The following is a 57,260-nucleotide window of genomic DNA, read 5'->3' as shown; positions in this document are numbered from 1 at the left end:
GCCCAACGACTCACCCGATCAAGACGAACAGGCACGATTGGGCCAGTGCCGCGAGAACGGCTCGGTCGGCCCAGTCCGGCTTGGGGCGTCCGATCTGGCGTCGTAGTACCGCCACTTCGTGACGCAGCACCATGATTTCCGCGTTTTTCGACGCATGACTGCGGCCCAATGACATCAGCCAGCCGAAGAGTCGCAGCGTGATGAGGTAGAGCAGGCGGACAAGTACAAGACGCGACCTGTGTCTCACATCTCGGCTGGCACGGACAGCTGTTGAAATTCCTCCCGTGAGACTGGGCCGCCGGCGAAATCTGACACTGCCGTACGACCGAGGATGACCGGAAGATCTGCCGGCGGTTGACGGTTGCGCGCAGAGATCACCGCTCCGACGACTCGTCAGGCAAGGCGCTCCGCAGGTGCCTGGCCATCGTCTCGCTGACCGGGACAGTGGTGGGCAGTTGGGGCTCGTCGAAGTAGCGGGACTTGTACCGGCGCAGCAGTGACTCCCCGTGCTCGGGCCAGGAGAAGCCCTTCTTCTTGAGAAGCTTGCCGAAGACCACGCCGGCATTGTCCGGGGCGGGGTCGGTCAGGAGCCGGATGGCCGCGGGGGAGATGTCGTCGCCCCGCAGGTAAGAGGTCAGGGTTTCGCGGTAGCGGCGCCGGTTGATCAGGAGCGGGTCGGCGAAGAGCTCCTGGAGGAGACCGAACTCGAGGTAGAAGCTGATTCCTGTTTCCGGGTCGAAGTGGATGGCCACCGTTTCGGCGTCCAGCACCTCCTCGGGATAGGTGAAGCCGGGCAGGGGGAAGGTGTTGCCGGGCTGATCCCGGTCCATGCAAGCCCGCATGAAGGCATCGTGTCGCGGGGCCACGTCGTCTCCCGAAACCACGATGTATTCGGTGCCGTACAGGTCGAGGAAGACCTCTCGCTGTGCGGCGAGCATCCGGCGGGCGGTGGCGAGCTTGTCCGGGTTGCGGAAGACCAGCTTGGGGTTGCGCAGGCCGATGTCCGCGGCCTGGGTGAGGAGCTGGTCACGGGCGTCGGCGGGAAAGAGGCTGATGTGCGCGCTGACCAGCCAGTCCTCGCCGAGCGGCACCAGGCGGCCGATGAGGAACATGCCCCTCTTGATCGGGCGGAACGCGGACTTGCCCATGTTGGACCGGGCGCGATAGGTGAGCTCGTCCACGAGGTTGAACAGGACCAAGGCGTCCTGTTCTTGTCCCTGGACCTCGAAGATTCCTTCGACCACGTCCCTCCAGCCGAGGAGCATCGCCCGCTCCTGCGGGCTCAGGCCGGGGTGGGCGCGCAGGAAGCGGTCGATGACCGTGTCGCCGGAGGCCAGTCGGTGCTGCAGGGCGAAATGATCGACGATCATGCTGGCGGTCACCTCGCTGTCGGCGAGGTCGTCGGGACGGCTCCGCTCGAAGGCTTCGTCGAGTTCGCGGGTGAACTGGGGTGAGAGGGCGAAGTTGACCAGCCGCTCCTTGAGGGCCGCGGCGTGCTTGATGGCGTCCATGACAGCGCTGTTTCTTTCTCGAGCCCGTGCTTTCGCCGGGCTTGTTCGGTTACTGTCCGACACCTGCCCCGTTCCGTAGACCGGGGGGTCACGTGCCGGGCGGCTGAGACTGCCTGACCACCGGGTCGATGATCACAAGAAAGTCCGGGTCTCAGTGCCTGCCACCTTCCTTCGGGATCAGGTCGGCGATCAACTCGGCGAGTACGAGCTCCTCCTCGACCCGTACGCCCCGTCGCTCCATCGCGATGCCCAGTTCCGGATCCCAGGGAGTCGGGCGCACCTGCCCTGACAGTGGCGCCGACGAGGGCACGGCTTGATAGGAGGCGGTATCGAAGCGCCACGGCAGGAACCCGACCCTCTCGTGGACCGCGGCGGCGATGGCGATCCCGCCCCAGTCGAAGTCCCCGTGGTAGGCGAACGCCGCGCCACTGACCGTGAGAAGGTCCAGCAGCCGCCAGACGGCCGCCGACGGTCGGCCGCCGCCGCATACCAGGGGTGGGCAGGAGGGTCCGAGTTCGTCGGCCGCCGCGGCGACCACGACCGGGTTCTCGCAGATCCTGACCAGGTCCGCGCGCAGCGGTGCTTCGTGGCGGCGGAGTTGACGCAGGGTCAGCACGCACGGCTCGCCCGCAGCCCTGGCGGCGCTGAGCATGCGTCCGGTAGGGGAGTGATCGTCACCTGGCAGCCCCAGGCAGAGGACGAGGGAGGACAGGTCATCGAGATGCACGCCGACCGCGGCCCAGGCCGAGCGGCGGGCGTCCGCGCCGCCTTCGCCCGCGTGCGGCAGACCGGACAGGGCACGGGCCGCGGACAGGGCGAGGGTGGCCAGCGGGCGTCCCTCGTCCAGAGCGTGTGCGTCTGCGCAGGTCTCGGCGGCGAGCCGGCCGAGGGGCGTGCCCGGTGACGGCAGTCGCTCCAGCACGGCGCTCAACCGGTCGAGCAGGATACGTGCTTCTTGGGCTGTGGCGGCGAGCCTTCTGACCAGTCCGGTGGACTCCAGCCATGATCGCCACCCGGACAGCTCGGGCCGGTCGGCGATGAGAGCGTCGAGCCTGGCGAAGGCCCGTTCCCAGGCCGCCGCCTGTGCGGCCTTCTCGCCGGCCTGGTCCCGGATCGGGCCACGCAGGCGTACGACGGCCTCGCGCAGCCCGCCTGCGGTGACGCCGCCCGCTCGTAGGATGCGGTCCACCTCGTCCAAGGAGACCGACAGGGAAGAACCGGCTCCCGCACGGCGGCCGAGCAGCACCTCGGCCGCGCGGCGCTGCGTGGAAGTCGCGGCCGTGAGCGTCACCGTCCCGGTCAGCGGCTTGCCCTGTTCCAGGCGGCGGCGTGCCCGATCGACCAGCCAGGCGATCTCGTCACCGCCGAGCAGCCGCCCCAACCGCTCATCCTGGACACTCATGCGAACAGGCCGTCCTGTGCCACGGCCACGTCAGGGGCCGGCATCGCGGTGACCGGGCGCTCCGCTCGCCGCCGCTCGCGCCCGTCCCAACGCCACGGGGTGACCAACACCGCGTCCACGCCGTCGCGACGGGACAGCTGGCAGATCGCAAGCCCCGGGACCTGCGGGTAGCAACCCCATTCGCGCTCGCTCGTCATCACCACGTCCATGTCGAACGTGGCCAGCAGGCCCAGGCATTTGGCGCGCGAGTCGTCGTCGACGCCCGCGAACGCCTCGTCCAGGGCGACCAGCCGCGGAGCGTACGGGTTGCCCGCCGATTTGTAGTGGGCCGATGCGGCGGCGAACAGCGGCACGGACGCCGCGAGCACTCTCTCACCGCCGGAGGCCGGCCCGGTGGCGGCCCGCCATTGCCCGTCCTGCAGCCGCTGGATCGCGAACTCGTGCCAGACGCGGTAGTCCAGGGCCCGGGTCAGCGCTTCCGTCCATCCGGCGGCAGGGTTGTCGGCATGCTCGCGGGCGATCCTGTCCTGGAGGAATGCGCCCACCGCCGACCGGTCGGCGACGGACCAGGCGTCCACCGTCTGCCGGAGCTTGTCGCGGACCCGCTCCAGCCCTTCAGGAGCGTTCCTGGCGATCTTCCAGACCAGGCGCAGGCGCATGCCGGTAGAGGTGGGGCGGGACTCCAGCTCGGCGTTCATCTCCCGGACCTCGGACTCGGAGGCGGCGATCAGCTCGTGCAACGTTCCGGCGACCTCGTTGAGCAGGTGGTTCTCCAGGATTTCGCGTTCCTTGGCCGACAGGAGCCGGGCTCTGTGCCCGGTCTCTTCCGCCAGCGCTTCGGCGAGGCCGGGAACGTCCCTGCTGCGGCCCTGGAACAGCACGTCCACGATCATGACCCCGTCCCGCAGGGTCAGTCCGACGGAGTGCCCGTGTCTGGCCATGGCGTCCGACAGCAGCTTGTGCTCCTCGGCCACCTTCTTCTGCACCCGGTCCCAGGGGCCGTGGCCGTCGTCCACGGTGTCGAGCTCGGCGTTGACCGTCCTGGCCAGAAGCACCGTGGGGGTGGCCGCCCACTGGCCGTCCGGGGCGGGCACGTCCAGAGCGGGGAGCGCGACGTGCAGCAGTCCCGTGGCGGAGAACGCCTGGAACTCCTGTACGGCGGTGTCGCGTGCCGTGGTCGCCTCGTCGATCTGGCCGCGCAGGGCGTCGCGCACGCCCTCGGCCTTGCCTCGTTCCTGCAGGGCCGCCTGTTCTTTGCGGCGGGTCTCGCCCTCGGCTGAGGTGCGTTCGCGCAGTTCCCGCTCCACCTCGTCGAGCCGGCGGAACAGCTCCTCGACCGCGGCGCCGGCGGTTTCCACCAGTGCGCGGTAGGTCTCCGCCGCGGCGTCCGCCTCGCCGCGTGCCGCCGCCGCCAGCTCGGCCGCGTCGTCGAGCCGGCTCCGGGTTCGTGAGAGGTCGTCGGCGGCTTCGTGGGCGGCCTCGTGAGCGGCTCGCCGCGCCTGTTCGGCGGGCCAGAACCGGGCCAGTGCCAGCCGGTAGCCGGCGACTCCGCTCTTGACCTCGGCCAAGGCCGGAGGCTCGGCAGGCAGGCCGACGTCGCCGGCGAACTCGGCGGCCCGGTTGCCGGCGGTCTCCAGCTCGCTCTGCCGTTGGAGCGCCACCCCTGTCGCGGCGGTGTGCTGGGCGTCGAGTTCGCGCCGGCGTTCGTACTCGGCGGCGAGTTTGACGTGGGCCTCGCGCAGCGGCGCGTCCGGGGGCAGCGCCCGGTGCTCGGCCGCGAGCCTCTCGCGCCGGGCGGCGAGCGCGTCGAGGTCGGCGCCGAGGTGATGGATCCGCTGGGCGACCTGGTCCAGCTCCTCTCGGAGAGCCGCCAGCCGGGCACGCCGCGCCGCTTCTCGCGCGCCCTCGCCGATGTAGTGGGCGTCATTCTTGCGCCATGAGCCCGCCAGCACGCCGTTGGCCCACTGTCCGTCGACGGTCACCCACGTCCCACCACCCTGGCCGAGCGCGATGCTCTTGAGCACCGTCTCGACGGCGGCGTCGGACAGGGCCGCGGCCTGCGGGTCGGCGCGGTCGAGGGCAGGACGCAGGACGGCGGAGCACGACGCCCCGGCCGGCGGCTCGCCGGTCACGACGAAGGTGTCGTCCTCGGCAAGCAGCCGCCCGTCGGGCGTGACCCACGCGTCCAGGATGCCCGCGGCCTCCAGGGCGGCCTCCAGCCCGGCCCGATGCGCGGCCGGCACTGCCTCAGCGAAGTCCACCACCTTCCACAGCGGGCCGCCAGGACGGCCGAGCCGGGCGTCTGAGCCGCGCGTGTGCGGGGTGGGCGGAGCGTCGTGTCCGCCCGCCTCCAACCGGGCCATTTCTTCCGTCAAGGATGCGGCGGCCCGCCTCGCCTCGCGCAGCTCCGCCTCCAGTCCGGCGCCCAAGCGGCCGAGCGCGTCGGTGGCGTTCCTGGCCGCGTCGTCGGCCGCCGTCGCGGCCGGGTTGGGGCCATCGACGGAGACGGCCCAGCCCTCCAGCGTCGCGAGCATCTCGTCAGGGTCGTCCAGCCGCAGCTCGGTCAGGCCGGCCAGGTACAGGGCGTACTCGTGGACCAGCCCGGCCGTGGCCGCGCCGGTGGCCTGCTCGGCGGCTTCGATGCGCTCGGCGGCGGACTGCAGCTCGCCGGTCAGCCGGTCCACCTCCGTACGGGCCGTGGCGAGCCGGGACCGAGCCTGCCGCACGGTGTCGATGAGCCGCTCCAGCTCGTTGATCGCCTGCTCCTGGCGGTCGGCCAGCGTCTCGGCCTCCCGCCGGGCCCTGGCCTGCTCCGACGGCTCGCCGAGCGCGTGCCAGTCGATGACGGCGAGGTGCCCGGCCTCGAACGCCGCCGCGCGGGCGGCCGTGAGCGCGGACTCCCTGGCCTGGTCCAGCTCCCGGTCCGCCTCCTCGGCCTTGCCGAGGGCGGTGCTCGCCCGCTGCTCCCGGCGCTGGGTCTCGCCGGTGAGGCGGTCGCGCTCCTGCTCGTACCGGCGCGCGTGGGAGTCCAGCCGGCCGGCTTCCTCTCCCATGTGTTTGAGCCGCTCGGCGTCACGCATCTCGGGGCTCTGCCGCAGCGCCTCCTTGCGGGCCTCCAGCAGGTTCCGCTGGGCTGCCAGCTCCTCCAGCACCTGCTGGGCCGCGGACAGCTCCGCCTCCGCGGCCGCGTGGCGGGCTTCGGCTTCGCCGAGGTCGCGGCCCAGGTGCTCGTACCGGCTCTGCGCCAGGCGGGGGACGGCGGCCTTGCGCTTGGCCGCGATCGCGGCGTACCGGCGGTAGTGGACGAGGAAGTCGGCCGCCGCCCCGCGCGCCTCCTCCAGCCCGCGCAGCGCGTCTCGCTCCTCGTCAAGGCCGCGGAACGCCTCGGCGACCGTGGCGATCAGAGTGGGGCTGAGCGGTGGCAGCGCCTCGGTGAGGGCCCGCGACAGGAGCTTCTCGTCGGGCTTCTTGGACAACTGCGGCTGCCGCAGCTGAATGAGAAGGTTCACCAGCGCCTCGTAGCGGTGCTCGCCGAGCCCGAACAGCGCTTCGTCCACCGCCCTGCGGTAATCGGCGGCCCGGTCGTAGGCCATGCCGTGGCCCTCGATCGCCTCCCGCAGCTTCTCCCGGGTGAGCACCACTCCAGTGGAGCTCAGCAGGTGGAGATCACGGCCGATGCGCTGGGGGGTGACGAAGAACCAGTGCCGGACGATGCCGCGGTCCTTGACCGCCTTGAGCCCGCAGCCGATCGTACGGAACTCCTCGCTCCCGTCGGCGGCGCGGCGGCCGAACTCCATCCATGCGTACCCCAGCCGCTCGGGGTGCGGGTGCCTGCCGCCCAGCAGCAGGTTCCACTCCATGCGCTTCTGCCGGTCGCCGTCAGGCTCGACCCGGTGCGGGGCGAGCTCGCCGTCGAGCAAGAACGGCAGAGTCAGGGCCAGCACCTTGGACTTGCCCGTGCCGTTGTTGCCGCGCAGCAGCAAACGGCCGTCGTGGAAGTGGAACTCCTCCACGTCGTAGTAGAACATGTCGACGAGTCCGGCGCGCAGCGGCTTCCAGCGCTCGGAGGTCGGTGAAGGGAGCATCACTGTCCCTTGATGACGGGTTCGTCCAGCGCGTAACGGGCAATGGCGGGCAGCCCCACGGCCGCGTCCTCCGTGACGTGGACCAGCCGCAGCGCCGTGAGCTTGCCCAGGGCCGTGGCCAGCAGCCCGTCCTCGGCGCCCGGCTCGGTCACGCCCTTGCGCCAGAACGACACATGGTCACGGGCGGCCTGCCGGACGAATGCCCTCAGATCATCCATGCTTGATGCCCCGCGGGTGGCGAGGTGCTCGGCCACCAGCAGCGTCACGTGGCCGTCGGTGCGCTGTTCTGGCATGCGCACGTCGGTCAGTTCGTCGTCGGGATCCACCATCGCGATGCCCTCCGCGCGTACTTCCGCCACCAACCCGGTGGCTTCCACGATCCGGCGGGTGATCGCGTGCCGTTGGGAGGTCAGGTAGGTACGCTCTGCCTCGTCCAAGTCGGCGAAGTAGATCACCGGGTCCTCCAGCAGCCTGCGGGTCAGCCTGCGGCGAAGTGCCTGGTTGCGCAGGTCGTCGGTGTCGGGGACAGGCTCGGCGGTGAGCTCGGCCAGCCGCTCCTCGAACGACCCCGTGGTGATCGTCGATGGGCCTCGCGTTCCGGTGAGCAATGCGGCCAGGACCGGCCTGCGCACGTCGTACAGCACGTCACCGGTCGAGGTCAGATATGCCTCCTCATCGCCCGAGACTCTGCGCAGCACTCCCCAGCCGAGCAGCGTGCGCACCACGGTCACCAGATCGGCCCGCTCGGCACGGCTGTCAAGGGTGAAGTGAAAGTCCAGTTCGGGCTCCGCCGCCGCCGACAGCACCTCCTCGGCCAGGCGGCCGAGCGTGGTCTGCGCGTCGGCCCGCTCCAGCACGGCCAGCGCCAGGCAGAACAGGACGTAGCGGCGCCTGCCGTACGGCTCTCCCGCTTTGCCCCTGGCGGGGTGGGTGGCGTCGGACGTGTCCGCGACGCCCTTGAACAGCCGCGCGGCGCCCGAATCCACCGTCAGCCGCCAGCCGGTCTCCCGGGAGAGCCACTCGCGCAGCTCGGTCAGATGGCGGCGGACCAGCACCAGCGCCTCCGCGTCGTCCTCGGCCGTCAGCAGCGGCTTGGCCAGCAGCGCGCGCAGCGCGGCGCGGCGCTGGGCCAGCTCCTCCTCGGGCGTCATCGGACCACCATGAGATCGGAGATCTCCACCACGTGCTCAGGTCCAGTGAGAACGCCGTCCTCGGTGTGGATCGCGACCTCGCCGCCATCGGGGACAAGGGTGAGCCGCACCCCCATCGAGCCGTCGCCCGTCACCGTCTTCACTTCCGTCTCCCCGGGCCGCCGCGCCGCCAGCGCGTCACCCAGCAGCCCCAGGAACAGCCGGAACGCCCGCGGGTCCAGCACGTTCAGCTCCGAAAGCAGCACCGGCCCGCCCGTGCGGAGCCGGGCCCGGGCCGCGGCGGTCTCGGCCGCCTCCCGCTCGGCCTGCTCCATCAGCAGCCTGCGCGCCTGGCTGCGGTCGGCCACTTTGTTGGGCTTGCCACGCCGCTCGTAGGAGCCGGTACGCCGGAGCCGAGGAGAGATCCTGATCGGCGGTGCGTCCTGCCACGAAGTCCCGGCGCCGACCTCCCGCCACTCCTCCAGGGTGGCGGTGGTGACCGTCAGGTGGCGGGCCGGGGTCAAGCCGAAGGCCGCCCGCCACAAGCGGTGCATCGCCGCTTCGTCGGGCGCCTCGGCGAACCAGCGAGCCAGGGCACGGAAGTCCGCGGATCGGTCGGAGCGTCCGGACCTCCGCTCGTTGAGCAGCCCGACCGCGTCGATGAGCTGCTTGATCGCCGTGATCGCCGCCTGGCGCAGCAACCGCGCCTGTGACGGCCGGCCCACATCCGTGGAGACGAACCAGTCCCGAAGTCCTCGCCAGCGGTTCAGCCACGAGGAGTACGCCGCCTCCTCGGCCCTCCCGTACGCGTCTGCGGCTTCCGACCGGTCGGGCACCGCGTCGGCGGCCTCCCTGCGCGCCGCCAGTCTCAGCAGCTCCTCATGCCCGCACGTCTCCAGCCGGGCCAGCAGGGTCGCTATCCGCGCGCCGGAGTTGGCCAGATCGGCGATGAACCGGTTGATGTACTCGATCAGCCGCTCCTTGTAGGCGACGAACCCCGCCACGTCGCCGTCGGAGAAATCGATCGCCCGGCGCAGCGAGGCCATGAACGCCTGGGCGTTGTCCGCCAGCGACGAGAAGCGCTCGGCGAGGGAGAGCAGGAGCAGATGAACCCTGGCCGGGTCGGGATCCTGCTCCTGAGCCAGAAGGGTCAGCGCCTGCAACTGTTCGGCGATGTCGCCCAGGGCCACCGACTGCAGCACCCCACGCCGCCCGATCGCCTCCTCGTAGAAGTCGATCGCCTGCTCGGCCGCCTGACCCGCAGGGGTGAGCTGGAACAGGAACCGCTTGCGGTGGAAATCCTCCACAGAGGTGACCCTGCCGGTGTCCGCGTCGGCCCGCAGGTTGCCCCACTCCCGCAGCTTCTCCAGGGCTTGCGCGAGCGCATCGTCGTTGTCCCGCCGCAACTCCGCCGCCACGTCCTCCGGCCGCAGATGCACGATGAAACGTTCCTTCGCCCGGGCGAAGACGCGCAGGATCTCCCGGTAGAGGGCAGCGTTGGGAGCGCTCAGGTGAGCGAAAGGCTGATGCTCTTCAGACGGGGAGGCCATGGTGCCAGTTTTCCTGACCGGAGAGAGGGCCGTGGCACCATTGGTGCGAGATGTTCGCAGATAGTAGGTGAATCTCGCCGTACGGTCACCGCACTGCCGCGCTGTTCGGCGATTCGGTGCATCAGGGTGTGGGCTGCGCACCGGTGGCGGGAAGGGCCAGGTCTGGGCATGTGTCGATGACCTGGTTCGCTCGCTCGACGGTGTTGCGGTGGTCGGCCAGCACGCCGTCGACGGTGTCTTCCGCGGACGGTCGCATGGTGGCGCGCCAGTCGCCGATCTTCGGGTCGATCTCGTCACCGGTCTCCAGCGCCGGCGCGTCCGACAGCGTCGGTTTCCCCGTCTGGGTCGGCTTCCGGCCTGCGCCCACCCACTGTTGCGTCCAAGTATGGTGCAGCGTTCGGCCTCAGCCGCCCGTGTCGCCGGAACGCAGTACTCCCAGCCGATGAGATACCTAGGATCGGGTGCCATGCCGAAGAAGCGTCGAGCGAAGGCAAGCCCCACGCGGGGAGTCAGCAGCCATCCTGCCCGGCGCGCGCTGCAACTCGCCGCCCGTGAATCTTCCCGGGTTCGGTGGAGACTTGATCTCTTGAGAGGATCGAGCCCATGCCAGGCAAGTCCCCCTACCCCCCGCCGAGCTGCGTAGACGGGCGGTTCGAATGGTCGCCGAAGTGCGGCCGGATTACCCAACCGAGTGGGCCACGATCCACGCGGTGGCGACCAAGCTCGGCATCGGCACCGCAGACGTTCAAGAGGAAAGGCCCGAAGGTGTGCACCACGACACCCGATCCCGGGCATGAGCGGGCAGCCGATCGGCTGCAGCGCGACTTGGTCGCAGGCCGCCCCATCCCTCGGTTCGGGCAGGTCCAGTGACGCGCGGCCAAACGCTGGTGCCGGCGCAGCAGCGTGCCCGGCGTCGCCAGTCGCTGTGCCCGCATCATCGCCGGCGGTCTTGCGGGCCGGCGCGGACAGCACCGCTCGATCTGCCCACGGGAGCCTCGGACGGCCAAGTTGACTGCGCAACACGGCGACCTCGTGCCGCAGCACGAGGATCTCCATAGCCGCCCCACGGTGCGGCAGAAGATCAGATGGAAGAGACGGAGCGCCACGAGCTCGAGCATGCCTGCCTCAGGCTACTGCTCAGACCTGGAAGCCAGGACAAGCCCGCAGCTCATGGTCGTGAACGGAGCATCGATACCCTTCAGGCCAGCTGGTGCGACTCGATAGCCGCATTCCCCTCGGAGCTAGACCACGTCCATGATCCGATCTGCATGTCGGAACTCCACTTCACCGGCCCCACGAAGGTGGCCCAGGTGTCGTTGCTGCGGCTTCCAAACTCGACAGTGCCGACAACGCCACGACGTACGGGGCTGTACCCAAAAATTGTTGCTACAGAACTGGCACTCCGTAAGAAACGCCGAGCCATTCGTACCATTCCACGACAACGAACCATGCCGCATCATCCTATTGAGGGGGCGCCAAGCAGGTTTTCCGATGATGACGATTTGACCGCCTTCCCACTCACACACGCACGGTGCCGGGGGCGGCGGACATGAGCACGCCAACGTCTCAGCGAACTCATAAGCCTTCTCAATCCGAGGAGTTGCGGGACCCTTGACCTCGATCCATGTGCCCAGCATGGGGAGCCAAAAGTCGGGGATGTACCTCGCGCCGCTGGGTAGATCGATGACTGTCGGCTCATACGACCATACGATGCCAAGACCGTCCAAGGTGGCAGCCCAATCGGCCTCCAGCGTAGAACGAAAGCCAGTGAAGGCGTACTGGCGAGGCACCGCCTCGATGACAGGTTCCTGGGCCACGACGCCTCCAGGGGGATTGGAACGGTGCATCCAATTATGCGACTCGGCGGACACGTTTGGGCTAGTGCAGGTGAGACGTTTCGCGCAAATCGATTTAACCATCGAACATCATGGTGGCACTGCGCCTGCCGAAAATTGCATACAGGCAGGTCAAGCGGCATGAGAGTGCTCGTGGAGGACGCCGCCGAGCTGATCTCGTCGGCGTACGTTCAGGTCGATGATTCGCTCGGGGTCCGTGATCGGGTCAGGGGCGGAACGCAGCGGCGCTGCTTGGTTCAGGGCTTGGTGGGCTCAGTGCTGGTTGTAGAACCGTTCGTACTCGCGCAGAGCGTGCCGCAAGTGGTGTTCGTTCCATATGAGGCAGCGGTCGAGAAGTTCGTGGCGGCATGACTGCACCTACCGCTCCGTGATCGAGTTCATTCGGGGCATCCGGATACCGGTGAGCACCGTCTTGATGCCGGCCTCGGCGAGAATCTCGTCCGGACGGGGTGAACACGGTGGCGGTGTCCGGCGTGGTGTGGCCGTGGCCGGTGGCGAGGGCGTTCAGGGCGGCGGGGTCGTCCATGACGGCGGGGTCGTCCAGGCCGTTCTCGAGGTCTAGGTTGATGTTGATCAGGTGATGCGGGGCACGGCCGCAGGCGATTCCGTAGCCGGCCGCCCAGGGCGCGGCGGCGAACATGGCGCGGATGCGGGCAGGGGCGGTGGTCGCGTCGCGCACGCCATGCCCGACGCGACCGCAGCTGCTGGTTGGTCATGCCGCCGGGGTGGGCGGCGGCGATGGCGGGGAGCTAGGTGCGGCTGAGGAGAAGACGGTCATGCTTCAAGTGGCGGCGGTCAGCGCGCGGCCGCGGGCGGCCATCCACGCCGGGGCCGGTGGGCGGTGGCGCGATGCGGTGTTTGCGACGACAGGCTGAACTTGAGCTCGTACGCCCTCTGCGACGACGGTCTGAAGCCAGTTGATCAGCAGCAGTGACGTGATCCCCGCGGTGGGCAGGATGTCGGCCAGCTGAGAGAGCGGCGGAGGGTGCGGGCCGGTCGACTGGCCTGTCCTGATAGGTCGCTTGGTCAGTGCGGCGACGGGTTCTCGCGCAGGAGCCACGATCCTGGCGTGAGGCGCAACGACGAGGTGCTTGGCGACCAGAGCAGCTCAGGCGTGTGCGAGGGTGGTCGGCCGCCGTCGAAGAGGAAGCCCTCCCAGTCGGGGGCCGTGTCCGGGAGGCGGCTGTCCACGACCAATCCCAGCGAGACCGGGTCACTCACCGCGAGCCAGAGAATCGCGCCCACTGCCCGGTGCGCCTCGTCTGTGGTCAGGCCGTCCAGGTCGAACTCGGCCAAGGTGGTGTCACCGTGGGGTGAGATCGAGGTCAGGACGTCGGTGTCGGCGTCCACCCACAGCTGCACGGTGAACGTCCGCAGGTGCGGGAAGGCATCGAGAGTGGTCTCGACGGGGCCGTCCTCCGTCAGGTGGCGTACCCCTTCGGTCTCCGGGTGCGTCAGCCGGAGACCGAAGGGGGCCATGTCGTTGAGCAAGTGAAGCAGAGCCAGGGGAGATCCGGCTCGGCGAACCCACAGTGCTTCCCCGAATCCCATGTCCTCAGCCTATCGAGTGAATTGGACGACGTTCTTGGCCCCGAGGATCCGCATCGCCGCCTGGATCACCGATAGCGGTGTACCGACCTCGAAGTAGGCGATGGCACGGACTCCTTCCCTGTCGGCGGCGTACTTGAGGATCGACAGCTTCTCGCGGAGCTTGTTGATGTTCTTGGCCTTGGCCGGTCCGCCGACGGCGATCCACTCGCCGTTGGGGCCTATGACGTCCACGTCCGTGGACCCGACACCCGGGCGCACGACCTTCATGCCCTGTTTGCCCGCCGGTCCGGAGACGCGCCCGCCGACGAGTTCGGCGACCGCCTGCTCACGAGCCGCGCCGATGTCGATGCCGCAGTGGTTGGGGGTGTTCTGGTTGTGGACGAGAACCTCGGTGGCGCCCGCCGCCACGTAGTAGGTGTGCGGGCCGGCGACCGTGAGGTTGTGGACGCGCTGGCTGCCGGAGGTCCACTGCTCACGCCTCAACGCCATCATGATCCCAGGTGGGGCGTCTCGGAACCCCAACGATCTTCGGGCCTCGATGGCCATGTGGGGGCGGAAACGCGCACGCAGCCGTTGCGGAAGCTGAAATGTCGCCACGGCGGATTAGTGTGCAAACCGTGAGTGATGTGATCGATTGTCACCGTGAGCGTGTGCGCGCCGCCGACCCTCTCGTCGCCGTCGCGGATCTCGGCGAAGACCTGATCGAGACCGTGAACGCTGTCGGCGCCCCCTCGGTGAGCAGAGCCGACCCCGGCGCCCCGTCAGTGCGCTGGGGCCCGCTGACCACCTACTCCCTCCACGCCAGAGTCGCCGGCGACAACCCCGCGTACGCCCTCGGCGGCCTCCTCGACCGGTGGATCTCGACCCTCGACGCCGAGCCGGGTTCCGGGCTCGTGGTGAACTGGCCGAGCCGGGATGCCGCGCCCGTGGCGGCACTGGTCAGGCGGGGGTTCGCGCCGCGCTCCGTGCTCGGCGTCCGCGTCGGCCCCGCTTCAGCGGGCGGGCACTCGTTTCCAGGTATACGGCGGGCCACGGCGGACGATCTGGATGCCATGTGCCGGCTGTACGTGGAGCTGGTCGACTACGAGGCCCAGTTCGGCTGGTTCTCGGTGCTGCCCTCGACGCCCTCCGCCGCCCGGGCCGAGCTCGAGGAGAAGCTCGCCCGTGACGACGGCTGGTGCTGGCTGGCCGAATCGGACGGTGAGGTCGCCGGCATGCTCGCAGTCCATCACCCCGACCACTCGGGCTGGATCGCGCCCGCTGTGCAGAAGCCTCCGCCCGTGGCGTACGTGGGCTCCTTGTACGCGCGGCCGGTCAGCAGGGGCCGCGGCATCGGCGCCGCGCTGGCCGCCCACGCCCATGCCGAGGCCGCAGCGGCAGGCGTCGAGACCATACTGGTGCACTACGCGGCCCCGAATCCGCTGTCCGTCCCCTTCTGGTCCCGCCAGGGCTACCGTCCGCTCGTCACGACCTGGGGACGGTTCGCTTAGGCGAGGGCGGCCCTGCGTATCGGCGGCCCGTCTGCAGCCCCCACTACTGGTCGACCACGGGAGGAGGAGGAGATCGAGGCCCAGGAGTGGACGGGCGCCGTCCACCAGACCTGGCCGCTCCGCCCTCTCACCACCGGACCGTGGTGACCCGGTGAAGCGGGTGCCGGTCCCCGGCGGGAGACGGGGGCCGGCGCCACGTTCGGCATGGTCGTGCGGTGCGCGGCCGGCAAGCACGTCCTGGCGCGGTCGGAAGATGTCGCGGTCGTGCTCGGCGGGCGCGATTTGGCGTCCGTCGGTACCGAGCCGGAGCTCGACGTGCTGGCGCTCGACCTCTGTCTGGCGGGCGACGAGCCGGGCGTGCCCGCTCACGACCCTGTTCCCGACGGTCGGAGTCAACCGCCGGGCACGGGCCGGTGGCCGGTGCTGATGCAGGAGCTCGACGAGCTCTCCCACTGGGGCCGCACCCAGGCCGTGCCGCGCCTCGTGACGGGCATGGAGCCGCCCGAGCCCGCGCTCCCGACGCGCTACGAGATCGCCGTCGGGCACGAGGACGAGCGCCGGGCGATGTCGGCGGGCCTACGACCCCGACGTCGTGCTGCACAACTTCGAGGTCCTGAAGCGCCTACGCGACGAGGCTCTGAAGTTTGCCTGTGACGGCGGCCTACATGAGTGGCACTGGATGAGTGCGGACACGTCGACCATCACGAGGGCGACGTCCTCACGGTCCTGCTCGGTGATGCCGGACTCCTAACCGGCCGCGCACAGCTCCGGCAGCACGTGCAGGTCTTTGTGCTGCCGGCTGGTCAGTTCCTCCTGATCACCGTTCGTGGCCCCATCCTGAGTTCCTGTCACTGGCCGCGCCATCCCCGCCTGCCCGCGTTGCGGCCGCCGCGTTCGATGTGGCGGTCGGCTCTACCAGCGGCGTCGAGCTCGGACGCGTCACTTCACTCCGCACCCCGCGCGCCGTCCGCCGACTGGTCGTCGAGCAGCGCGCGGAACCCGGTGAGCAGGGCGTTCAGCCCGAATTCGAAGGCGCGCTCGGCGCGGTCGTGGTCCACGGGCACCCGCTCCAGCACGGCGCTGAGGCGGGGAGCGGTCTCGCGGTCCACGCCGGGGAGCATCACGCTGGGCGCGACCAGGTCGAGGGCGGAACCGAGGATGAAGCTCTCCAGCGCGGTGATGGCCGGCAGCACGTGGGTCTCGACGAAGCCGGCGTCCAGCAGCAGGCCGGCGACGTGTTCGTACATGGCGTGCATGAAGGGCTCGGCGAGCGGGGCGACGGCCAGCAGCGGTACGGCCCCCGGATGCGCGGCGAAGGCGTCCCGGTATGAGCGGGCCCAGTCCGCCAGCGCCTGCTCCCAGGGGCGCGATCGGGCCGGGCGCAGGCCGGCGGTCAGGGTCAGCTCCTCGCGCATGAGAGCGATGATCTCGTCGCGCCCGGAGACGTGGTGGTAGAGCGCCGACGGGGCCACCCCCAGGCTTCTGGCCAGGGCCGGAATGCTGAGCGTGCCCTGCTCGTCGGCGAGCTTCAGCGCGGCTGCGCCGATCCTCCGCCGGTCCAGCAGAGGCGTACGCGGTCGTCCCAAGCAGTTCGCCCTGGATCCGCCGGTGCCCCCATCGTGGCTTCTCTCTGGCCAGACGGATGACCGGCTCACGCAGTTCGTCCGTGATCGGCGGACGTCCGGTCGCGTTCGAGTAGGCCCAGCGTTGGCAGACCAGCTGGTGGTGCCAGGTCGGCAAGGTGCCCGGCGTCACGATCCGATGGAGGCGAAGCTGTGTGGGCAGTAGTCGCGGCAGTGCGGCCGGCAGCGCTCGGTCGGCCCCGTCTGGTCGTGGCCGGGAGACCTGACGACGTAGGACGGCGACCTCATGACGCAGCACCAAGATCTCTACGTCCTTGGAGGTGTCGCCCCGTGTGAGAAGCGTCAACCAGCCGACCAACCGGACCATCAGCAGATACAGCAGGCGTAGAAACACGAGTGCCGAGGATAGAAGGCCAGGCCAGATGCCATGGACAAGTTTTGGCACCGCACAGGGCCTTTGGCCAACGCGATGATCTGGGAGCGTTCGTACGGCCCGTTGTGGCCGTGGTTCACTCCTGGGACGGAGCCGCGCGCGGGTTCTCGACATCGCTGCGCGGCATTTCGTGTGCCGCTCCGCTCAGCCGCGCTGACGCTCCGCCCGCTGCCGGATCAGTTCCTCGACCGCGCTCGGCAGAGTCGTCTCGAAGTCGATCAGCTTCGCCCAGGTCGGGGTGACGACGATCCGGACCATGCCGTCGTGGTACAGCGAACGCACCTCCGCCTCCCACCCGGCCCGTTGCTCGGGTGTGATCTCGTAGGTGCTGGGCGCCCGCAGGTACTCGGCCGGGATGTCATCGACGAAGTCCAGCTCGGCCCGGCCCCGGATGAGCAGGATCTTGGGCGGGTGCACCTCGGTGTCGATCGTCAGGGCGGCCATCGGGTGCTCGCTCAAGGACCGAAGCTTCGGAGCGTTCTTCGACGTGCACATGACGATCTCCGAGCCGTTCCAGGTGAAGCCGATCGGGATATTGCGAGGTGTGCCGTCCTTGGCGACATGGGCCAGGCGGGTCAGGTCGCGAGCCAGCAGTTCCTGGCTGGTCGGCCGGTTCAGCACCTCGATGATCTCGTTCGGATGCACGGTTGCTCCTCCGTCGTCGGTCAGCGGATCGTTGTGACGAACCCACGACGGAGCCGCCGTCGCGTTCTCGACACCCGCGCGGCGGTCCGGCTTCCCGGCGAACGGGCAGCTTAGGCTACGTACTGCCGCCGGACATCACAGACAGGCCATGACCGAAATGTCCAGCACAGCCATCCCATCGCCGGAGCCGGAGCCTACCCGGCGTGCCGTCATCAAGGCCGGCGCGGCCATCGCCGCCCTCCCCGCGGCCCCGTCGCGCACCCGCCCGGATCAGGCCGGGATGCCGGTCAAGGGACCTGGCCGGGTCCCGCTCACGGTCAACGGCGTGACCTATGAACGGCTCCTCGAACCACGGGTGAGCCTGCTGGACGCGTTGCGCGAGAGCATCGGGCTCACCGGCACCAAGAAGGGCTGCGACCGCGGCGAGTGCGGGGCCTGCACGGTGCTGGTGGACGGGCGGCGGATCAAGTCCTGCCTGACGCTGGCCATCATGCAGCAGGATCGGGACATCACCACGGTGGAGGGCCTGGCACGCGGTGAGGAGCTGCATCCGGTCCAGCGGGCCTTCATCGACCAGGACGGCCTGCAGTGCGGCTTCTGCACCCCCGGCCAGATCATGTCGGCCGTCGCCTGCATCGCCGAGGGGCATGCCGGCGACGATGCCGAGGTCCGGGAGTGGATGAGCGGCAACCTGTGCCGTTGCAGCTGTTACCCGAACATCGTGGCCGCGGTCCGGCAGGCCGCCGGAGAGCTGTCCTGATGGACGACTTCGCCTACAGCCGCCCCGGCCGCGCCGAGACCGCGCTCCGCCTGGCCGCGCGGCCGGGGACGCGGTTCATCGCCGGCGGCACCGACGTGCTCAACCTGATGCGGGACGGTGTCGAGCGTGCCGACCACTTGGTCGACATCAACGCGCTGCCCTTGGACGGCGTGCGGGAGACCCCGGCGGGGATCGAGCTGGGCGCGCTGAGCCGGATGAGCGACGTGGCCGCGCACCCGGCCGTCCGCCGACGGCTGCCGGTGCTGGTCCAGGCGCTGCTCGGCGGGGCCTCGCCGCAGGTGCGCAACATGGCCTCGCTCGGCGGGAACCTGCTGCAACGTACCCGGTGCTGGTACTTCCGCGACGCGTCCATGCCGTGCAACAAGCGATCCCCGGGCAGCGGCTGCCCGGCGATCGAGGGCCGCAACCGGTGGCACGCCATCCTCGGCGGCAGCGAACACTGCATCGCGGTGCACCCGTCGGATCTGGCCGTGGCGCTGACCGCGCTGGAGGCCACGGTGCACACGCTGCACGCCGAAGGCCCGCGCCGGGTCCCGATGGCGGGGTTCTACCTGCCGCCGGGCGACGCCCCGGACCGGGAGACCGTCCTGCGTCCCGGCGAGCTGATCACCCGGATCGATGTGCCCGGCACGCCGCCGGCCGCCGGGTCGCGGTATCTGAAGGTACGGGACCGGGCCGCTTTCGGGTTCGCCGTCGTCTCGGTCGCGGCCCTGGTCCGGCTGGCCGCCGACGGCGAGGTGGCGCAGGCGAGCCTGGCCTTCGGCGGCGTCGCGCCCCTGCCCTGGCGTTCGCCCGCCGCCGAACAGGCACTGATCGGGCGCCCGCTGGGCCCGGCCTCGGTCCGCGCCGCCGGGCTGGCCCTGGTGCGCGAGGCGAGGCCGCGCGCGGACAACGCGTTCAAGGTCGAGCTGGTCCAGCGGGCCCTGGCGGAGGTGCTGGAGCAGTTCGCGCGGGGAGCGGGATGAACGCCGTCGGGCGCCCGGTCGCGCGGGGAGCGGGATGAACGCCGTCGGCCGGGCGGTCGCGAGAGTGGACGGTGTCGCCAAGGTCACCGGCGCGGCCCGGTACGCCGCCGACGTCCAGGTTCCCGGCGTGACGCACGCCGTCCTGGTCGGCTCGACGATCGCCCGCGGCCGCGTCACCGCGATCGAGGTCTCCGAGGCGGCCGCCGCCACCGGGGTGCTCGGCGTCTTCACCCACGAGAACCTGGGCCGGCTGCCCCGGCCTCGCCCGCAGGATTTCCTGCCGTTGCAGGACGACCTGATCCGGTACGCCGGCCAGCCCGTCGCGGCCGTGGTGGCGCGGACCCTGGCGCAGGCCCGGCACGCGGCCGGGCTGGTGGCGGTGAGCTACCGGGCCGACACCCCGCGGACGGTGCTCGCCGACGGTCTCGACGCCGCGTACCTGCCGCCCCAGGGACCTGACGGGGACGACAACGTGTACGTGCGCGGGGACGTCGAGGCCGCGCTCACGTCCGCGCCCGTCACGGTCGAGGCGACGTACACCACCCCGATGCAGCACCACAACCCGATGGAGCTGCCGGCGACCGTCGCCGCCTGGGACGGCGACCGGCTCACCGTTCACGAGTCCACCCAGAACATCGCCGGCACCCAGGAAGGGCTGATGACGGTGTTCCGGCTGCCCCGCGAGAAAGTACGCGTCATCTCCCCGTACGTGGGCGGCGGGTTCGGCGCCAAGGGCACGTCCGCGGTGCCGCGCATCGCCCTGGCCGCGGCGCTCGCCCGGCACGTCGGACACCCGGTCAGGCTGGTGCTGACCAGGGCCGAGTCCTACACCAGCAACGGTCACCGCGCCGCGTCCCACCAGGTGGTGCGCGTCGGCGCCACCCGCGACGGGCGGCTGACCGCGATCGACCACACCCTCACCCAGCAGGTGGCCGGCACCGAGGGGCGGTTCGTCACCAGCGCCCGGATCACCCGGATCCTGTACGCCTGCCCGAACGTGCGCACCACCCAGCGGGCCGTCGCCCTGGACCTGGCCAACGCCGCCTACATCCGGGCGCCGGACACCGTCACCAGCCACGCCCTGGAGTCGGCCCTGGACGAGCTGAGCTACGCGCTCGGCCTGGACCCGGTCACGCTCAGGATCCGCAACTGGTCGGCGACCAACCAGCAGAGCGGCGTCCGGCACGGCAGCAACCACCTGCGCACCTGCTACGAGCGGGGCGCCGAGCGCTTCGGCTGGTGGCGCCGCGCCCCGCGTCCCGGCTCCATGCGTGACGGCGACTGGCTGCTCGGCTGGGGCATGGCCACCGTGGCCCACACCGCGGGCGGCCGGGAGATGGCGGGAGCCGAAGTGATCATCGGCGTGGACGGCGCGGCACGGATCCGCTCCGGCACCCACGACATCGGCACCGGCACCTCCACGGTGATGCGGCAGCTCGGCGCCGACGTGCTGGGCCTGCCGATGGCCGAGGTCCGCTTCGACCTCGGCGACTCCGCCTACCCCCAGGCGCCGGCCTCGTCGGCGTCGGCGACCGTGCCCTGTACCGGCGCGGGCGTCGTCCGCGCCGCGACCGCCGCCCGCGACCAGGTGATCGCCCTGGCCGTGGCGGACGAGAGCAGCCCGCTGCACGGCCTGCCGCCCGCCCGCGTCCGCGCCGCCGACGGACATCTGTTCGATCTCGACCGCCCCGCGCGCCGCACCAGCTTCCGGGACGTGCTGCGCCGCCACGGCCGGCCTCTCCGCGTGACCAGCCCGGCGGGCGAGCGGATGGTCCAGGCGGTCTCGACCGGCGCGGTGTTCACCGAGGTCGCCGTCCACCGGCTGCTGGGCCAGGTCCGGGTGCGCCGCGTCGTCGGCGTCTACGACCCCGGCCGGGTACTCAACGAGCGCACCGCGCGCAGCCAGGCCGTCGGCGGCGTGATCTGGGGCATCGGCGTCGCCCTGTCCGAGCACACCCTGACCGACCCCCACCTGGGCCGCATCCTCACCCCGAACCTGTCCGGCTACCTGGTGCCCGTGGCCGCCGACGTGCCCGACCTGGACCTCACGTTCATCGACCGGCCCGACCCGGCCAGCCCGGCGCTCGGCGCCCGCGGCTTCGGCGAGGCTCCCACGACCGGCCTGAGCGCCGCGATCGGCAACGCCGTCCACCACGCCATCGGCCACCGCGTCCGCGACCTGCCGATCACCCAGGACAAGGTTCTCGCCGCCCTTGCCTGACTCCTCGGCGCGGGGTGCGTCACCAGGCCGAATGCCGCGGACCGGGCACGAACGGCCATGCCGGACTCCACCGGCCGCCCTTTGGCCAAAGTCAGCCCCACCCGCCGCGCTTGAGGAATAGCCTGGCGCCGGGATCCGCCGGTCGGGCCGTAGGGGGCGATCGCGCAGGCGCGTGATCGATGCGTGGCCCGGCCAGGTGTTCTCCCGACAGGGCGACTGCCTGCCGCGGCACGGCAGCCCCGGCCCGGGTGATCGTGGCCGGCGAGCGTTGCAGGGGGCGACGATGGGGTTGTGGGGGAAGATCGCGAAGACGGGCCGGGTGGCCGAGCCCGCGCCCGCCCGCCAGGAGGGTGACCCGCCCGCGAAGGCGGCGGAACTCGCCGGATCGGTGCAGATCAGACATGTGGACGCGGGGTCGTGCAACGGCTGCGAGGTGGAGATCGCCTCGGCGTTCGGCCCGGTGTACGACGCCGAACGGTACGGCGCGCGGCTGGTGGCCTCGCCGCGGCACGCCGATGCGCTGCTGGTGACCGGGCCGGTGACCCGCAACATGGAGGTGGCGCTGCGCCGCACCCATGACGCGGTCCCCGAGCCCCGCCTGGTGATCGCGCTGGGCGACTGCGCGCGCGACTGCGGGGTGTTCGCCGGAGCCTACGGGGTGGCCGGGGCGGTGGCCGACGTGCTGCCGGTGGACGTGGAGGTGCCGGGGTGCCCGCCGGAGCCCGCGGCGATCGTGGCGGCGTTGCGCGGGCTGACGGGCCGATGAACCCGGTCGGCACACTGTACGTGGCGGCGCTGTCCGGCTGCGCGCTGGCCGCGGTGACCGCCCTGCTGGCACCGCCCCGGGCGCGGCGGCACCTGGCGGGCTGGTGCACGGCGGCCGCGGGCGCCGCCGCCGCGGCGGCGGGCACGACGGCGATCACAACCGCGATCACAGAGGCAGGCACGACGGCGGTGGGCGGGGCCGGTCGGAGCTGGTCGGCCTGGCTGCCGGACCTGCTGCCGCTGGCCGGGGTACGGCTGGCGGTCGATCCCCTGAGCGGAGTGTTCATCGCGGTCACCGGGTTCGTGGCGGTGTGCGCGGCGATCTACGGGATCGCCTACTGCGCCCACGGCCTGGACGGACGCGTGTTCCAGTCGGTGCTGCCGCTGTTCGTGGCGGCCATGCTGCTGGTGCCCGCCGCGGCAAGTGTGAGCACGTTCCTGCTGGCCTGGGAGCTGATGGCGGTGTCGTCGCTGCCGCTGGTGCTGGCCGAGCACCGGCGGCGGGCGGCCGTGGGCCGGGCCGGGCTCTGGTACGCGGTCATGACCCACCTCGGCCTGGTGACGATCCTCGTCGGCCTGGCCGCGTTCGCCGCCGGGGCCGGCGGGGAGAGCTTCGAGCAGTTGCGCGAGGCCACGCTGTCACCGGCCGCCAGGACGGTCGTGTTCCTGGCGACGCTGGCCGGGTTCGCCTCCAAGGCGGGCACCGTGCCGCTGCACGTGTGGCTGCCGCGGGCGCACCCGGAGGCGCCGAGTCACGTCTCGGCCCTGATGAGCGCGGCCATGGTGAACATGGGCGCGTACGGCGTCGTCCGGGTCGGGCTGGATCTGCTGCACGGCGGCCCCGCCTGGTGGTGGCTGCTGGTGCTGGGAGCGGGCGCGGCGTCGGCGCTGTTCGGGATCCTTCAGGCGGCGGTCGCCTCCGACCTGAAGCGGCTGCTGGGCTACTCCACGACGGAGAACCTGGGCCTGGTGCTGGTCGGGGTGGGCGCGGCGGGCTTCTTCGCGGCCTGCGACGCTCCCGTGCCGGCGGCGCTGGCGCTGGCCGCGGCCCTGCTCCACGTGGTCAACCACGCCGCGTTCAAGACGGTGTTGTTCCTGTCGGCGGGCTCGGTGCTGCACGCGACCGGCACCCGCGATCTGGACGCGCTCGGCGGGCTGCGCGCGCGGCTGCCGTACACCACCGTCGTGTTCGCGCTCGGCGCGTTGTGCGCTTCGGCGCTGCCGCCCGGCAACGCCTTCGTCAGCGAGTGGCTGCTGCTGCAGAGCCTCATCCACGCGCAGCCCGCCGCCGGGGTGGCGGGCGCGGTGACGATGCCGCTGACCGTGGGGGCGATCGCGCTGTCGGCGGGTCTCGCCATCGCCACCTTCGTCAAGGCGTTCGGCGTGGGCTTCCTGGGCCGGCCGCGCAGCGCGGAGGCCGAACGTGCCGGAGAGAGCCCGCCGGCCATGCTGGCCGCGACGACGCTCGCGGCGGCGTGCTGCGTGGCCCTGGCGCTGGCCCCCACGCTGGTCCTGCCCGCGCTCGTCCGGGCGGTCGGAGTGGCGTTCCCTGGACGGGACGTGGCCGGCGGGCAGGTGACGCTGCGGCTGACCGGGGTCGCGGGGATGATCTCGCCGCTGCTGATCGCCGTCGCCCTGGTGGCCGCCGTCGTGGCCGTCCTCTGCCTGGTACGGGTGGGCGCGACGCGGCGGGCACGGCGCGCCGCCCGGCTCTGGGACTGCGGCGCCGGGCCCATGTCGGCGCGGATGGAGTACACCGCCACGTCGTTCGCCGAGCCGCTGCAGCGGGTCTTCGGCGACGTCCTGGAGCCGGAGAGCGACGTGGACGTCACCCCGATGAAGGAGTCGGCCTACCTGGTGGAACGCGTGAGCTTCCACGCGCGGATCCCTGACCGGATCGAACACCGGCTGTACGAGCCGTTGATCTCCGCCGTGACGGCCGCCGGGCGTGGCGCCCGTGGCCTGGCCACCGGCAGCGTCCACCGCTATCTCGGCTACGGGTTCTGGGCGCTGACCGCGGCGCTGATCGTTCTGGTGGTGCTGCGATGACGGGCGTGATCGGAGCGGCGCTCCAGGTGATCCTGGTCGCGGTCGGCTCGCCGCTGCTGGTGGGGATGATGCGGCAGGTCCACGCCCGGCTGGAGGGACGCGCCGGCGCCGGGATCGCCCAGCCGTGGCGGGACCTGCGCAAGCTGATGCGCAAGGAGCCCATCGCGCCACGCGGCACCGGCTGGGTGTTCCGCGCGGCGCCGCCGCTGCTGGCCGGCACGGCGCTGGTCGTGGCCGCGGTGGTGCCGCTGGTGACCACGGACTCGCCGCTGGACGGCGTCGCGGACCTGTTCGCGGTGCCCGCGCTGCTGGCGCTGGGGTCGGTGGCGCTGGCCCTGGGCGCCCTGGACACCGGGACGGCGTTCGGCGGGATGGGCGCCAGCCGGGAGATGACCGTGCTGGCGCTGGTGGAGCCGACGATCCTGGTCTCGACCTTCGCCCTGTCGATCGGCGTCCGCTCCACGAGCCTGGGGGCGATCGTGACGGCGGCGGCCGGGCATCCGCTGTCGGTGCTCTCCCCGGTGAGCGTGCTCGCCTCGGTCGCGCTGGCGATCGTCACGCTCGCCGAGACCGGCCGGATCCCCGTGGACAATCCCTCCACGCACCTGGAGCTGACGATGATCCACGAGGCGACGGTGCTGGAGTACGCCGGGCCCGACCTGGCGCTGATCGAGTGGGCGTCGGCGATGCGGCTGTCGGTGCTGCTGGGACTGCTGGCCGGCCTGTTCGTCCCCCTGGGGATCGCGGGCGCGGGGGCCGGGGTGCTCGCGCTGCCGCTGGCGATGGTCGCGCTCGTCGTCAAGGTGGGGCTGCTGGGAGTGCTGCTCGCCGCCGGCGAGGTGTTCATGGCCAAGCTCCGGCTGTTCCGCGTTCCGGAACTGCTGGCCGGTTCGTTCCTGCTGGCGCTGCTGGCCGTCACCGCTTCCTTCTTCCTGACCTGAGACATGGACGTGAACATGACCGATGCGACGTACGTCCAGCTCCTGGACCTGGCCTGCGGGGCGTTCCTGCTCACGGGCGTGCTGGTGCTGTGGCGGCACGAGCTGTCGCCGATCGTGCGGCTGTTCGCCCTGCAAGGCGTGGCGCTGACCGTGCTGATCGTCGTCCTCGGCGTCCGGCAGGGGAGCCTCGAACTGGTCCTGATCGGTCTCGGGGTGGGTGCGTTGCGCGCCGCGCTGCTGCCGTACCTGATGCGCCGCGCACTGGTGGCGAGCGGCGCGGGCCGCGAGACACAGCCGCTGGTCAACGTGGCGACCTCACTGCTGGTGGCGGCGGTGCTGGCGATGCTGGCCTACGCGGTCTCCCAGCCGCTGATACGGCTGTCGCCCACCCCCGCCGCGCACGCGGTGCCGATCGCGCTGACCGTGCTGCTGATCGGGTTCTTCGTGCTGGTGACCCGGCGGCGGGCGCTGTCACAGCTGGTGGGCTTCCTGCTGATGGACAACGCCATCACCGCCGCCGCCTTCCTGACCACCAGCGGCGTCCCGCTCGTCGTCGAGCTCGGGATCTCGCTGGACGTCCTGCTGGCCGTGCTGGTGCTGCAGGTGCTGACCACCCGGATGCGGGCCGCCTTCGGCGGCACCGACCTGGACGAGCTACGGGAGTTGCACGACTGATGGACAGCCTGCTGGTGATCGCCCCGGTCGCGGTGCCCGCGGCCGCCGCGCTCGCGTACGCCCTGATCGGCTGGAACCGGGTCACCGCCTGGCTGGGCGCGTCGGCCGCGGCCGGGCTGCTGGCCTGCGCCGTCGCGCTGGCCGCGGCGGGGAGGCGGGAGGCGCTGGCGGGGCTGCTGCACAGCGACGCGCTGAGCGCCTTCATGCTGATCGTCATCGGTACGGTCGCGCTGCTGGCCATGCTGGCCGGCCCCGCCTACCTGGCGGCCGAGCTCGCCTCCGGGCAGACCGGCCCGCGCGAGATGCGCCGCTACGGCGTGCTGACCCAGTCGTTCGTCGCCGCGATGGCGCTGGCCGTCCTGGCCTCCAGCCTGGGCCTGCTCTGGGTGGCCATCGAGGCGACCACCATCCTGACCGCCTTCCTGGTCGGGCACCGGCGCACCCGTCAGGCCACCGAGGCCGCGTGGAAGTACATGGTCATCTGCTCGGTCGGCATCGCGCTGGCGCTGCTGGGCCTGGTCCTGACCCACGACGCCGGCGACCACGCCGGAGTGGCCTCCCTGGACTGGACGGCGCTGTCCGAACACGCGGGCCGGCTCGACCCCGGCGTGATGCGCATCGCGGTCATGCTGCTCGTGCTCGGCTTCGGCACCAAGGCCGGGCTGGCGCCCATGAACGCCTGGCTGCCCGACGCCTACAGCCAGGCCCCGGCCCCGGTGTGCGCGCTGATGTCCGGGGGGCTGCTGTCGGTGGCCTTCTACGCCGTCCTGCGCGTCAAGGTCATCGCCGACGCGGCGCTCGGCACCGGCTTCACCCGTACGCTGCTGGTCATCGTGGCGCTGGCCTCCCTGGCCGGGGCCGCGCTGCTGCTCATCGGCCAGCGTGACTACAAGCGGCTGCTGGCCTACTCCAGCATCGAGCACATGGGGCTGATCGCCCTCGGCGCCGCGATCGGCAACACCCTCGCCCTGGTCGCGGTCCTGCTGCACATCCTCGGGCACGGGCTGGGCAAGTCGGTGGTGTTCCTGTCCGCGGGACAGCTCCACCAGGCGCTCGGCAGCACCCGGATCCGTGCCGTACGCGGCCTCATCTCCAGGGCGCCGATGCCGGCCGGGGCGTTCTCCCTGGGGCTGCTGGCCCTGCTCGGCCTCCCGCCGTTCAGCCTGTTCGCCAGCGAGCTGGGCATTGCGCGGGCGGGCTTCGCCGCCGGCCTGGGCTGGCCCGTCGCGGCGGCCCTGGCGCTGATGCTCGTCATCGTCGCCGCCGTCGGACGCCAGGTCCGGCCGATGCTCGTGGGCGGCGGACCCGGCGAGGCCGTCGCGCTGCCGCCCACCCTGGCCGTCCCGCTGGTGGCGGGCCTGGCCGCCTGCGCCGTCCTGGGCATCACGCTGGGGCCGCTGCGCCCCCTGCTGCAAGCCGCCGCCACGATCGCCGGAGCAACACCATGAGCACACGAACCATCGCCGACGTCGGCACCGCCGAACTGCCCGGCCACGCCGCCCGCCTGCTGGCCGGCGGCCACCGGCTGGCGCTGGTCTCCGCGCGCCAGGAGGCGGACGGGTTCGGGGTGGCGTACCTGTTCGTCGCCGGTGACCCCGATCGCCGTACCGAGCTGCGGCTGCGGCTCCCCTCCGAGCAGCCGGCCGTGCCGAGCCTGGCCCACCTGTCCTTCCCCGCGGGCCGGTTCGAACGCGAGATCCGCGACCTGTACGGCATCACCCCGCTCGACCACCCGCTCCCCTGCCGCCTGGTGCGCCACCACCACTGGCCGCGCGGCTGGTACCCGATGCGCGACGACGCCGGGCCGCCGCCCGCCTTCGGCGACTCCGAGGGGCCGTACCCGTTCGTCACCGTCGAGGGCCAGGGCGTGTACGAGATCCCCGTCGGCCCCGTCCACGCCGGTCTCATCGAACCGGGGCACTTCCGCTTCTCCGTGGTCGGCGAGACGATCATCAAGCTCAAGGCCAGACTCTGGTTCGTCCACAAGGGTATCGAAAAGCTCTTCGAGGGCCGCCACCCCGCCGACGGGCTGCAACTGGCCGAACGCGTCAGCGGCGACACCTCCGTCGGCCACGCGCTCGCCTACTGCCTGGCCGTGGAAGAGGCCACCGGAGCTCCGGCCGACGCGCGGGCGCAGCAGGCCCGAGCCGTGCTCCTGGAGCTGGAACGCCTCTACAACCACGTCACCGACCTGGGCGCGCTCTGCAACGACGTCGCCTTCCCCATCCTGCACGCCCACGCCGGTCGCATCCGCGAACAACTCCTGCGCCTCAACGCCGAGGTCACCGGGCACCGGCTGCTGCGCGGCGCCGTCCGCCTCGGCGGCGCCCGTCTGCGGGGCTTCCCCGACCCCGACATGCTGCACGCCATCGGCGCCGACGTGGCCGAACTCACCGAGCTCGCCCTCGGCCACAGCGTCGTCGCCGACCGCTTCACCGGCACCGCCATCCTGTCGGCCGAGGCCGCCCGCGACCTCGGCACGCTGGGCTACGTGGCCCGCGCCAGCGGCCTGGACCTCGACGCCCGCCGCCGGCACCCCTTCACCGACCTCGGCGACTTCACCCCCGCCCACCGGACCGGCGGGGACGTGATGGCCCGCTTCCAGATCCGGGCCGAGGAGATCGCCACGTCCATCGCCCTGATCACGCATCTGGTCGAGACGCCCGCGGCCCCGGATGCGTCACCGTCCCTCGAAAGGTGCTCCTCGGGCGTGGGGCTCGTCGAAGGCTGGCGTGGCACGATCGCCCACCGCGTCGAGCTCGCGCCCGATCAGACGATCAGCCGCCTGAAGATCGTGGACCCGTCCTTCTTCAACTGGCCCGCGCTCCCGGTGGCGCTCGACAGCGCGATCGTCCCCGACTTCCCTCTGGTCAACAAGAGCTTCAACCTGTCGTACGCCGGCAACGACCTCTGACGTCAGTCGGCGCCCGCCGCGAACCCGGTGACCAGCTCCGGCCGCAGCCGTGCCACCACGTCGATCCGCTCGCCGGGCCACGCCTGGAGCCTGGCCAGGGCCTGCTCCAGCTCCTGCGGGTCCGCCACCAGCCCGGCCCGCCCGGTCAGCACGACGCTCCACCCCGTCCGGGCGGCGGCGTCCAGCTCGTCGGCCTCGTACACGACGACGGAGACCCGCTGCAGCAGCGCGGCGATCTCCGCCTCGTACGGCAGCCCGATCAGCAGGCCGTCACCGTCCATGACATGAGCCACGAACCGGAGGGCCGGCATCGCCCGGCTGATGAACACGATCCTGCCGAAGGTGACGTTCCCCAAGTGCCGCAGGGCCTCATCTCGGGACAGTTCCCTGCTCGTCGGCGCGGACCGCGTGACCTGCTGTTGCACCGCTCCACGATCGCGCACCGGCACCGCCGCCGGTAGGGACGAAAGTCCCTGCCGGCGGCGCGCTCCGTCCGCGGGGTGGGCGAGCAGACGCAGTCCGACGGCGGCCAGGTCGCGGCTGTCGATCCGGAGCTGTTCGATCTGCTGGAGAGAGGTGAACGGCCGGGTGTGCCGCTCGAATATTGAGTTACGTGGTCTGAGCTGCGGTTAAGCGGCGTGGTGGTATTCGTTGATCGTGCCTGTGACGACGGGTTTTCGGCGGACGATCCCCTGGTCGTTGAGGTCGGTTACGTCGCGGGCGGGTTGGGTTGCGATGTCCGGGGCCGAGCGCCTTCTTCCAGATGTTCGGGAGCGGCCGGGGTCACTGTCCGGGTCCTCGCGCTCCAGTGCCCGGTGCGGCGCGTCGAGCGGCCGGCGCCGAGCTCGCCAGCGATCCGGGTGACCAACTGGCCACGCGAGCGGCGGGCCCTGGCGGCATCCCTCCCGACGACCTACACGGATTCGAATACAGATTCGATAATACGTTGACGTGATCGATGAGGTGTGACTAGATCATTTCCGTGATCAAGAACTCACCTCAGGGGCCGTCAGGGCATCAGTACCGGATAGAACTCAGCAGACAGCCGCGCTTTCCGGGGCGCGCAGCACGTGGCACATCGTTCACCCGCCTGGCCCGTCGGCTCACCGCCATCAGCGCCACCTTGCTGGCGGCGGCCGGCCTTGTCGCCGCACCGGCGCCCGCGGCGTTCGCCGACTCAGCGACCTACCTCAACACGTTTCTCGGCGCCTATGAGAGATGGGAAGGCGACCTGGCCACGGGCGGGGGCCAGGTGTTCGTCTCCGTCAAGGACCGGATCGTCGTCACCGACTCCCGCGGCCTGTCCACCGGCACCGTCACGGGTCTCTCCGGTGCCGCGGGCCTGGCCTCGACGCAGGACGGCACCCGCCTGTACGCCGCTCTGAGCGGCTCGAACGAGGTGGCCGAGATCGACACCTCCGGCCCCACCATCACCCGGCGGATCAACCTGGCCTCCTACCCGTGCCCGTCGAAGTTGTCGCTGTCCGGTGATCGGCTGTGGGTGGGATACGGCTGCGCCGGCACGTGGGGCGGCGGCGTCGTCAGCCTCGACGTCGACGTCACCGCACCGGAGCCACAGCCGGTCGAGGTCGGGCCCCGCACGTACGCGGCCCCGCTGGTGGCCGCCGCCGGGGACACCCTCGTGATGAGCGGATCGGACGACAGCCAGGACGACCTGACGGTGTACGACACGAGCACGACCTCCGCCACCTTACGCGGCGTGATCGACGGCCAGACGAACGCAGGCCTGGCCGCCGCCAAAGCCCGCGGCCGCACCGGCGGCCGCCCCACCGTCATCACCCCGGAACTCCTGCGCGGCGCCCGCGACATGCTGCCCAACCCCGCCAACTCGATCACCTCGATCGCCAAGCTGCTCGGCGTCACCCCGGGAACGCTGTCCAACCACATCCCCGACCTGCATCAGCTCCGCACCGGCTGAACCGCAGGTGCTCACGAACTCCCAACCCGCATTGTGGCGTTAGGGGCAGGTGAGTGTTTCTGCTACGCCAGAAACCCTCGCCACCACATGATTACTTGGCGCACATAGTCGCCACTCTGGGGCATCGACAGAGGTGGGTACACGTGCATCTCCCCCTGCGGCGCGCAGCACTCCTCCTCACCGCCGCCATCACCACCGCGCACCCTGTCCCCCTCGAAAATCTGGTTTCGTGTTGCGAACAGGGGTGTGCTCAGCAAGGACGGACGAAGATCTCTGTCACACCTCTGGTGGCTGACTCTCAGCCTGACGGCCCCCAGTCGGCCGGTTCGCCATCGCGGAGCGGCGCGGCGAAGCCGCGGACATGGCGGGCGAGTGTGGTCAGCTCGGGGCAGGCGGCAATGAGTTCCAGCACCAACTGGGTGTCGCCGTCGCGTAGCCGGTCAGGGTGGGTGAGCAGGAGGCGTGCCAGGCGGCGGGAGGCGGTGACAGGTCGTTCTCCTTCGGCCTTGGATGATGGAGCGGTAGAGCAGGTTGAGGCTGCCGGTGTAGCCGAGCTCTTTGATCTCCCGGAAAAGCTGCTGCGAGTGCCTATGAAGGATGCCGCCCAACCCGTCTCGTCAGCGTATGTTCAGGTCGGTGATTCGCTCGGGATCGAGGATCGGATCAGGAGCAGTGCGCAGCGGAGCCGCTTGGCTCCCAAGGCCCGCGCCAGGGTCTCCCGAACTCCGCGGCGGCGGGCTGTGACCCTGCTGATCGGCTCGGACTCGTTCGACGACGGCCGGGTCCACTCCGTCATCGGCCGCCTCGTCCGCGACCTGCGCCGACCCCGTCAGCGCGACAACGACTGCAGTGACCCGGCGATCCAGTGCCCGGCCCAGCGCTTGATCTTGCGCAGCGCCTCCGGCCGGCTCGCCGCCCGGTCGAGCTGGTAGTACAGCCGCGGCGGCATGTACGACAGCAGCGGCGAGTGCCGCTGGCCGAGCAGCGCGAACATCTGCGCGGGCTCCAGGCGCAGGTAGCGCGGCAGGTTCTCGTAGAACCGCGCGCTGTAGCGGGCGGCGCTCTGGACCGGCAACAACGCGGCCTTGCGCTCCCGCTCGTAGGCCGCGAGCGCGGGCGCCAGGGCGGGGTGGCGCTCGATCGCGCCGGCCAGCGCGATGGCGTCCTCGATCGCGAGCGTGGTCCCGGCGCCGATGGAGTAGTGCGTGGTGTGCGCGGCGTCGCCGAGCAGGACGATGTTGCCGCGGTGCCAGGAGCGGTTCGTCACGGTCTGGAAGCGCAGCCACTGCGCGGCGCCCTGCCCGCGCCCGACGAGCCGATGCCCGTCGAGCAGGTCGACGAACAGCTTGTCCAGCAGCTCCAGGTTGCCCGCCTCGTCGGCGCGGTCGAGCCCGAGCCCGCGCCACGTGGCGGGCGCGCACTCGATCACACAGGTGCTGCGTTCGTCGTCGAAGGGGTACCCGTAGCACCAGATCCAGCCGTGCTCGGTCTCCACGAAGGCGAAGGTGAAGGCGTCGAAGACCTTGGTGGTCCCGAGCCAGATGTAGGTGTTGCTCCCAGTGGCGACCTCGGTGCCGAAGTCGTGGCGGCCGCGCAGCGGACTGTTCACCCCATCGGCGGCCACCACCAGGTCGGCGTCCGGGACCTCGCCGAGGATCTCGCGCTCGAACTCCACCCGCACGCCGAGTGCGATCGCCCGGTCGGCCAGGATGCCGAGCAGCCGGTGGCGGCCGATGCCGAAGCCCTCGTCGCCGCGGTGCGTGGTGGTGCGGCCGCCGACGAGGGCCATCCCGTCATGCCACCGCACGGACGCCTCGCCGATGGCGCGGGCCGACTCGGGATCGCTCTCGTACAGCCGGTCGAGCAGGCTGCCCCAGTACGTCACGCCCCAGCCGTACGTCGAACCCGCCGGATCGCGCTCGAAAACGGATATGTCGCACGAAGGATCGCGCAGCTTCATCAGGATCGCGAAATACAGGCCGGCGGGTCCGCCGCCGACACAAACCACCTTCTGTACTTCATTTGGCACAGGGTAGTTATACGCGCACAGTGCGCTACCACGCGCGCTACGCCACGCCGGACCCGAGCCAGCTGTTCGCAAGCATCGACGATGCATCAGTCGGGGTGGTGGCGCTCTACGCCTGCCGAAAATCGCATCCATGCAGTTCAAGCGGCATGTGAGTACTCGCGGAGGACACCGCCGAGCCGGCCTCGTCGCCGGATGTTGAGGTCGCTGATTTGCTCTGGGTCCGTGATCGGATCGGGGACAGGACGCGGCGGCGCCGCTTGGTCCAGGGCTTGGCGGGCACGATGGTGGTTGTAGAAGTGTTCGTATTCCCGTAGGGCGTGCCGCAGGTGGTGTTCGTTCCATGCGAGGCGGCGGTCGAGGAGTTCGCGGCGGCACGACCGCACCCACCGCTTCCTGGTCGACTTCATGCGCGGCATCGGGATACCGGTGAGCACCGTCTTGATGCCGGCCTCGACGAGAATCTCGTCCATGAGGGCCGGAAGCTTCCCATCCCTGTCTCGATTCAGAAAGCGCGCCCGACGACCCGTATTGTCCAGATCCATCACCAAATTTCTGATCGCCTGGACAAACCAGCTCGCGCTTGGATGAGCGGTGGTACCCAGCACACGGACACGCCTGGCGGCATGCTCGATGACCGCCAGGATGTACCCGCGCTGCCCGTTCAAAGTGATGGTGTCTCGCTCGGGAAACACGGTTTCGTACTGTGAGCTCGGGTTTTGCTGCACGATGGGTGGAAGTCTTCCATGTCACCCCAGCAACGATCTTGCGCTGGCGCCGCAACCTGGTAGCGCCTAAGTGGACCTTCGCCGACAGGCGACGCCCGCGGCGGCCCGGCACCCACCAGCTCGCGCACACCGACCTGCAAGTGGTGAAGGCCATGTCGGGGCACGCCAGCATCGTGCTCACCGCCAACGCCTACGTCTCGGTGCTGCCGGAAGCGGCCCACGAAGCCGCCCGGGAGACAGCCCGGCTGGTGCTGAACGCGGCGTCCGCACCGGGACGACAGCTCGGCGGCTGACTCAGGATTGCCTCATATGTGCCCCATGCCGCCGACGGATGCGGCAGCGCCTGGAGTCTCCGCAGGTAGAGAAGCGCGCCCTGCAGGATTCGAACCTGCGACCGTCGGATCGGAAGTCCGCTGTCGGTGCCGGTTGCTAGCGTGACGCGCGCAAAGGTCCGATCACGCTGATGCGGGCAGGAGATGGCATGACGACGGCGAACGTCGGCACGGTTGACGTCACGTACTGCGAGGGGTGGGACCCGCAGGCTCGTGCCGCCGTCGCTCCGATATCGGAGCCAGAGGCCCGTGACAGAGACGCATCAGGTGAGCAATACGCCGTTCTGCTGTCTGTCCAGGGGAGACCGAAGGCCCTGTTCCAGGTCGACTGGGACCACGGCCATCTCGGGTTGTTCCTGTTCGACGCGTACGAACGGCGCACCAAGGAGCTGGAATACCGGCAACTGGAGCCGGGACGGCTGCACCTGATGCGCTACCAGGAGTGGCGCCACACCTCCGGCACCGACCCGGAGTTCCCTGAGCACGGCTGGCGCTTCACGATGACGATCGCCCCGGACGGACGCGCCAGGCGAGTCCTGAGCAACGCCGACGGCTCCAGTCATACCTGGGAGAGCGTCCCGGTTGAGCACCGTACGGTGGCAAAGGCGGAGTTCGGCGCGTGGACGGCGTACGTCGATGCGCAGATGCTCGGGCTGAGCGGCCCCATCACCCTGGCGCCGGCCGAAGATCTCGTGAACGGACCGGCCTCGGGCATGATGCCCGCCTGGTCGGCCACGCTGCCGCTGCGTCCCCGGCATCTCGAAACGCTCTTCATTCCCGGAAGCCGCCTGGCCTCCGGCGAGGGGCGCGTCGCACTGATCACCGAGCCCTCGCACGCGGGGTGGATTCACCTGCCCACCGGCTCCATGATCGCCGCCGATCCCTTCCTCCTGGACGATGCCGTTCCCTTCACCGTCACCGTGGCGCCTGGTGACTACGCCGTACTGATCGCCTCGATGCGGTGGGAGGGGACGGACTGGAAGGGCGAGACCCCGGCCGTGATGGTGCGGATCCTGGACAAGCCGACCGCCAGCTGGGAGCCTGCGCTTCTGCCCGGGCAGGACGTCCGGCTGCTCGGCGCCGGTGAGTTCTTCGGGTTCGGTGTGGATGCGGGTATGGGCTGCTTCCTCGACGCCTCGGGCCGCGAGGAGCTCGGGAGGCTCGTCGAGGAGTTGGAGGACGAGTACAACGAGATGGACCTCATGGATTCCGAGCTCCGCGCCTCGGAGACCGGCACCAATCTGATCGCCTACCAGAGCGGGTTGGGCGACGGCAGCTACCCGGTGTGGATAGGCCGCGATGCCGACGGGGAAGTCACCGCGTTCGTGGCGGACATGCTCATCCTGCACGACGCCGACTCGCTGCCGCCCACGGTGCCGTCGACAGCCGTCTACCTGCCTCTGACCACCCCGGTGACCGACGACCGACGCGAGGCGCCCTTCACCAGTCCCGGCGCCACAGCCGCGTTCATGACGACCCGGATCAACCACGTCATCGACGGCTGGGCCGAGCATCGTCGCTCTTCAGGGTTCGACGCGGTCTAGTTGATCTGTCCCTTGGAAACCGGCTGGTTCTAATGCGATGACCCAACCGTCCAGGGAGGTGAGTTGCAGCAGTTGGCCGGGATACTCGTCTTCCAATGCCTCCATTTCGTCGTCACTGGGCCAGTCCCCGCTAAGCAGGTCCGCGCCGAATCTACGCGCAACCTCCTCTAGATCGTCGCTCTGGCACCAGGTGAGGCACAGTTGTCCTGGTAGGCCGGCTGCGAGAAGTTCGGCGAATGACACGTCGGAAGGATGCATGTGGTGACCCTTTGCGCGTGAGCGGATTACTGATTGTGGCCGCTCCGGTTTGGAGCAGCCACAATCAAACTAAAGGTTACCGAACCGGCGGTACGTCCTTGTCTTGGGGGCGCGGCTTGGGGTACACCCAGAATGCGTCTGCGTTGAGTCTGCGCGTCCGTTCGTAGAAGAGCCCGAGGTCACCGCCGGACGCGCGGTTGTCAGAGGCGCCGATGTGTCTGACCGAGAAGTGACCGTGTGCGGCAAGCGAGCCTTCTTGGGTACTGGCGAAGGGATATTCGTCGCAGTCGAGGCTCTCTGGGCCTGGGTTCACGGTAGGCCAGAGCTGACGGCATTGGCCGATGGAGAAGGCGCGGTTGGCTGCTATTGTTCCGGCTGGCGCCGTGTCCGGGTCCTCGAGGCATGGCACTGCTCCGTCGAGAATGCGATGAAGTTTTCCATACGGAGTACGGCCCGGAATCCTCTTTGGTTCGTTGATCACCGGCTTGGTCCAGTTGTCGGCGTGAAAGTAGGCGTCCCAGACGTGTTTGGCTGAGTCCTTGATGCGATCCTTGACGATAGCGTCGAACACGAGAGTGGGGTTGACGTCGATGAGGATGCAACCGCCAGTGTATTTGACGATCATAGTAGAGGTGTCGCAGCGTACGACAGGGCTTTGGAACCAATCTGCGTCCGCGAAGTTACCGCTGGGAGTAAGGGCCGTCTTCGGCGACGTGTAGCCCGCATACGGATCAATCATGCAACCGCTGAGAAGGTGTGTTCCTTCGCCCAGATTTTTTGGCGAATGAATGGCCCGTTCCGCCTCCGCTCCATCCTCGGTTGCCCATGTCCGCCAGGGCTGCTCCTTTTCTGCGGTGATACCGCTTACTCCGGGGCCGGCAGTAATCTTGCATTTTTCGCTGACCGCGATCCCGGCCTTCATGGTCATCGCGTTGTAATAGCTCGAGTCGGTGCCCACCCACTTGACTTCGTCGACGCGCCAGCGGAACAGCATGTCGCGGCCGTGCAGGCCCGAGAACCGGTCCATCTCTGCATTCTTTCCCTTTATTCCGCCGCCGGCATGGGTGTAGAGGCGCATGCTCCAGCGAGACGAGACCTTTCCTACATATTTCTCGTCGACTATCCGGCCCGTACGGGTGTCGATGGACAGCTCATAAACCGGCCACGAAAAGCGGAACCATGCGCACCAGTTGTAGGGATTACTACTGTGTCCGACCTTCCAGGCCCATGGGTTGCTCTCGTCCCTACTCCGGAAGTTATGCGCAGCGGATTCGCAAGCGTCGGAAGGCGTGCAGCAGGGCGAAGGTCTGTTCGACGACCCGGCTTGCCCGGGCCGGAGCCGTGCTCGGTGCCACGGCGGGCGATCAGCGGGCGAATCTGCAGCTCGCGGACCAGGCGGCGGTACTTGTCGTGGTCGTAGCCGCGGTCGGCGACCACCACGTCGTGGCGCTGACGCGGCCGGCCACGCTTGACGCGCACCTTCGGGATCGCACGCATCCAGCAGCGGGCGCGGCTGGGTGACAAGATTGCGGTTGGCGCCGGTCAGGATGATCGCGAGGGGGATGCCGGTAGCCTCGGTGATCAGGTGGTGCTTGCTGCCGGCTCGTCCTCGGTCGACCGGGGACGGGCCGGTCTGCTCCCCCTTGTAACGCTCTGATCTGCGAGGAGTCCACCGCGGCCCGGGAGAAGTCGAGCGCGTCGGCGGCCCGTGGCCGATCCAGCAGTACCTCGTGCAGCCGCTGCCACACCCCGGAGGCGTTCCACTCGGTCAGACGTCGCCAGCACGTCATGCCCGAGCCATAGCCGAGCTCTTGTGCCGCTCGAATATTGAGTTGCGTGGTCTGAGCTGCGGTTAGGCAGCGTGGTGGTATTCGTTGATCGTGCCTGTGACGGTCACTGCAGTCGTTGTCGCGCTGACAGGGTCGGCGCAGGTCGCGGACGAGGCGGCCCATGACGGAGTGGCCCCTGCCGTCGTCGAACGAGTCCGAGCCGATCAGTGCCGCCGAGCCGGTCTCGTCGGCATGCACCAGGTCGATGATGTGCGTCGGGCCCGACGTCGGATCAGGGGTGGAACGCAGCGGCGCTGCTTGGTCCAGGCCTTGATGGGCCCGTTGCTGGTTGTAGAAGTGTTCGTACTCGCGCAGGGCGTGCCGCAGGTAGCGTTTGTTTCAAACGAGGCAGCGGTCGAGAAGCTCGGGACGGCATGACTGCACCCGCCGCTCCATGATCGAGTTCGTTCGCGGCACCTGAACACCGGTGAGCGCCGTCGTGATGCCGCCCTCGGCGAGGAACCCGTGAGTACTACCCATCTCGGTCTCGGAGCGTGAAGCGCGCCCGACAGCTCGCGCTCGGTTGAGCGGTGGTGTCGAGCACCGACACGCCTGGTGGCGTGCTCGGTCACCGCCACGATGCACTGGACGCTGCCCGTACGCCCTTCCCAGCACAAGCGACGTAAGGGACATCAAACTGCGTAACGCCCTCTGGGGACGCTGACCGCCGACGTCGGCGCCCGGGTTCGGCGCGCCTGACGACATGTGCGCTTGCTGAGCAAGTGACTCAGGCCTTGGGGGCGTGCTTCTCCACTGCCACCCTGGCGAAGGCCAGGGCCTTGGCGGAGACGCTCGCCGTACGCCATATCAGCGCGTACTCGAACGGCCCGACGTCGTGGAACGGGACGTAGACCAGGTTGGGCCGTGGGTAGTAACGGGTGCCCTGGGCGGCGGCGATCGTGACGCCCTCGCCCGCCGCGACGAGGGCGAGCAGTTCCTGCCAGTACTTCGTGGTGGTCGAGTGATGGATGGGCCGCCCGGCCGGGGTGCGATCAGGCATGTGACGCGCCTGGAAATAGCCCGGCAGGCCGTCGATGAGCCGCAGGTTCTCACCTCCGAGATCCTCGATGGAGATCGACGTACGGCCGGCCAGGCGGTGCGAGGCGGAGACGGCGAGCATGGTCCGGTCGCGCACGAGCACCGGGCCCACGGTCAGATCGGGCTCGTCCACGGGCAGTTCGATCACCTGCAGGTCCAGCTCGCCCCGTCGCAGCGCGCTGTACCTGTCTGACAGGTGGACTTCGCGGATCTGCACCTCACACCGCGGATGCGAGGCTCGGAACGCCTCGACCACGGTCATGACCCGCTCGCTGGCCAGCGGGCTGGAGAAGCCCACGCGCAGCACCTCGCCGGTGCCGCGCGCGGTGTTCGACGCCTTGGCCACGGCTTCGAGAATCCCGTGGCAGTGCGGACCGAGGTCTTCGCGCAGTTGCCTGCCCAAGGGGGTCAGGGCCACCCGGCGGCTGGTGCGCTCGAACAGCGGGCCGCCGACCCGGCGTTCCAGCGCCTGGGTCATCTGGCTGACCCGGGCGCGTGACACGTGCAGGCGGTCGGCCGTGCGGCCGAAATGCAGCTCTTCGGCCAGTACCAGGAACGTCTCCAGCTCCTGCCAGTTCACCGGCACCCCCTTTCGGTAAGGGCACCTTACCGAGCGGTGAGAACTTTGCCGTTGTTCGTGACCATCTGCCGGATTCACACTGCTTCAGGCAGACGACCACCGACCGCGACGAAGGGCTGAACCACACGATGACCAGGCAGCGCATCGAACTGGCGGCAGCGTCGCCACGAGCCGTCAGCCTGATCACCGATCTGGAGGACGTGCTGCGGCGCGAGGGGTTGTGCGACGACCGGTTGCGCGAACTGGCGCGCATCCGGGTCGCCCAGCTCAACGGCTGCGCGTACTTCCTGGCCCTGCGTTCCGCGGAGGCGATCCGCCTGGGCGAGCGGCAGGAGCGGCTCAACGAGCTGGCGGGCTGGCGCGACTCGCGCCGGTTCACCGACTCGGAGCGTGCCGCCCTGGCTCTCGCCGAAACGATGACCAGGCTTCCGGCCGACGGCGTGCCCGACGACGTGTACGGCGCGGCGGAGAACCTGCTCGGTCCCCACAATCTCGCGAATCTGATCATGGCCGTGTCCGTCGCGAACGCGCTCGATCGCATGTGCCTGACCGCGAAGATCTCCCCTCCCCACTAGGTCTCACCAGGCCTGACATCCCCACGGGGCGGCTTCGCGCTGCCCTGATGCATCCCAGAAGAGGAAAAGATGACACCTCGCGAACCCCTGGAAGCCCCCGACCCTCGGAGATGGCTGGCGCTGACCCTCTTGGTGGCGTCCTTCTTCATGGTCATCGTCGACTCCCAGATCGTCATGCTGGCCCTGCCCTCCATCGAGAGCGAACTCGGCTTCTCCCCGGGCGGCGTCCAGTGGGTGATGAGCGCGTACCTGCTGAGCTTCGGCGGCCTGCTGATGTTCGGCGGGCGCACCGCCGACCTGCTCGGCGGCCGCCGGATGTTCCTGTTCGGCACCGCCCTGTTCGGCCTCGCCTCAGTGCTGTGCGGCCTGGCCTGGAACGACTCGGTGCTGATCACTGCCAGGGTCGTCCAGGGCGTCGCCGCCGCGATCATGACACCGACCGCGATGGCGGTGCTCATGCACACCTTCGCCGAGGGGCCCGAGCGCAACAAGGCGCTGGGCATCTGGACCGGCGTCGGCGCCTTCGGCGCGACCGCGGCGCTGCTCATCGGCGGCCCGATCACCGACGGGCTCGGCTGGGAGTGGATCTTCTACATCAACGTCCCGGTCGTCGTGGCGGTCCTGGTCCTCGGGCCCCGTCTGCTCAAGACGACGCCGGTCCAGGACGGCCGCCGCCGCTTCGACCCGGCGGGCGCGGTGACCATCACCGCCGCCATCGCCCTGCTGGTCTACGCCGTCTCCGAGGCGCCGCTGGTCGGCTGGGGCGGCGGCCGGACCATCGGCATGCTCATCGGCGCGGCCGTACTGTTCGTGATCTTCACCGTGATCGAGAACCGGTCGCAGGCCCCGCTGGTGCCGCTGCGGATCTTCCGCTCACCGACCGTGGTCGGCGGCAACATCCTGATGCTCATCGTCGCCATGACGGTGTACGGCGGGGCGCTCATCACGTCGCTCTACGCCCAGCAGGTCCTCGGCTACAGCGCGGTGAAGTTCGGGCTCAGCACCGCGATCTACGCGGTCATGTCGATCATCGGCGCGAACGTCAGCGCCCGGCTGGTCGCCAAGGTCGGCTACAAGCCCATCGCGATCGCAGGCATGACGCTGCTGGCCGGCGGCCTGCTGCTGCTGACCCGGATCGACGCCGACGGCGGCTACTGGAGCGACCTGTTCTTCGGCCTGGTCGTCTTCGGCTCCGGAATCGGCAGCACCAACGTCGCAGCCTCCATCGCCTCGCTCACCGGCGCCAAGCCCGAGGAGTCCGGCCTGGTCTCCGGCATCAACAACGCCGTCTTCCAGATCGGAGCCGCGCTCGGCATCGCGATCGCCTCGTCGGTCGCCTTCGCCTCCACGACGGGCGCCGACGCCGAGGGCCTGAACGACGGGTTCCAGGCGGGCTTCCTGGCCACCGCCGTCTTCGCGCTGGCCGGGCTCGCGACGGCGCTGCTCCTGCTGCTGCACCGGGACAGGAAGACGTCCGCACAGAGCACCGGCAAGCACTCGGTGCCCGTTCACCACTGACCCGACCACCACACATCACCAAGGAGCACGCAATGACAGACGACAACGTGACCGTCATCGGGCTGGGCTCGATGGGTACGGCCATCGCCGAGGCGTTCATCAGGGCGGGACACCCCACGACGGTGTGGAACCGTACGTCGCACAAGGCCGCACTCCTCGCCGCCAGGGGCGCGATCCACGCGGAGGCGATCGAGGACGCCGTGGCCGCGAGCCCGTTGATCATCACCTGCCTCACCACGTACGAAGACACCCGGCAGATCCTGCAGCCGGTCGCCGCCGCCCTGTCGGGGCGCACCCTGATCACCCTGAACAGCGGGTCCCCGGCCGGCGCCAGGGAGACGGCCGCCTGGGCCGGCTCCCACGGGGCCCGCTACCTCGACGGCGCGGTCAAGAACGTGCCCGCAGCCGTGGGGGCGCCGGACACCCTGATCTACTACAGCGGGGACAAGGCCGTCTTCGACGCCTGCGAGCCGACGCTGACGACACTGGGCGGCGACACCGTCCACCTGGGCGACGAGGTCGACCTGGCCGCCCTGTACGAGATGGCGGTGGGCGCCCTCCTGCTGCCCGCGCTCGTCGGCTTCTTCCAGGGCGCCGCCGCCCTCCGGGCGCGCGGGCTGGACGCGGGCAGCATGGTGCGCTTCACCGGCAAGTGGCTGGACATGATCAAGTCCCTGCTTCCGGTGTACGCCAGGGAGATCGACAGTGGTGACTACAGCGACGCCGCCTCCTCCGTGAACCTGTTCCTGGCCGGAGCGGCCCACGACGAAGACCTCGCGCGGGAGACGAACGTCGACGTGGCATGGCTCGGCCCGCTGAACGACCTGCTGAGGCGAGCCGCCGAGGCCGGCCACGGCGACCACAGCATCTCAGCTCTCACCGAGGTGCTCGGCAGGCCGGCCTCACCCTCCGGCTGAGGAGGGGAGGGGCGCCGCATCCACTCCCTCGTGCAGTCGTGGCCGCCCACGGGAGTTTTTCGTCCGAACGAGTGCCGTCGCGACAAGCCGGTCTCGGCGGAGGCGGTCAGCTGGGCTGGCCGGTAGGCATGATGGTGACCTGCTGGAGGTTCGCCCGCGGTGGCAGACTCGCGATGAAACCGACGGTCTGCGCGACATCCTGCGGCGTGAGCCACTCCATCGTCTCCTTGGAGCCCTCCAGCCACGCCCGCGCGCCCTCGTCGGTGACGTGACTCTGCAGCTCGGTGCCGACGATCCCCGGCTCGATCGCCGAGACCCGCACGTTCTTGGCCCCCAGTTCGGCCGCGACCCGTTCGGCGGCGGCCCGTGCCGCCGCCGCGTCGGTGACGTCGGCCGCCAGTGCCGAAGCCTGGCCGCCGGCCTTACCGATCCGGACGACGAGGTCGTCCAACCGTTCCGCACGCCGCGCCACGACGACCACACGTGCGCCCAGTGCGGCCAGTCGCTCGGCCGAGGCCTCGCCGATCCCGCTGGACGCGCCGGTGACGACGGCCACTCGGCCGGCGAGAGGGGTTGCTGCGTTCATGGTGCAAGCCTTCCGAGTCATCCGCGGCCCATCGCCGCGCTCCCTCACCAGCACACCAGTCCACGTCCCCCTCTCGGGGTGCCCGAACGGGCCCTGCCCGGGCAGGTATCCGCGAGGCAGGTACTGGCAGGGCCACCTCCGTCCACCTGGCCACTCGCCCGGCTCCCGCACACTGGAGGACATGGACCGCAGTCGCGAACTCGCCGACTTCCTGCGCTCACGCCGTGCCCGGATCACCCCGGACCAGGCCGGGCTGCCCGCCGACGGCCGCGCGCGTCGCGTGTCCGGCCTGCGCCGCGGCGAGGTCGCCAGGCTGGCCGGGGTCAGCACCGAGTACTACACCCGGCTCGAACAGGGCCGCGCCGGTCACCCCTCGCCCGAGGTCGTCGAGGCGCTCGCGCGGGCCCTTCAGCTCGACCCCGCCGAACGCGAGCATCTCACCGACCTGCTGGCTCGCCCTGCCCGCCACGCCCCCGTCAGCCCCCAGAGGGTCAGGCCCGGCCTCCACCTGATGCTCCAGACCCTCCATGACGTGCCCGCCTTCGTCCTCGGCCGCCGTACGGACGTCCTGGCCGCCAACCGCCTGGCCCGCGAGGTGCTGACCGATTTCGAGGCCCTTGCCGTGCCTCAGCGCAACCTGGCCCGCTACTACCTGCTCGACCCCGAAGCCCGAATCCGTACCGGCGACTGGGAACGCGTCGCCGCGGAGACCGTCGCCATGCTCCGCCTGGAAGCCGGTCGCCATCCCCAGGATCGCCGGCTCGCTGACCTCGTCGGCGAGCTCACCCTGCGCTCGCCGGAGTTCAGCTCCTGGTGGAACGACCACCGCGTGCTGCGCCGCACGCACGGCACCAAGCACTACCGCCATCCCCTCGTCGGCGAGCTGCACTTCCACTACGAGTCCTTCCAGCCTCCGGGCGACCCCGACCGGACCTTGTGCGTCTACAACGTCGAGCCGGGCTCCCCGACCGCGCAGGCGCTCCGGCTCCTCAGCAGCTGGGTGGCGCCCACCGCCGCACCTTGACGGAGCCGCCCGATCAGACGGGCCACCATGCAGAGATCGAAGACGGCGTTCGCCGCGCTCGGTGCGCGCTCGTACGCTCCGTCACGCGTCGTCAAGGCGCGCAAGCGAGACCAGACGATCCACGAGTTGACCTGCTCTTTTGCGTGATCGCCTCGGTTGCCCCGTAGGCAGCGGGAGGCGGTCCGAAGCAGCTCTGCGCCACTCCTCACGGAACGTACGCGGCATGCTCGCCGCGACGTTCTCCCAAGGTCGGCGCGGTAGTTCGGAAGCCCGGAACGGCGAAGGACCCCGAGGCGTCCCGGGGTCCTGCCGTAGCCCCGGAGTCACGCCGCGAGCACTTCCAGGAACACGCGGATCGGCCGGCGCCGGCAGCTCGCGTACGCCACGCGAAGCCTTCGCAGAGTCATGACCTGGATGGACGTGATTATCGGCAGGCGCAATGACACCAGGACCTCGCATTTCATTGATTGGCGTGGCCGGTGTGCCATTCGAGCAGTAAAGCGATCACGGCCCAGCGCCGCCGGGCCGTGACGGAGCCTCCCCCATTTGCCCTGGGTCGTCTAGAATTGGCAGCGTTGAAGCGGGGTGGTCTCTAGGTTGACATCTAACGCAGAGAATCAATCATGGGAGTGGCCTTCAGCGCTCGATGTCGACGAACTGCTTCGTGGCGGGTGGCGGGCGCGACCTTTCCGGCAATTCCTTCTTAAAGTCCATAGCCGCTGCAATTTGGCGTGCGACTACTGCTATGTCTACACCCTGGCCGATCAGAGCTGGCGGGGGCGGCCGATGGTGATGGACCCTCAACTGGTCTCCATCGCCGCCCAGCGTATCGCCGAGCACGCGGCTGATCATGATTTGCCGTCGGTGCGAGTGGTTCTGCACGGAGGGGAGCCGTTGCTGGCGGGTCACGAGTACCTCGCGAAGATCGTGGAGTTGGTGCGGTCCGAGGTGGGGCCGGGGCTGCGGGTCGAGGCGGTGCTGCAGACGAACGCGGTGTTGCTGGACGAAGCGGCGCTGTCGTCGTTCGACGCGATGGACGTCCGGGTGGGAGTGAGTCTCGACGGCGGTCCCAGGGAGAACGACCGCAATCGGCGGTTCGCCGACGGGCGGGGGAGCTACCCGGCGGTGATGCAGGGGCTGACACGGCTCACCAGCGAGAGGTTTCGTCACCTGTTCAGCGGGCTGTTGTGCACGGTCGATCTGCTCAATGATCCCGTCGAGACCTATGAGGCGCTGAGCGCTTTCGATCCGCCGACCATGGACTTCCTGTTGCCGCACGCGACCTGGGACACGCCGCCGCCGGGATGGAGGAAGCCGGCTACGGCGTACGCCGACTGGCTCATTCCGATCTTCGACCATTGGTACGAAAGCGGCAGCGACAGCGTGATACGGATATTTCAGGAAATCGTGAGTCTGTTGCTCGGCGGCGGCTCGGCCAGCGAATCCGTGGGCCTGACGCCGTCCACGGTCGTCGTGATCGAGACGGACGGCACCATCGAGCAGACGGACTCCCTCAAGGCGGTACGGCAGGGCGCCCCCATGACCGGCTTGAACATCGTGGACCATTCCTTCGACGAGGCGCTCCGACATCCCGGCATGGTGGCGCGCCAGCTCGGTTGGGAAGCGTTGAGCGACACGTGCAAGGCATGCAAATTCGGGCGAGTGTGCGGCGGCGGGCTCTACACGCATCGTTACCGCTCGGACGACGGCTTCAAGAACCCGTCAGTCTATTGCGATGATCTGTATCGATTGATCGATCACATTCGTGAACGCCTCGTCGCCGACCTGCGCGGGTCGGTTCACTGAGGGGAGCGACATGCGGCTCGACTCGTACACCGTCCCTCAAGATCTTCTTGACCGGCTGGCGCGAGGGGGAGGTGGCGCGGAGGCAGCCCGATTCCTGGCCGAGACGCAGTACAGCAAGCATCTGCTGCTCCTCAGAGGGGTGGCGGAGGAAGGGCGGGCGGAAGCTGCCTATGACCGGCTCGCCGAGATCGCCGCACAGGCTCCTGAAGCGGTCAGGTACGTGATCGGCTATCCAGCGGTCGGTGCGTGGGCCAAGAGCACTCTGCGGGCGTTGATCACTGGACGGGCGGATCCGCTGGCCGTGGCGCAGCTCGGTGCGGTCGCCGCGGCGGCCGCCTGCCGGGCCGGGCTGCGGCTGCGGGTCCAGGTTCCCGCGCCGGGCGGGGTGATCACGTTGCCCTCGCTGGGGCAGCTCGCCCTGCCGACGGACGAGGACCAGCTCGTCGAGCTGGAAACCGACACGTCCAGATGCACTCCGCTCCATCGGATCCGCTCGGCCGACGGCGCGATCGAGCTGGTCGTCGACGATCTGGATCCGCATCGCTGGCCAGGTCCCACAGTGATCGACGGCCGCCTGCCGCCTGACGACCTGCGGCGCTGGCGGAGTCACGTCGCCGCCGCCTGGGAGCTCCTGGACAAACATCATTGGACGACCGCCGCTGAGCTGCGCGCGATCGCCCGGGTGCTCACCCCCATCAAGGCGGCCCAGAGCGGCCGGGACAGCGCGACGTCCCGCGTCACCTTCGGCACGGTGGCGATGTCGACTCCGCCCGATCACATCTGGCTCGCGTCGACGTTCGCGCACGAGCTCCAGCACGCCAAGCTCAACGCCGTACTCGACCTGGTGGAGCTGACGCTTCCGGACGAGCGGCGCTACTACGCGCCCTGGCGCGGTGATCCACGCCCGCTGTCCGGTCTGCTGCACGGCGCGTACGCACACCTCGGCCTGGCCGGATTCTGGCGCCGTCAGCGCGACTCCGAGCGCGGACTGCGTCCCCACATCGAGTTCGCACGCTGGCGCGCAGCCGCGCTGGAGGTGACGGGGACCCTGCTCGACAGCGGCAAGCTGACGCCGGTCGGCGAACGGTTCACCGGACTGCTCCGCCGTACCCTGTCGTCCTGGATGAAGGATCCGGTGCCGCCCGCCGCCGCGGAGGCGGCGGCGCGGGAGGCGGACGAGCACAGAGCGGCCTGGCTCGCCAGGAACGGCGTCACAGGGACAGCGGATCGAAGTCCCAGTCGATCCGCTCGCCCTTGAGCGCTCGGACCATGTCGGGCGTGGAAGTGCGAGAGATGCGCCGGAGGTTGTTCACGATCTCCGTTCGCAGCGCGGCCGCCTCCTCGTCGGCTCCGGTGTCGCTCAGGTCGATGGCGAGGTTGACGGCGCCGAAGGTGGTGAGGAAGTGCTCCTTGCCGAAGAACCCGCGCAGCCGCGCCAGGCTCTCCTCGCCCAGGCGGCGAGCGGTGTGGCTGTCGCCCAGCGCGGCGTAGTCGGAGGCCAGGTTGACGGCCGCCATGAGCGTGTACTCGTGCTCGGCGCCGAGGCGGGCGAGCAGGCCCTCGTAGGCTTCGGAGTTCTCCTCCCGGGCGCGTTCGGGGTCACCGCGAAGCCGGTGGAGCAGCGCGAGGTCGGCGCGGCAGCCGTAGGTGAACGGGTGTCGCGGGCCGTAGATCGTGTGATACCTCGGCAGAGTGTCCTTGACGAGCGCCATCGCCTCGTCCAGGTTGCCGGCCTCGCGCAGGCTGTTGGACAGCGCGATCGCGGTGGCCATGGTGTCGGGGTTGTCCCGGCCGAAGAGCTTTTCCAGGCGGCTGAGCGTTTCCTTGGCCAGTTCCAGCGACGCGGTGATGTCACCGGCGCCACGCCTGGCGATGGAGAGGTCCTTGGCCGTCTTGATCACGATGGGATGTTCCGCGGTGAGCTCCCTGAGCCCGTAGGCGTAGACCTCCTCGCCCAGGTCGACGGCCTCCTCGTAGGCGCCGCAGAGCCGCAGCACCTGTGCCAGGCCGTTCCAGGCGTTCTGCACGTCCCACTTGCCGACGCCGTGGGTGGCGCCGCTCATCTCCAGGTAGGCCAGCTTGTGCAGGTCGCGCGCGGTGAAGTAGTCGCTGAGCAGCGCGTGGTCGAGCGCGAGGTTGTTGAGCAGGCGGAGAGTCACCGGATGGGTCGGGCCGAAGACACGCTCGAAGGCCGCCAGCGACTCCTTGTCCTGCTTCTGAGCGGCGGCGAAGTCGCCCAGCGCGCGTAGTGAGGCGCCGTAGGAGTTGGCCGCGCCGAGGGTCTCCTCGTGGTCGGGGCCGAGCACGCGCTGCATCAGCGCCAGCGTCTCCGCGTTGAGCAGGCGGGACTCGTCGAACTCGCCGAGCTGCCAGAGCACGTTGGCCAGATGGCGGCGGATCCGCAGCACGTCGGGGCTCTCCGGGCCCGAGGCGGCCGTCCAGGTGTCGCGGAGATGCTCGGCGAAGGTCCTGGCCGACCGGTAGTCGCCCACTCGGTAGAGGAAGCGGACGAGCGTGATGCAGAAGTTGCGGGGATCCGCCTCGGCGCAGTCCGCGAGGCCGGACGGCTCGAAATGGGGCAGCAGCTCGCGGAAGGCCGCCCACCTGGTGGTGTCCTCCGGGTCGACGGGCGCGCCACCGGCCAGCAGCAGGTGGACTTCGTGCCGGATCTCGCCGCGTTCCCGCTCGTCGACCGAGTCGCGCAGCAGCGCCTGGATGAGGCGGTGCACCTGGACGGTGCCGGCGGCGGACTCGACCTTGAGCAGGGCGAACCGGTTGAGCTCGCCGAAGGCCCGGCTCAGCAGCAGCGGGTCGGACAGGATCGGGCCGATGCGCGCGGCGCCCTGGGTCTTGTTGCCGCGGCGGAACAGGTCGCGGGGGATCGGCTCGGGACCGAAGAAGGCCAGGCACCGCAGCACGGTGGCGGCCTCGGGCATGCGCTCCTCGATCGCCTGGACCGACAGTTGCCAGGCCGCGGTCATCGAGTGGGGATATTCGGTGGCCTTGCCCAGAGCGAGCAGCCGCCGTGTCTCTTCGCCCAGCGCTTCGAGGTACTCGTCGGTGGACAGGCCGGTCGTGAGCTGGAGCGCCGCCGCCTGCTCCAGCGCCAGGGGCAGGTCACCGAGAGCCTGCGCGAGGGCGTCGGCCTCGGCGTGGGGCATGTCGCGTTCGAGGCGCCTGCGGAGGAACTGGATGCTCTCGTTCCGCTCGAAGACGTCCACCGCCACGCTCTCGCTGGCCGCGCTCCAGCGGATGTTGCGGGAGGTGATCAGGACGTGCCCCGGCCCTCCGTCGGGGAGGAAGTCCTTGATCGCCTCGGGCTCGTCGGCGTTGTCGAAGATCAATAACCATTTGCTGTACGGCTCGCCGCGCTGGAGCGCCCTGCGCACCGAGGCCGCGGCCTCCTCGATGCCGACGGCGCTGGCGGGAGCGCAGTTGAGGTCGGCGGCCAGCCCCGCGAGAGCGGCGGGGACCAGGGCCGGCTGGTCGGCCGAGATCCACCAGACGAGCTCGTACGATCCCCGGAAGCGCCAGGCGAACTCCGTGACCAGCTGGGTCTTGCCGACCCCGCCGAGGCCGTGCAGGGCCTGCGGGACGGGCGTGTGCGCCACCACGGCTGCGGTGGTCGACAGATGCAGGCTCTCTCTCAACCGGTCCAGCAAATGCTCACGTCCGGTGAAATTTCGGTTACGGGCTGGGATTTTCCCCCAGATGTTCGGCATCCGAATCGGCCCGTACTCGTTGACCTGCTCGCTCACGTGGTCCTCCGGCCATGGTCCTCGTTGCTCACATCTTATAGATTGATTCCTGAAAAATACCGACGCAGAATCGTCTGAAGAAGCAAATTGCGCGGAGCTGGTTACGGCTGACCGAAAACCAGGAGAATGCATGGAAGAAGAGAGCACGATCGGCATCATCGACCTCGGCGTCATCGACCTCGATGCACTCAGGAACCTTCACTCTCCGGTGCTCAGGCGAGCCTACCTGCGGCTGGCCGAAGACCCGGATGACCTCACCGTCGCCGGCTGGAGCTCGGCCATATAGTCATATCGATTGCGACAATTCTCCATCTGCCATCGGATGGTGCCTGTATTCCTGGCAGAATCGCGGCAATGGGGCGAGGCACGGTGATGAGATCCAGCAGCAGCTCGGTCCCGGATGCATGGCCGTATGTCGGTACGCGCGCCTACGCCAGGGCGGACGACGCCCGCTTCGTCGGCCGTGAGACCGAGGCGGCCGAGGTGGCCGCTCGCTGGCGTGCTGATCCGATCACGATCGTGCACGGCCCTCGTGGCGTGGGGAAAAGCTCGCTGATCGCCGCCGGAGTGCTGCCCCTCCTCGATTCCTACAGCGCCGACGTGCTGCCGATCGGCAGGGTGTCACGGCGTTCCTCGGTGCCGGCCGCGCTCGCCGGCGGTGGCAGGAACCCGTTCGTGCTCGCACTGCTGTCGTCATGGGCTCCGCACGAGGCGCCGACGCACTTGTCCGGCCTGACGATCTCCGCCTTTCTGCGCACGCGACCCCTGCGGCTGGACGCCTCCGGCGCTCCGGTCCCGATCATGGCGGTCGTCGACCAGGTCGAGGAGTTGTTCACCGCCCATGACCGGCAGCGCCGGCACTGTGAGCAACTGGTCGAGCAGATCTTCGCCGTGCTCGACGGCGACCTGCCCTTCCATCTGCTGATCGCGGTCGACGACGATCATCTGGATGAGGTCGTCCGGCACAGCGGCGTGACCACGCCTCCCTACCGTCTGGGTCCACTTCGGCGCGAACAGGCCGTCGCCGCCTGCCGAAAACCCTTGGCGGAGCTGGGCCACACCTTCGCCCCCGGAGTCGCCGAGAGGCTGGTGGACGACCTGGCCGACGCGACCGGCCAGGTCGAGCCCCTCCTGCTGCAGATCGCCTGCACCGCACTGCTGAGCCCGCCCCGACCCGAGCTGATCGGCGACCTCGACGGCCCCGACGAGGCGATCGCCGCCTACTGCCGGCGGCAACTGGAAGAGGTCGCCGCCGACCACTTCCATGCCGACCCGGAAAAGCTCCGCACCCGACTGCGCGAGACCTTCGGCTCGCCGGAGGCCGCGACCTCGCCGGAGGCCGCGACCTCGCCGGAGGCCGTGACGGAGACAGCCGGTCTCCCGGCTCCCGTGCTGAAGGCTCTGGCGGACCGCTATGTGCTCGCGAGGGTGCCCGACGCTTCCGGCTGGCGAATCTGGCACGAACGATTGCTCCCCGCGTTGTTCCAAGGCGGCGCCCTTCCCGGCGGCGCGGTTCGCATCCGCCCGGACGAGCGCCTGCGCCTCGCGGAGTCCGCCGTGTTCGCGGGCGAGTTCGAGGTGGCCGCCCGGCACGGGAGGCTGGCGTTACGCGAAGCAGGGCACGACGGCCGGCTGTGCGCCGCGATCGAATCCCTGCTCGGCGACGTGGCCTACCTGCGAGACGACCTCGACGAAGCGGTGACCCACTACTGCAGGGCCACTCAGCTGTACGTCGCGCAGCCGGGTACGGACGTGCTCGCGGCGACCCTGCTCACCGCCACGGGCCGGGTTCTCCTCAGGCAGGGCAGGACCGACGAGGCCATCCGGAAGCTGCAGGCGGCCGCGCGGCGCAGCCCGGACGATTCCGCCATCCAGACGGAGCTGGCCTGGGCGCTGTGGTACGGCGGCCACGAGCGCACCGCCGTCGACGTGCTCGACGACGCGCTGATGAGAGAAGGGAACGCGCCGGAGGCGCTGCAGGCGCGTGGCGAGATCCTCTCCGACCTGCAACGGCCCGCCGGAGCGCTGCGTGACCTGGAGCGGGTGCGTCCGCTCCAGCAACCCTCGACCCGGGCCGCGTACGCCCTGGCCCTCGCATTGAGCGGCGACGTGCACATGGCGGTTCGGGCCATCCCGCCCATGGAGACGGTCCAGGACGGCTCCACGCTGCTGCGCGCCGCCCGCGTCATGGAGGCCGCCGGCAACCACGACGAGGCGGTACGGCTCGCCCGCCGGGCGCGGCAGAGCACGACCAGCCCGCTCCTTCCGCCACGGCTGGCCGCCGAGGCCGACCGGTTGAGCGTGACCGAGCCCCGCACTCGTTGACAGCCCCGCAGGTAATGTCCTGCACCGGGGAGTGCATCATTTAGTCTCTGACAATGCAGCCGCCGTCACCCCACCGCCGCGGATCACGGGACACTGTGCTCGAGCACAGGACGGCAGGAGTGGCGGTGGAGACCAGACAAGCTCCGAGTGGCTTGACCTCGCTGTTCGCCACCAATGCGGGCTTTCGCCGCTCCTGGACGGCATCGACGCTGTCGATGATGGGCACGCGCACGCTGAGCGTGGCCTACCCGCTGCTCGCCATCGCGCTCACCGGATCGCCCTCCTGGACCGGCTGGGTGGTGTGCGCCGCCACGCTGCCCGGCCTGCTGTGTTACCTGCCGGCGGGCACGGTCGTCGACCGGGTCGGCCCGAGGCTCGTCATGACCTGGTGCGAGCTGGCCAAGGGCCTGTTGATGGCCGTCACCTGCGGTGCGTTGCTCCTGGGCAGCCTGCAGATCGAGCATCTGCTCGTGGTGGCCTTCGCCGAGGGATGTCTGACGGTGTTCTCGTCCGTCGCGGAGATCGCGCTGGTCCCGGCGGTGGCCCGCCCGGCGGAGGTGGACACGGCGCTCGCCGTGCACGAGACCACCGTTCACGCCGTGGGCCTGACAGGGCGGTCGCTGGGAGGGGTGCTCTACGCGTACGGCCCGGCGATGACCTTCCTGGCGAACGCGGTGGCGTTCCTCTCCGCGGCGGCCACGCTGGCCCGCACGCCGGTGCGGCGGACCCCGGCCCGGCCGGTCAGGCTCTCGCTCATGGAGGAGATCCGCGTCGGGCTGAGGGAGATCTGGACGAACGACTTCCTGAGGTCCGCGACGATCCTGACCGCCCTGATCAACTTGGTCGTGCAGGCGCTGACCGTGGTGTTCGTGACCCATATGACGCAGACACGGGAGAGCCCGGCGTTGATCGGCGTCATCCTGGCGACCGCGGGGGTGGGCGGGGTGGTGGGGGCGCTCATCTCGCCGCAACGCCAGAGGATCGCCGGGAAGGTGCCGGCCTACCGGCTGGCCGAGATCATCGGCCTCACCCACCGCGGCCGATCGATGTTGCTCGTGCACACCTGGGTGTGCGCGGCGGCGCTGCTGCTGGCCGTGACCACCGCGCTCTCGCCCGGAGCCTTCGCGCTGGCACTGCTTATGATCGGCGTGGCGGGTGGGCTGAGCAACGTGACGATCCGTACGGTGATCAGCCGGGTGCCGGCTGACAAGCTGGCTCGGGTGGCAGGCGTCTCCCGGCTGGTCAGCTACGGCGGAGGGGCGCTCGGCCCGGTGCTCGCCGGGCTGCTCTACGCATGCGCGGACGTGTGGGTCACCACCACCACGTTGGCCGTCGCGATGGTCACGCTCGCTTTCGCCGCCACCATGATTCGGCCCTTCAGAAAAGGGCTTTCGCCCGGCTGGCCCCCGCAGAAAGCCTGAATAATCAAGGCATGCCGATCGCGCGCTTATTTGTCGTGGTGGTCCTGGCCGTGGGCACGGGCTTCGGTGCTCCCCAGTTCCTGGACAATTCGGCGCTGTCCATCTCGCTCGAGACGTTCCCGCGCGTGCCCGTGCAGGTCACCGTCGTGAATCCGGGACCGGCCGTGACGGCCCGCATCCAGGTCGCGGGCCCTGCCGCGAGCGCGGTGAGCGTCCAGGGCGGCGGGTCGGTTCAGCTTCCGGCGGGCGGGAACGTGACCGTCACCCTGGTGCCGGGGCCACGGCTGCGGGAGACAAGCGGGCAACTGGTTCTCTACGCCGAGACCGGGGTGACGCGGCGGGAACTGCGGGTGGTGCCGCGGCACCTGCTTCTGCGGCTGTGGCCCCATCTCGCCGGTGGTCTGCTCCTTGTGGGGCTCCTCGCCTGGCTGATGTGGCGCAGGCGCAGGCCGCTGGTGGAACCGGCCCCCTCTCCCAAGGAGGAGGAGCAGGCCCCGGCCGGATTCACGCACAGCGACGAGCCGGCGGTCACGGACAGCCTGGGGCGGGCGGAGTACGCGCAGGCGCTGGCGCTGCTTGCCCACTCCGCCTCTCCGCCCATGGTCATCGGTGTCTACGGCGATTGGGGGATCGGCAAGACCTCCCTGCTCAAGCAGGTCAGACAGGTGATCGACGATCAGTACGGCGACTGCGCACACGTGTGGTTCGACCCGTGGCGGCACCAGTACGACGACAACCCGGTGCTGCCGCTGCTCCACACGCTCGTCGCGGAGCTCGGACTGGCGAAGAAGGAACAGGTTGCGCGCACGCTGCGGACCATCTCCGAGGTGCTCGGCTCTCTGGTGCTCTCCTCGACGGCCCGGGTGAACCTGGCTGACGTGCGCAGCAGTCTCAAGGAGTACGACGAGCAACATTTCCGTATTCGTTCGGATCGTGCGCGGCTGGATGAGTACCTCACCGATCTGATCGCCCAAGCTCTGGCGGAGACGGGCAAGAAGCGGCTCGTGGTGTTCATCGACGACCTCGACCGATGCGCCGGCGACCAGGTGGCCGGACTGCTGGAGGCGCTCAAGCTCCATTTCAACCGCGACAACTGTGTCTTCTTCCTGGCCGTCGCCAAGGAACCGCTGCTGGTGGCCCTCGGGGAGAAATACAAGGGGCTGCAGGTCGACCATTATCTGGACAAGATCATTCAGTTTCCGTTTGAAATGCCGAGGTTGTCAGCCGCCGCCTTCGACGACTATCTGCGGAGCCTGCTTCCGGAAGAGATCATGCCCACGCGCGACTTGCTGCGCATCGGGCTGCCGCGCAACCCTCGGTCGATCAAACGGTTTCTCAACGTCCTGATATTGCAGGACCGGATCGCCAAGGCGAGGAAGCTGTCTCCGTACGACGTCTCCACCCTGGCGGCGATCCTGCTGATCAGGGAGGGAGACGGTGAGTTCTACGCCAGGCTGGCCCAGGACGCCAGCCTGTTGCAGCGGATCAAGGAGGATCTCGACACCGCCGAGGAAGGACGGCAACTCGATTGGAGTCAGTTGCCCCTTCAGCTCATCTCCAGGTTCCGGGACTCCCATCGGGCTGTGCCCGCGGACGTGAGCGCGTACATCGATCTGGTGAGATCCACCCCCATCCCGGAGCACAGCGAGGAGGAGTCGAAGGCGGTGCCGCCGGTGGGCCAGCCGCTCGTCGCCGCCGCCAGAGGGGAGCTGGCGGAAGGACTCGCGGTGCTCGCCGAGCGGGTGGAGCGGCAGGTCGGACAGTTGCTCCCCGCCGGGGGCGCCGTGCTGGCGCAGGATCTCGACATGGACGGCCGGGCGATCACGCTGGACGACCTCGTCGCCCGCTGGGACCGGGGCCTGCTCGTGGTCGGAGCGTCAGGCGCCGGCAAGACAGTGCTCGCGGCCCGGATCACTCTGCGCCTGCTGGAGGAGGGCGGTGGTCCCGTTCCGGTCTTCGTGAGCCTGCGGTCGCTGGACCTCAGCCGTCCAGGGTTCGAGATGTGGATGACTCATGCGCTCGTCCAGCAGTACCGGACGCCGATCACCGAAGCCCTCGCCATGGTCAATCGGCAGCGCCTGATCTATGTGCTCGACGGGCTGGACGAGGTGGCCGACCCCGCCGACCGCGACAAGATCGCTCAGGAGGTGGTGCGCTGGCATGAAGTGACCGGGGCAAAGATCACTGTCACCGATCGCCATCCTGGCCCGGGCCATCCGCTGGTAGTGCACCAGGACTTCGTCAAGGTGCGGGTGAAGGGGGTTACCGAGCAGGAGATGTCGCGCCTCCTGGGCGCGTGGAAGGGGTCGGCGGCGGACGCCGAGGAGCTCGCGGGCGCGCCCGCGCTGCTGGCCAACCTGACCGACTCGTGGCTGCGCGAGGCATCGGCGGACGGGCGCGATCTCGTCGAACTCTACGCCGACCGTGCGATGGCGATGCTCGATGACGGGCCCGCACTGCAGGAGATCCTGCGTGACGTCGCGCGACACCTGATCTCCCGGGATGGGACGAGCTTCGACGACGAGAGCCGGGAGATCAGAAACATCTTCCGGCACCACGGCAAGCACGGCCGGCAGGTGCCGCAGTCGCTGGAGGAACTGGTCAGGGCCGGGCTGCTCCGCCGGCTCTCGACGAACGAGTACCAGTTCGTGCACCACCGTCTGCTCAAGCACTTCGCCGAAGGGGGTTCTGGACAGCAGTGACCTGATGCCTGACCTCGAAGGGTGTCAGAACTGGATCTAAGGCGGTCGCTGCCGGTGCGCAGGCCGGCGAGGCGGGGGACGGATCCTGATCCCTCGTGAGAGCTACCGCTGTGTCCGTTCCAGGGGGATGGCATGCCCGGCTCCGATCCCTAGCCTCACTTAGGCCGCGGAAGACACCGCGGACATCTGATCGAAAGGATCGCGATCGTGGCGTCCCCTGAGCATCCGAGAACCACCCCTTCGCACGCCGGTTCGGCCACGGGCCGTGACCGGTTGCGCAGGTTCCGGTTCCCCGTCCTGCTGGTCGCGTTGTTCGGCGTGATGTCGGTGACGACCGGGATCAACCAACTCGTCTTGCCCGTACCGCTCCTCGCCCTGCCGGTGGGGATCGGCCTGGCCATCATCGCCGTCATCTGCTACCGCTGGTTGTGCCGGGTCGTCGAGCTGCGTCCGGACGTCCCCGAACTCGGGAAGACGCGGCGATGGTCCCAGCTGTGGCGCGGGATGTTGCTCGGGTCGGGCCTGTTCGCCGGGCTGATGGCGCTGATCGCGGTGTTCGGTGGCTGGCAGGAGCTGTCCTGGGGTTCCTTCGGCGGCTTCCTTGGCGCCGCGGGGCTGATGGCCGGCGTCGCCGTGACCGAAGAACTGCTGTTTCGCGGGGTGGTGTTCCGCATCGTGGAGGAACGTACCGGCACCGTGATCGCCCTGGTCGTATCCATGCTGCTGTTCGGTGCGATGCACCTGGTCAACGGCAACGCCACCCTGTGGGGCGTGTTCGCGATCGCCTTGACGGGCGGAGCCATGCTGGCCGCCGCCTACGTCGTCACCCGCTCGCTGTGGTTGCCCATCGGCCTGCACTTCGCCTGGAACTTCGCCCAAGCCGGGATCTTCGGTGTCACGGTCTCCGGATCGGCCGCGCCACCCGAGGGCCTGCTGAACGTCACGCTGTCCGGCCCGACCGCGCTGACCGGCGGCGTCTTCGGCCCTGAGGCCAGCCTCTTCGCGCTGCTGGTCTGCTTGGTGCCCACGATTCTCCTGCTGCGGCGGGCCGCCCGCGCCGGCCGGATCCGACCTCGGCAGCACCGCGCCGAGCCCTCCGCCTGACCGCCGTGTCAACCCTGATCGGCGGCCACCAATCCCACCCGGTAGGCGAGCACGACCGCCTGTACACGGTCGCGCAGGTCGAGTTTCGTCAGGATCCGCGACACGTACGTCTTGACGGTCTCGATGCTGATGGACAGTCGTGTGGCGATCTCCGCGTTGGACAGGCCCTCGGCGAGCTGTTCCAGTACTTCCAGCTCCCGCTGGGTCAGCGCCCGCACGACCTCCTGCAGGGCCGGCCGGGCGGAGTCGGTGGGGCGCAGGCGCTCGGCGAAGTGGCCGATGAGGGCCCGGGTGACGGCGGGCGCGAGCAGGGAGTCGCCGCGCGCGACGGTGCGTACGCCGTCCACCAGTTCCTTCGGCCGCGCGTCCTTGAGCAGGAAGCCGCTGGCGCCTGCCCTGAGTGCTTCGTAGGCGTACTCGTCGACGTTGAACGTGGTCACCACCAGTACCTTCACCGGAGCGGCGACGCCTGGCCCGGCCAGTCGCCTGGTGACCTCGATGCCGTCCAGGACGGGCATCCGGATGTCCATCACGACGACGTCCGGCAGCAGCCGCCGGGCGGCCTCGAGCGCCGCGCGGCCGTCCGCGGCGTCCCCGACGACCTCCATGTCGGGCTGGGCCGAGAAGATCGTGGTGTAGCCGGTGCGCACCAGCTCATGGTCCTCACAGATGAGCACCCGGATCGGCGTACTGGTCATGCGGT

At 69.9% G+C, this 57,260-nt stretch carries 45 protein-coding genes, 1 tRNA gene and 2 pseudogenes (1 of these 48 only partly in view); 26 read left to right on the top strand and 22 right to left on the bottom strand.

Annotated features, from left to right (window positions below; translation table 11 throughout):
- Positions 1-374 precede the first annotated feature (374 nt).
- The 6 genes from ACIBK9_RS28605 to ACIBK9_RS28580 all read right to left on the bottom strand — a co-directional run bounded on the left by ACIBK9_RS28605 (position 375) and on the right by ACIBK9_RS28580 (position 10,045).
- Positions 375-1,511 (bottom strand): hypothetical protein, encoded by a 1,137-nt coding sequence (locus tag ACIBK9_RS28605; protein ID WP_397162005.1) that lies wholly within the window; start codon positions 1,509-1,511, stop codon positions 375-377.
- A gap of 151 nt (positions 1,512-1,662) precedes the next feature.
- Positions 1,663-2,913 (bottom strand): TIGR02679 family protein, encoded by a 1,251-nt coding sequence (locus ACIBK9_RS28600; RefSeq protein WP_357699402.1) that lies wholly within the window; start codon positions 2,911-2,913, stop codon positions 1,663-1,665.
- Positions 2,910-6,998, bottom strand: coding sequence for a TIGR02680 family protein (locus tag ACIBK9_RS28595; protein ID WP_397162004.1), 4,089 nt, complete (start codon positions 6,996-6,998; stop codon positions 2,910-2,912). Before ACIBK9_RS28595 ends, ACIBK9_RS28600 begins: the two co-directional genes overlap by 4 nt.
- Entirely contained in the window at positions 6,998-8,149 is a 1,152-nt protein-coding gene (locus ACIBK9_RS28590) for a TIGR02678 family protein (protein WP_357699406.1), read from the bottom strand. The genes ACIBK9_RS28595 and ACIBK9_RS28590 overlap by 1 nt, the downstream gene beginning before the upstream one ends.
- The gene (locus ACIBK9_RS28585; protein WP_357699408.1) at positions 8,146-9,678 is read right to left on the bottom strand and encodes a TIGR02677 family protein; all 1,533 of its coding nucleotides are present in this window, start codon (positions 9,676-9,678) and stop codon (positions 8,146-8,148) included. The genes ACIBK9_RS28590 and ACIBK9_RS28585 overlap by 4 nt, the downstream gene beginning before the upstream one ends.
- A gap of 121 nt (positions 9,679-9,799) precedes the next feature.
- On the bottom strand, positions 9,800-10,045 hold the full coding sequence (locus tag ACIBK9_RS28580; RefSeq protein WP_357699410.1) for a hypothetical protein: 246 nt from the start codon (positions 10,043-10,045) through the stop codon (positions 9,800-9,802).
- Between the two features lie 1,609 nt (positions 10,046-11,654).
- On the opposite strand from ACIBK9_RS28580, the gene ACIBK9_RS28575 reads away from it, so the two are divergent.
- Positions 11,655-11,885, top strand: coding sequence for a hypothetical protein (locus ACIBK9_RS28575; RefSeq protein ID WP_397162092.1), 231 nt, complete (start codon positions 11,655-11,657; stop codon positions 11,883-11,885).
- A gap of 94 nt (positions 11,886-11,979) precedes the next feature.
- On the opposite strand, the pseudogene ACIBK9_RS28570 reads toward ACIBK9_RS28575, so the two are convergent.
- From ACIBK9_RS28570 to ACIBK9_RS28560, 3 genes and pseudogenes are all read right to left on the bottom strand, one after another.
- Positions 11,980-12,213, bottom strand: a pseudogene (locus ACIBK9_RS28570) (bifunctional DNA primase/polymerase); the annotation flags it as partial.
- 347 nt (positions 12,214-12,560) lie between these two features.
- Entirely contained in the window at positions 12,561-13,013 is a 453-nt protein-coding gene (locus ACIBK9_RS28565) for a hypothetical protein (protein ID WP_357699412.1), read from the bottom strand.
- Between the two features lie 81 nt (positions 13,014-13,094).
- Positions 13,095-13,568 carry a hypothetical protein gene (locus tag ACIBK9_RS28560; protein WP_397162003.1) on the bottom strand — a complete coding sequence of 158 codons (474 nt, stop codon included), beginning with the start codon at positions 13,566-13,568 and terminating at the stop codon, positions 13,095-13,097.
- Positions 13,569-13,702: 134 nt separating this feature from the next.
- Here ACIBK9_RS28560 and ACIBK9_RS28555 point away from each other — a divergent pair, with 134 nt between their 5' ends.
- Positions 13,703-14,575, top strand: coding sequence for a GNAT family N-acetyltransferase (locus ACIBK9_RS28555; RefSeq protein ID WP_397162002.1), 873 nt, complete (start codon positions 13,703-13,705; stop codon positions 14,573-14,575).
- Between the two features lie 204 nt (positions 14,576-14,779).
- Positions 14,780-15,229: a hypothetical protein gene (locus tag ACIBK9_RS28550; RefSeq protein WP_397162001.1), complete on the top strand. Its 450-nt coding sequence runs from the start codon at positions 14,780-14,782 to the stop codon at positions 15,227-15,229.
- A gap of 290 nt (positions 15,230-15,519) precedes the next feature.
- On the opposite strand, the gene ACIBK9_RS28545 is transcribed toward ACIBK9_RS28550, so the two are convergent.
- Complete coding sequence (locus tag ACIBK9_RS28545) at positions 15,520-16,161, bottom strand: TetR/AcrR family transcriptional regulator C-terminal domain-containing protein (RefSeq protein WP_397162000.1); 642 nt, start codon at positions 16,159-16,161, stop codon at positions 15,520-15,522.
- Between the two features lie 574 nt (positions 16,162-16,735).
- The gene (locus tag ACIBK9_RS28540; RefSeq protein WP_397161999.1) at positions 16,736-17,236 is read right to left on the bottom strand and encodes a pyridoxamine 5'-phosphate oxidase family protein; all 501 of its coding nucleotides are present in this window, start codon (positions 17,234-17,236) and stop codon (positions 16,736-16,738) included.
- Positions 17,237-17,516: 280 nt separating this feature from the next.
- On the opposite strand from ACIBK9_RS28540, the gene ACIBK9_RS28535 reads away from it, so the two are divergent.
- The 9 genes from ACIBK9_RS28535 to ACIBK9_RS28495 all read left to right on the top strand — a co-directional run bounded on the left by ACIBK9_RS28535 (position 17,517) and on the right by ACIBK9_RS28495 (position 28,547).
- Complete coding sequence (locus tag ACIBK9_RS28535) at positions 17,517-17,996, top strand: (2Fe-2S)-binding protein (RefSeq protein WP_397162088.1); 480 nt, start codon at positions 17,517-17,519, stop codon at positions 17,994-17,996.
- Positions 17,996-18,982 (top strand): FAD binding domain-containing protein, encoded by a 987-nt coding sequence (locus ACIBK9_RS28530; RefSeq protein ID WP_397161998.1) that lies wholly within the window; start codon positions 17,996-17,998, stop codon positions 18,980-18,982. Before ACIBK9_RS28535 ends, ACIBK9_RS28530 begins: the two co-directional genes overlap by 1 nt.
- Before the next feature lie 34 nt (positions 18,983-19,016).
- On the top strand, positions 19,017-21,203 hold the full coding sequence (locus tag ACIBK9_RS28525; RefSeq protein WP_397161997.1) for a xanthine dehydrogenase family protein molybdopterin-binding subunit: 2,187 nt from the start codon (positions 19,017-19,019) through the stop codon (positions 21,201-21,203).
- Between the two features lie 172 nt (positions 21,204-21,375).
- A complete protein-coding gene (locus ACIBK9_RS28520; RefSeq protein ID WP_397161996.1) occupies positions 21,376-21,969 on the top strand; it encodes an NADH-quinone oxidoreductase subunit B family protein in 594 nt (197 codons plus the stop codon).
- On the top strand, positions 21,966-24,017 hold the full coding sequence (locus ACIBK9_RS28515) for a proton-conducting transporter membrane subunit (RefSeq protein WP_397161995.1): 2,052 nt from the start codon (positions 21,966-21,968) through the stop codon (positions 24,015-24,017). The genes ACIBK9_RS28520 and ACIBK9_RS28515 overlap by 4 nt, the downstream gene beginning before the upstream one ends.
- Entirely contained in the window at positions 24,014-24,958 is a 945-nt protein-coding gene (locus ACIBK9_RS28510; RefSeq protein WP_397161994.1) for a respiratory chain complex I subunit 1 family protein, read from the top strand. Before ACIBK9_RS28515 ends, ACIBK9_RS28510 begins: the two co-directional genes overlap by 4 nt.
- A 15-nt stretch (positions 24,959-24,973) precedes the next feature.
- Positions 24,974-25,633: a hypothetical protein gene (locus ACIBK9_RS28505; RefSeq protein ID WP_397161993.1), complete on the top strand. Its 660-nt coding sequence runs from the start codon at positions 24,974-24,976 to the stop codon at positions 25,631-25,633.
- Complete coding sequence (locus tag ACIBK9_RS28500; protein WP_357709376.1) at positions 25,633-27,081, top strand: proton-conducting transporter membrane subunit; 1,449 nt, start codon at positions 25,633-25,635, stop codon at positions 27,079-27,081. The genes ACIBK9_RS28505 and ACIBK9_RS28500 overlap by 1 nt, the downstream gene beginning before the upstream one ends.
- Positions 27,078-28,547 carry an NADH-quinone oxidoreductase subunit C gene (locus ACIBK9_RS28495; protein ID WP_397161992.1) on the top strand — a complete coding sequence of 490 codons (1,470 nt, stop codon included), beginning with the start codon at positions 27,078-27,080 and terminating at the stop codon, positions 28,545-28,547. Before ACIBK9_RS28500 ends, ACIBK9_RS28495 begins: the two co-directional genes overlap by 4 nt.
- Before the next feature lie 2 nt (positions 28,548-28,549).
- Here ACIBK9_RS28495 and ACIBK9_RS28490 read toward each other — a convergent pair whose 3' ends face one another.
- Positions 28,550-28,972 carry a pyridoxamine 5'-phosphate oxidase family protein gene (locus tag ACIBK9_RS28490; protein WP_397161991.1) on the bottom strand — a complete coding sequence of 141 codons (423 nt, stop codon included), beginning with the start codon at positions 28,970-28,972 and terminating at the stop codon, positions 28,550-28,552.
- Positions 28,973-29,670: 698 nt separating this feature from the next.
- Between ACIBK9_RS28490 and ACIBK9_RS28485 the strand changes: the two genes are divergently transcribed.
- Positions 29,671-30,486, top strand: coding sequence for a hypothetical protein (locus tag ACIBK9_RS28485; protein ID WP_397161990.1), 816 nt, complete (start codon positions 29,671-29,673; stop codon positions 30,484-30,486).
- An 829-nt stretch (positions 30,487-31,315) separates the two neighbouring features.
- Here the strand turns inward: ACIBK9_RS28485 and ACIBK9_RS28480 are convergent.
- Together ACIBK9_RS28480 and ACIBK9_RS28475 are read right to left on the bottom strand one after the other, a co-directional pair.
- Positions 31,316-32,446 carry an FAD-dependent monooxygenase gene (locus ACIBK9_RS28480; protein WP_397161989.1) on the bottom strand — a complete coding sequence of 377 codons (1,131 nt, stop codon included), beginning with the start codon at positions 32,444-32,446 and terminating at the stop codon, positions 31,316-31,318.
- 206 nt (positions 32,447-32,652) lie between these two features.
- A complete protein-coding gene (locus ACIBK9_RS28475; protein ID WP_397161988.1) occupies positions 32,653-33,240 on the bottom strand; it encodes a hypothetical protein in 588 nt (195 codons plus the stop codon).
- A gap of 5 nt (positions 33,241-33,245) precedes the next feature.
- Between ACIBK9_RS28475 and ACIBK9_RS28470 the strand changes: the two genes are divergently transcribed.
- Positions 33,246-33,533: a hypothetical protein gene (locus tag ACIBK9_RS28470; protein WP_397161987.1), complete on the top strand. Its 288-nt coding sequence runs from the start codon at positions 33,246-33,248 to the stop codon at positions 33,531-33,533.
- Between the two features lie 74 nt (positions 33,534-33,607).
- Here the strand turns inward: ACIBK9_RS28470 and ACIBK9_RS28465 are convergent.
- Positions 33,608-33,683 (bottom strand) — tRNA-Gly (locus ACIBK9_RS28465).
- A 38-nt stretch (positions 33,684-33,721) separates the two neighbouring features.
- On the opposite strand from ACIBK9_RS28465, the gene ACIBK9_RS28460 reads away from it, so the two are divergent.
- Complete coding sequence (locus ACIBK9_RS28460; protein ID WP_397161986.1) at positions 33,722-35,116, top strand: DUF4241 domain-containing protein; 1,395 nt, start codon at positions 33,722-33,724, stop codon at positions 35,114-35,116.
- A gap of 334 nt (positions 35,117-35,450) precedes the next feature.
- Here ACIBK9_RS28460 and ACIBK9_RS28455 read toward each other — a convergent pair whose 3' ends face one another.
- From ACIBK9_RS28455 to ACIBK9_RS28445, 3 genes and pseudogenes are all read right to left on the bottom strand, one after another.
- Positions 35,451-36,452, bottom strand: coding sequence for a NucA/NucB deoxyribonuclease domain-containing protein (locus ACIBK9_RS28455; protein WP_397161985.1), 1,002 nt, complete (start codon positions 36,450-36,452; stop codon positions 35,451-35,453).
- 187 nt (positions 36,453-36,639) lie between these two features.
- Positions 36,640-37,182 (bottom strand): annotated as a pseudogene (locus tag ACIBK9_RS28450) (IS5 family transposase); the annotation flags it as partial.
- Positions 37,183-37,930: 748 nt separating this feature from the next.
- On the bottom strand, positions 37,931-38,821 hold the full coding sequence (locus tag ACIBK9_RS28445; RefSeq protein ID WP_397161984.1) for a LysR family transcriptional regulator: 891 nt from the start codon (positions 38,819-38,821) through the stop codon (positions 37,931-37,933).
- A 128-nt stretch (positions 38,822-38,949) separates the two neighbouring features.
- Between ACIBK9_RS28445 and ACIBK9_RS28440 the strand changes: the two genes are divergently transcribed.
- The 3 genes from ACIBK9_RS28440 (at position 38,950) to ACIBK9_RS28430 (ending at position 41,831) form a co-directional block, all read left to right on the top strand.
- Entirely contained in the window at positions 38,950-39,396 is a 447-nt protein-coding gene (locus ACIBK9_RS28440) for a carboxymuconolactone decarboxylase family protein (RefSeq protein WP_397161983.1), read from the top strand.
- A gap of 69 nt (positions 39,397-39,465) precedes the next feature.
- A complete protein-coding gene (locus tag ACIBK9_RS28435) occupies positions 39,466-40,914 on the top strand; it encodes an MFS transporter (protein ID WP_397161982.1) in 1,449 nt (482 codons plus the stop codon).
- Positions 40,915-40,946: 32 nt separating this feature from the next.
- Positions 40,947-41,831 (top strand): NAD(P)-dependent oxidoreductase, encoded by an 885-nt coding sequence (locus ACIBK9_RS28430; protein ID WP_397161981.1) that lies wholly within the window; start codon positions 40,947-40,949, stop codon positions 41,829-41,831.
- A gap of 106 nt (positions 41,832-41,937) precedes the next feature.
- Here the strand turns inward: ACIBK9_RS28430 and ACIBK9_RS28425 are convergent, their stop codons facing one another.
- Positions 41,938-42,387 carry an SDR family NAD(P)-dependent oxidoreductase gene (locus tag ACIBK9_RS28425; RefSeq protein WP_397161980.1) on the bottom strand — a complete coding sequence of 150 codons (450 nt, stop codon included), beginning with the start codon at positions 42,385-42,387 and terminating at the stop codon, positions 41,938-41,940.
- A gap of 211 nt (positions 42,388-42,598) precedes the next feature.
- Here ACIBK9_RS28425 and ACIBK9_RS28420 point away from each other — a divergent pair, with 211 nt between their 5' ends.
- From ACIBK9_RS28420 to ACIBK9_RS28410, 3 genes are all read left to right on the top strand, one after another.
- Entirely contained in the window at positions 42,599-43,441 is an 843-nt protein-coding gene (locus ACIBK9_RS28420) for a helix-turn-helix transcriptional regulator (protein WP_397161979.1), read from the top strand.
- A gap of 585 nt (positions 43,442-44,026) precedes the next feature.
- Positions 44,027-45,247: an FxsB family cyclophane-forming radical SAM/SPASM peptide maturase gene (locus ACIBK9_RS28415; RefSeq protein WP_397161978.1), complete on the top strand. Its 1,221-nt coding sequence runs from the start codon at positions 44,027-44,029 to the stop codon at positions 45,245-45,247.
- Between the two features lie 10 nt (positions 45,248-45,257).
- Positions 45,258-46,505, top strand: coding sequence for an aKG-HExxH-type peptide beta-hydroxylase (locus tag ACIBK9_RS28410; protein ID WP_397161977.1), 1,248 nt, complete (start codon positions 45,258-45,260; stop codon positions 46,503-46,505).
- Here the strand turns inward: ACIBK9_RS28410 and fxsT are convergent.
- The gene (gene fxsT / locus ACIBK9_RS28405; RefSeq protein ID WP_397161976.1) at positions 46,459-48,897 is read right to left on the bottom strand and encodes an FxSxx-COOH system tetratricopeptide repeat protein; all 2,439 of its coding nucleotides are present in this window, start codon (positions 48,895-48,897) and stop codon (positions 46,459-46,461) included. The two genes, ACIBK9_RS28410 and fxsT, sit on opposite strands and share 47 nt — an antisense overlap.
- A 238-nt stretch (positions 48,898-49,135) precedes the next feature.
- Between fxsT and fxsA the strand changes: the two genes are divergently transcribed.
- The 5 genes from fxsA to ACIBK9_RS28380 all read left to right on the top strand — a co-directional run bounded on the left by fxsA (position 49,136) and on the right by ACIBK9_RS28380 (position 56,557).
- Complete coding sequence (gene fxsA / locus ACIBK9_RS28400) at positions 49,136-49,291, top strand: FxSxx-COOH cyclophane-containing RiPP peptide (protein ID WP_358300759.1); 156 nt, start codon at positions 49,136-49,138, stop codon at positions 49,289-49,291.
- Between the two features lie 86 nt (positions 49,292-49,377).
- The gene (locus tag ACIBK9_RS28395; protein WP_397161975.1) at positions 49,378-51,330 is read left to right on the top strand and encodes a tetratricopeptide repeat protein; all 1,953 of its coding nucleotides are present in this window, start codon (positions 49,378-49,380) and stop codon (positions 51,328-51,330) included.
- Positions 51,331-51,482: 152 nt separating this feature from the next.
- Positions 51,483-52,751 carry an MFS transporter gene (locus tag ACIBK9_RS28390; RefSeq protein WP_397161974.1) on the top strand — a complete coding sequence of 423 codons (1,269 nt, stop codon included), beginning with the start codon at positions 51,483-51,485 and terminating at the stop codon, positions 52,749-52,751.
- Between the two features lie 11 nt (positions 52,752-52,762).
- Positions 52,763-55,453 carry a P-loop NTPase fold protein gene (locus tag ACIBK9_RS28385; protein WP_397161973.1) on the top strand — a complete coding sequence of 897 codons (2,691 nt, stop codon included), beginning with the start codon at positions 52,763-52,765 and terminating at the stop codon, positions 55,451-55,453.
- Positions 55,454-55,660: 207 nt separating this feature from the next.
- Positions 55,661-56,557: a lysostaphin resistance A-like protein gene (locus ACIBK9_RS28380; protein ID WP_397161972.1), complete on the top strand. Its 897-nt coding sequence runs from the start codon at positions 55,661-55,663 to the stop codon at positions 56,555-56,557.
- A gap of 8 nt (positions 56,558-56,565) precedes the next feature.
- On the opposite strand, the gene ACIBK9_RS28375 is transcribed toward ACIBK9_RS28380, so the two are convergent.
- Positions 56,566-57,255 carry a response regulator gene (locus ACIBK9_RS28375; protein ID WP_387682754.1) on the bottom strand — a complete coding sequence of 230 codons (690 nt, stop codon included), beginning with the start codon at positions 57,253-57,255 and terminating at the stop codon, positions 56,566-56,568.
- Positions 57,252-57,260, bottom strand: the final stretch of a protein-coding gene (locus ACIBK9_RS28370; RefSeq protein ID WP_397161971.1) for a sensor histidine kinase. Its footprint extends 1,176 nt past the window's final position; 9 of the gene's 1,185 nt are visible here — the last part of the coding sequence; its start codon lies off the right edge, out of view; the stop codon is at positions 57,252-57,254. The genes ACIBK9_RS28375 and ACIBK9_RS28370 overlap by 4 nt, the downstream gene beginning before the upstream one ends.

The sequence above is a fragment of the Nonomuraea sp. NPDC050227 genome (assembly GCF_044459705.1).
Taxonomy (GTDB): Bacteria; Actinomycetota; Actinomycetes; order Streptosporangiales; family Streptosporangiaceae; genus Nonomuraea.
Note: the sequence above shows the minus strand (reverse complement) of the source record. Positions and strands in the feature narration are given on the sequence as shown.

Excerpts from the sequence above, each read along its gene's own strand:
- ACIBK9_RS28440 (WP_397161983.1), top strand. The coding sequence starts at position 38,950 with ATGACCAGGCAGCGCATCGAACTGGCGGCAGCGTCGCCACGAGCCGTC.
- ACIBK9_RS28600 (WP_357699402.1), bottom strand. The coding sequence starts at position 2,913 with ATGAGTGTCCAGGATGAGCGGTTGGGGCGGCTGCTCGGCGGTGACGAG.
- ACIBK9_RS28505 (WP_397161993.1), top strand. The coding sequence starts at position 24,974 with ATGACCGATGCGACGTACGTCCAGCTCCTGGACCTGGCCTGCGGGGCG.
- ACIBK9_RS28480 (WP_397161989.1), bottom strand. The coding sequence starts at position 32,446 with ATGAAGCTGCGCGATCCTTCGTGCGACATATCCGTTTTCGAGCGCGAT.
- ACIBK9_RS28530 (WP_397161998.1), top strand. The coding sequence starts at position 17,996 with ATGGACGACTTCGCCTACAGCCGCCCCGGCCGCGCCGAGACCGCGCTC.
- ACIBK9_RS28510 (WP_397161994.1), top strand. The coding sequence starts at position 24,014 with ATGACGGGCGTGATCGGAGCGGCGCTCCAGGTGATCCTGGTCGCGGTC.
- ACIBK9_RS28585 (WP_357699408.1), bottom strand. The coding sequence starts at position 9,678 with ATGGCCTCCCCGTCTGAAGAGCATCAGCCTTTCGCTCACCTGAGCGCT.
- ACIBK9_RS28385 (WP_397161973.1), top strand. The coding sequence starts at position 52,763 with ATGCCGATCGCGCGCTTATTTGTCGTGGTGGTCCTGGCCGTGGGCACG.
- ACIBK9_RS28430 (WP_397161981.1), top strand. The coding sequence starts at position 40,947 with ATGACAGACGACAACGTGACCGTCATCGGGCTGGGCTCGATGGGTACG.
- ACIBK9_RS28460 (WP_397161986.1), top strand. The coding sequence starts at position 33,722 with ATGACGACGGCGAACGTCGGCACGGTTGACGTCACGTACTGCGAGGGG.
- ACIBK9_RS28500 (WP_357709376.1), top strand. The coding sequence starts at position 25,633 with ATGGACAGCCTGCTGGTGATCGCCCCGGTCGCGGTGCCCGCGGCCGCC.
- ACIBK9_RS28420 (WP_397161979.1), top strand. The coding sequence starts at position 42,599 with ATGGACCGCAGTCGCGAACTCGCCGACTTCCTGCGCTCACGCCGTGCC.
- ACIBK9_RS28565 (WP_357699412.1), bottom strand. The coding sequence starts at position 13,013 with ATGGCCCCCTTCGGTCTCCGGCTGACGCACCCGGAGACCGAAGGGGTA.
- ACIBK9_RS28375 (WP_387682754.1), bottom strand. The coding sequence starts at position 57,255 with ATGACCAGTACGCCGATCCGGGTGCTCATCTGTGAGGACCATGAGCTG.
- ACIBK9_RS28515 (WP_397161995.1), top strand. The coding sequence starts at position 21,966 with ATGAACCCGGTCGGCACACTGTACGTGGCGGCGCTGTCCGGCTGCGCG.
- ACIBK9_RS28495 (WP_397161992.1), top strand. The coding sequence starts at position 27,078 with ATGAGCACACGAACCATCGCCGACGTCGGCACCGCCGAACTGCCCGGC.
- fxsA (WP_358300759.1), top strand. The coding sequence starts at position 49,136 with ATGGAAGAAGAGAGCACGATCGGCATCATCGACCTCGGCGTCATCGAC.
- ACIBK9_RS28605 (WP_397162005.1), bottom strand. The coding sequence starts at position 1,511 with ATGGACGCCATCAAGCACGCCGCGGCCCTCAAGGAGCGGCTGGTCAAC.
- ACIBK9_RS28435 (WP_397161982.1), top strand. The coding sequence starts at position 39,466 with ATGACACCTCGCGAACCCCTGGAAGCCCCCGACCCTCGGAGATGGCTG.
- ACIBK9_RS28455 (WP_397161985.1), bottom strand. The coding sequence starts at position 36,452 with ATGCGCCTCTACACCCATGCCGGCGGCGGAATAAAGGGAAAGAATGCA.
- ACIBK9_RS28595 (WP_397162004.1), bottom strand. The coding sequence starts at position 6,998 with ATGCTCCCTTCACCGACCTCCGAGCGCTGGAAGCCGCTGCGCGCCGGA.
- ACIBK9_RS28535 (WP_397162088.1), top strand. The coding sequence starts at position 17,517 with ATGCCGGTCAAGGGACCTGGCCGGGTCCCGCTCACGGTCAACGGCGTG.
- ACIBK9_RS28410 (WP_397161977.1), top strand. The coding sequence starts at position 45,258 with ATGCGGCTCGACTCGTACACCGTCCCTCAAGATCTTCTTGACCGGCTG.
- ACIBK9_RS28590 (WP_357699406.1), bottom strand. The coding sequence starts at position 8,149 with ATGACGCCCGAGGAGGAGCTGGCCCAGCGCCGCGCCGCGCTGCGCGCG.
- ACIBK9_RS28395 (WP_397161975.1), top strand. The coding sequence starts at position 49,378 with ATGAGATCCAGCAGCAGCTCGGTCCCGGATGCATGGCCGTATGTCGGT.
- ACIBK9_RS28525 (WP_397161997.1), top strand. The coding sequence starts at position 19,017 with ATGAACGCCGTCGGCCGGGCGGTCGCGAGAGTGGACGGTGTCGCCAAG.
- ACIBK9_RS28550 (WP_397162001.1), top strand. The coding sequence starts at position 14,780 with ATGGTCGTGCGGTGCGCGGCCGGCAAGCACGTCCTGGCGCGGTCGGAA.
- ACIBK9_RS28575 (WP_397162092.1), top strand. The coding sequence starts at position 11,655 with ATGAGAGTGCTCGTGGAGGACGCCGCCGAGCTGATCTCGTCGGCGTAC.